The sequence below is a fragment of the Acinetobacter sp. DL27 genome, assembly GCF_055810995.1.
In genome coordinates, this window is sequence record NZ_CM147947.1 from 1038088 (window position 1) to 1095758 (window position 57671).

At 40.4% G+C, this 57671-nt stretch carries 53 protein-coding genes and 2 pseudogenes (2 of these 55 only partly in view); 34 read left to right on the top strand and 21 right to left on the bottom strand.

The genetic code is table 11. The features are described from left to right. The 3 genes from AC0KVP_RS05010 to AC0KVP_RS05020 all read right to left on the bottom strand — a co-directional run. Positions 1 to 63 carry the 5' end (the start) of an IS5 family transposase gene (locus AC0KVP_RS05010; RefSeq protein ID WP_473336427.1) on the bottom strand. 870 nt of this gene lie to the left of the window's left edge, so only the first 63 of its 933 coding nucleotides appear in the window; the start codon lies at positions 61 to 63; its stop codon lies off the left edge, out of view. A gap of 100 nt (positions 64 to 163) precedes the next feature. Continuing rightward, the gene (locus tag AC0KVP_RS05015; protein WP_473339393.1) at positions 164 to 760 is read right to left on the bottom strand and encodes a hypothetical protein; all 597 of its coding nucleotides are present in this window, start codon (positions 758 to 760) and stop codon (positions 164 to 166) included. Between the two features lie 89 nt (positions 761 to 849). Then, positions 850 to 1548: an exonuclease domain-containing protein gene (locus AC0KVP_RS05020; protein WP_473339394.1), complete on the bottom strand. Its 699-nt coding sequence runs from the start codon at positions 1546 to 1548 to the stop codon at positions 850 to 852. 490 nt (positions 1549 to 2038) lie between these two features. Here AC0KVP_RS05020 and AC0KVP_RS05025 point away from each other — a divergent pair, with 490 nt between their 5' ends. The 3 genes from AC0KVP_RS05025 to rnk all read left to right on the top strand — a co-directional run bounded on the left by AC0KVP_RS05025 (position 2039) and on the right by rnk (position 5268). Further along, positions 2039 to 3283: an alpha/beta hydrolase gene (locus AC0KVP_RS05025; RefSeq protein ID WP_473339396.1), complete on the top strand. Its 1245-nt coding sequence runs from the start codon at positions 2039 to 2041 to the stop codon at positions 3281 to 3283. A 156-nt stretch (positions 3284 to 3439) separates the two neighbouring features. Then, positions 3440 to 4693 (top strand): serine hydroxymethyltransferase, encoded by a 1254-nt coding sequence (glyA, locus tag AC0KVP_RS05030; protein ID WP_004982454.1) that lies wholly within the window; start codon positions 3440 to 3442, stop codon positions 4691 to 4693. Between the two features lie 170 nt (positions 4694 to 4863). After that, the gene (rnk, locus tag AC0KVP_RS05035; RefSeq protein ID WP_087526224.1) at positions 4864 to 5268 is read left to right on the top strand and encodes a nucleoside diphosphate kinase regulator; all 405 of its coding nucleotides are present in this window, start codon (positions 4864 to 4866) and stop codon (positions 5266 to 5268) included. Positions 5269 to 5407: 139 nt separating this feature from the next. Here the strand turns inward: rnk and AC0KVP_RS05040 are convergent, their stop codons facing one another. Next, positions 5408 to 5944, bottom strand: a complete 537-nt coding sequence (locus AC0KVP_RS05040; protein WP_473339398.1) for a hypothetical protein — start codon at positions 5942 to 5944, stop codon at positions 5408 to 5410. Between the two features lie 143 nt (positions 5945 to 6087). On the opposite strand from AC0KVP_RS05040, the gene AC0KVP_RS05045 reads away from it, so the two are divergent. From AC0KVP_RS05045 to ahpF, 4 genes are all read left to right on the top strand, one after another. After that, entirely contained in the window at positions 6088 to 6876 is a 789-nt protein-coding gene (locus AC0KVP_RS05045; RefSeq protein ID WP_473339399.1) for a tellurium resistance protein, read from the top strand. A 19-nt stretch (positions 6877 to 6895) separates the two neighbouring features. Then, positions 6896 to 8029 carry a toxic anion resistance protein gene (locus AC0KVP_RS05050; RefSeq protein WP_473339401.1) on the top strand — a complete coding sequence of 378 codons (1134 nt, stop codon included), beginning with the start codon at positions 6896 to 6898 and terminating at the stop codon, positions 8027 to 8029. Between the two features lie 33 nt (positions 8030 to 8062). Beyond that, positions 8063 to 8989: a hypothetical protein gene (locus tag AC0KVP_RS05055; RefSeq protein ID WP_473339404.1), complete on the top strand. Its 927-nt coding sequence runs from the start codon at positions 8063 to 8065 to the stop codon at positions 8987 to 8989. Positions 8990 to 9159: 170 nt separating this feature from the next. After that, complete coding sequence (gene ahpF, locus AC0KVP_RS05060; protein ID WP_473339406.1) at positions 9160 to 10725, top strand: alkyl hydroperoxide reductase subunit F; 1566 nt, start codon at positions 9160 to 9162, stop codon at positions 10723 to 10725. A gap of 285 nt (positions 10726 to 11010) precedes the next feature. Here ahpF and AC0KVP_RS05065 read toward each other — a convergent pair whose 3' ends face one another. The 3 genes from AC0KVP_RS05065 to AC0KVP_RS05075 all read right to left on the bottom strand — a co-directional run bounded on the left by AC0KVP_RS05065 (position 11011) and on the right by AC0KVP_RS05075 (position 13562). Next, positions 11011 to 11265 (bottom strand): YfhL family 4Fe-4S dicluster ferredoxin, encoded by a 255-nt coding sequence (locus AC0KVP_RS05065; RefSeq protein ID WP_473339408.1) that lies wholly within the window; start codon positions 11263 to 11265, stop codon positions 11011 to 11013. A gap of 14 nt (positions 11266 to 11279) precedes the next feature. After that, the gene (trhP, locus tag AC0KVP_RS05070) at positions 11280 to 12680 is read right to left on the bottom strand and encodes a prephenate-dependent tRNA uridine(34) hydroxylase TrhP (RefSeq protein ID WP_473339409.1); all 1401 of its coding nucleotides are present in this window, start codon (positions 12678 to 12680) and stop codon (positions 11280 to 11282) included. A gap of 453 nt (positions 12681 to 13133) precedes the next feature. Beyond that, entirely contained in the window at positions 13134 to 13562 is a 429-nt protein-coding gene (locus tag AC0KVP_RS05075; protein WP_473339411.1) for a Cd(II)/Pb(II)-responsive transcriptional regulator, read from the bottom strand. A 76-nt stretch (positions 13563 to 13638) separates the two neighbouring features. Here AC0KVP_RS05075 and AC0KVP_RS05080 point away from each other — a divergent pair, with 76 nt between their 5' ends. The 6 genes and pseudogenes from AC0KVP_RS05080 to AC0KVP_RS05105 all read left to right on the top strand — a co-directional run. Next, the gene (locus tag AC0KVP_RS05080) at positions 13639 to 14262 is read left to right on the top strand and encodes a cation efflux transmembrane domain-containing protein (protein ID WP_218288217.1); all 624 of its coding nucleotides are present in this window, start codon (positions 13639 to 13641) and stop codon (positions 14260 to 14262) included. Between the two features lie 199 nt (positions 14263 to 14461). Continuing rightward, the gene (locus AC0KVP_RS05085) at positions 14462 to 17083 is read left to right on the top strand and encodes a type VI secretion system Vgr family protein (protein WP_473339415.1); all 2622 of its coding nucleotides are present in this window, start codon (positions 14462 to 14464) and stop codon (positions 17081 to 17083) included. Then, positions 17080 to 18024 (top strand): hypothetical protein, encoded by a 945-nt coding sequence (locus AC0KVP_RS05090; RefSeq protein WP_473339417.1) that lies wholly within the window; start codon positions 17080 to 17082, stop codon positions 18022 to 18024. The genes AC0KVP_RS05085 and AC0KVP_RS05090 overlap by 4 nt, the downstream gene beginning before the upstream one ends. Positions 18025 to 18032: 8 nt before the next feature. Further along, the gene (locus AC0KVP_RS05095) at positions 18033 to 20810 is read left to right on the top strand and encodes a T6SS effector BTH_I2691 family protein (RefSeq protein ID WP_473339419.1); all 2778 of its coding nucleotides are present in this window, start codon (positions 18033 to 18035) and stop codon (positions 20808 to 20810) included. Then, on the top strand, positions 20811 to 21602 hold the full coding sequence (locus tag AC0KVP_RS05100) for a putative type VI secretion system effector (RefSeq protein WP_473339421.1): 792 nt from the start codon (positions 20811 to 20813) through the stop codon (positions 21600 to 21602). Positions 21603 to 21604: 2 nt separating this feature from the next. Then, positions 21605 to 22123: pseudogene (locus AC0KVP_RS05105) on the top strand (putative type VI secretion system effector); the annotation flags it as partial. A 103-nt stretch (positions 22124 to 22226) separates the two neighbouring features. Here AC0KVP_RS05105 and AC0KVP_RS05110 read toward each other — a convergent pair. After that, positions 22227 to 23159: an IS5 family transposase gene (locus AC0KVP_RS05110; RefSeq protein WP_473336427.1), complete on the bottom strand. Its 933-nt coding sequence runs from the start codon at positions 23157 to 23159 to the stop codon at positions 22227 to 22229. 41 nt (positions 23160 to 23200) lie between these two features. Between AC0KVP_RS05110 and AC0KVP_RS05115 the strand changes: the two are divergent. Further along, positions 23201 to 23449, top strand: a pseudogene (locus AC0KVP_RS05115) (putative type VI secretion system effector); the annotation flags it as partial. Positions 23450 to 23576: 127 nt separating this feature from the next. Here the strand turns inward: AC0KVP_RS05115 and AC0KVP_RS05120 are convergent. Then, positions 23577 to 24419, bottom strand: a complete 843-nt coding sequence (locus AC0KVP_RS05120) for a hypothetical protein (RefSeq protein ID WP_473339423.1) — start codon at positions 24417 to 24419, stop codon at positions 23577 to 23579. Positions 24420 to 24671: 252 nt separating this feature from the next. Between AC0KVP_RS05120 and AC0KVP_RS05125 the strand changes: the two genes are divergently transcribed. Next, positions 24672 to 25238 carry a TetR/AcrR family transcriptional regulator gene (locus AC0KVP_RS05125; protein WP_058869982.1) on the top strand — a complete coding sequence of 189 codons (567 nt, stop codon included), beginning with the start codon at positions 24672 to 24674 and terminating at the stop codon, positions 25236 to 25238. Between the two features lie 554 nt (positions 25239 to 25792). On the opposite strand, the gene AC0KVP_RS05130 is transcribed toward AC0KVP_RS05125, so the two are convergent. Both AC0KVP_RS05130 and AC0KVP_RS05135 read right to left on the bottom strand, forming a co-directional pair. Further along, entirely contained in the window at positions 25793 to 26428 is a 636-nt protein-coding gene (locus AC0KVP_RS05130; protein WP_473339425.1) for a DUF2071 domain-containing protein, read from the bottom strand. A 109-nt stretch (positions 26429 to 26537) separates the two neighbouring features. Then, positions 26538 to 27317 carry a ferredoxin--NADP reductase gene (locus tag AC0KVP_RS05135; RefSeq protein WP_004696086.1) on the bottom strand — a complete coding sequence of 260 codons (780 nt, stop codon included), beginning with the start codon at positions 27315 to 27317 and terminating at the stop codon, positions 26538 to 26540. 102 nt (positions 27318 to 27419) lie between these two features. Here AC0KVP_RS05135 and tsaA point away from each other — a divergent pair, with 102 nt between their 5' ends. Then, positions 27420 to 28127: a tRNA (N6-threonylcarbamoyladenosine(37)-N6)-methyltransferase TrmO gene (tsaA, locus tag AC0KVP_RS05140; protein WP_473339427.1), complete on the top strand. Its 708-nt coding sequence runs from the start codon at positions 27420 to 27422 to the stop codon at positions 28125 to 28127. Between the two features lie 49 nt (positions 28128 to 28176). Here tsaA and AC0KVP_RS05145 read toward each other — a convergent pair whose 3' ends face one another. Then, a complete protein-coding gene (locus AC0KVP_RS05145; protein WP_473339429.1) occupies positions 28177 to 29214 on the bottom strand; it encodes a hypothetical protein in 1038 nt (345 codons plus the stop codon). 125 nt (positions 29215 to 29339) lie between these two features. After that, positions 29340 to 30593: an MgtC/SapB family protein gene (locus AC0KVP_RS05150; protein WP_473339430.1), complete on the bottom strand. Its 1254-nt coding sequence runs from the start codon at positions 30591 to 30593 to the stop codon at positions 29340 to 29342. Positions 30594 to 30801: 208 nt separating this feature from the next. Between AC0KVP_RS05150 and tfpB the strand changes: the two genes are divergently transcribed. The 4 genes from tfpB (at position 30802) to AC0KVP_RS05170 (ending at position 35163) form a co-directional block, all read left to right on the top strand. Further along, positions 30802 to 32559, top strand: a complete 1758-nt coding sequence (tfpB, locus tag AC0KVP_RS05155) for a type IV pilus assembly ATPase TfpB (RefSeq protein WP_281962985.1) — start codon at positions 30802 to 30804, stop codon at positions 32557 to 32559. A 100-nt stretch (positions 32560 to 32659) separates the two neighbouring features. Beyond that, a complete protein-coding gene (locus AC0KVP_RS05160) occupies positions 32660 to 33022 on the top strand; it encodes a NirD/YgiW/YdeI family stress tolerance protein (protein ID WP_004696098.1) in 363 nt (120 codons plus the stop codon). A 144-nt stretch (positions 33023 to 33166) separates the two neighbouring features. Next, a complete protein-coding gene (locus AC0KVP_RS05165) occupies positions 33167 to 33829 on the top strand; it encodes a response regulator transcription factor (protein ID WP_473339434.1) in 663 nt (220 codons plus the stop codon). Next, positions 33826 to 35163, top strand: coding sequence for a sensor histidine kinase (locus AC0KVP_RS05170; protein WP_473339436.1), 1338 nt, complete (start codon positions 33826 to 33828; stop codon positions 35161 to 35163). The genes AC0KVP_RS05165 and AC0KVP_RS05170 overlap by 4 nt, the downstream gene beginning before the upstream one ends. Before the next feature lie 122 nt (positions 35164 to 35285). Here the strand turns inward: AC0KVP_RS05170 and hemP are convergent, their stop codons facing one another. Further along, positions 35286 to 35453: a hemin uptake protein HemP gene (gene hemP, locus AC0KVP_RS05175; RefSeq protein ID WP_004696105.1), complete on the bottom strand. Its 168-nt coding sequence runs from the start codon at positions 35451 to 35453 to the stop codon at positions 35286 to 35288. 150 nt (positions 35454 to 35603) lie between these two features. On the opposite strand from hemP, the gene AC0KVP_RS05180 reads away from it, so the two are divergent. Further along, positions 35604 to 36503 carry an NUDIX domain-containing protein gene (locus AC0KVP_RS05180; protein WP_473339438.1) on the top strand — a complete coding sequence of 300 codons (900 nt, stop codon included), beginning with the start codon at positions 35604 to 35606 and terminating at the stop codon, positions 36501 to 36503. 12 nt (positions 36504 to 36515) lie between these two features. Here the strand turns inward: AC0KVP_RS05180 and AC0KVP_RS05185 are convergent, their stop codons facing one another. Next, positions 36516 to 37064, bottom strand: a complete 549-nt coding sequence (locus tag AC0KVP_RS05185) for a tetratricopeptide repeat protein (RefSeq protein WP_473339440.1) — start codon at positions 37062 to 37064, stop codon at positions 36516 to 36518. A 21-nt stretch (positions 37065 to 37085) separates the two neighbouring features. Beyond that, entirely contained in the window at positions 37086 to 39482 is a 2397-nt protein-coding gene (mrcB, locus tag AC0KVP_RS05190) for a penicillin-binding protein 1B (RefSeq protein WP_473339442.1), read from the bottom strand. 151 nt (positions 39483 to 39633) lie between these two features. Here mrcB and AC0KVP_RS05195 point away from each other — a divergent pair, with 151 nt between their 5' ends. The 3 genes from AC0KVP_RS05195 (at position 39634) to AC0KVP_RS05205 (ending at position 41470) form a co-directional block, all read left to right on the top strand. Further along, positions 39634 to 40572, top strand: a complete 939-nt coding sequence (locus AC0KVP_RS05195) for an NAD(+) kinase (protein ID WP_201702837.1) — start codon at positions 39634 to 39636, stop codon at positions 40570 to 40572. 3 nt (positions 40573 to 40575) lie between these two features. Then, positions 40576 to 40842: a YeaC family protein gene (locus AC0KVP_RS05200; RefSeq protein WP_058869973.1), complete on the top strand. Its 267-nt coding sequence runs from the start codon at positions 40576 to 40578 to the stop codon at positions 40840 to 40842. Positions 40843 to 41095: 253 nt separating this feature from the next. Beyond that, complete coding sequence (locus tag AC0KVP_RS05205; protein ID WP_473340425.1) at positions 41096 to 41470, top strand: hypothetical protein; 375 nt, start codon at positions 41096 to 41098, stop codon at positions 41468 to 41470. Between the two features lie 28 nt (positions 41471 to 41498). Here the strand turns inward: AC0KVP_RS05205 and AC0KVP_RS05210 are convergent, their stop codons facing one another. After that, positions 41499 to 42494 carry a glycosyl transferase family protein gene (locus tag AC0KVP_RS05210; RefSeq protein ID WP_473339444.1) on the bottom strand — a complete coding sequence of 332 codons (996 nt, stop codon included), beginning with the start codon at positions 42492 to 42494 and terminating at the stop codon, positions 41499 to 41501. A gap of 410 nt (positions 42495 to 42904) precedes the next feature. On the opposite strand from AC0KVP_RS05210, the gene AC0KVP_RS05215 reads away from it, so the two are divergent. Further along, positions 42905 to 44248 (top strand): dicarboxylate/amino acid:cation symporter, encoded by a 1344-nt coding sequence (locus AC0KVP_RS05215; protein WP_087012100.1) that lies wholly within the window; start codon positions 42905 to 42907, stop codon positions 44246 to 44248. Positions 44249 to 44391: 143 nt separating this feature from the next. Next, positions 44392 to 45534, top strand: a complete 1143-nt coding sequence (locus AC0KVP_RS05220; protein ID WP_234304724.1) for an acyl-CoA dehydrogenase family protein — start codon at positions 44392 to 44394, stop codon at positions 45532 to 45534. A gap of 55 nt (positions 45535 to 45589) precedes the next feature. On the opposite strand, the gene AC0KVP_RS05225 is transcribed toward AC0KVP_RS05220, so the two are convergent. Then, a complete protein-coding gene (locus AC0KVP_RS05225) occupies positions 45590 to 46108 on the bottom strand; it encodes a DJ-1/PfpI family protein (RefSeq protein ID WP_078426360.1) in 519 nt (172 codons plus the stop codon). A 461-nt stretch (positions 46109 to 46569) separates the two neighbouring features. Here AC0KVP_RS05225 and pheA point away from each other — a divergent pair, with 461 nt between their 5' ends. The 4 genes from pheA (at position 46570) to AC0KVP_RS05245 (ending at position 51565) form a co-directional block, all read left to right on the top strand. Then, positions 46570 to 47679: a prephenate dehydratase gene (pheA, locus tag AC0KVP_RS05230; protein WP_473339447.1), complete on the top strand. Its 1110-nt coding sequence runs from the start codon at positions 46570 to 46572 to the stop codon at positions 47677 to 47679. A 67-nt stretch (positions 47680 to 47746) separates the two neighbouring features. Beyond that, complete coding sequence (hisC, locus tag AC0KVP_RS05235; protein ID WP_473339450.1) at positions 47747 to 48838, top strand: histidinol-phosphate transaminase; 1092 nt, start codon at positions 47747 to 47749, stop codon at positions 48836 to 48838. 3 nt (positions 48839 to 48841) lie between these two features. Beyond that, positions 48842 to 51091: a bifunctional prephenate dehydrogenase/3-phosphoshikimate 1-carboxyvinyltransferase gene (locus tag AC0KVP_RS05240; RefSeq protein WP_473339451.1), complete on the top strand. Its 2250-nt coding sequence runs from the start codon at positions 48842 to 48844 to the stop codon at positions 51089 to 51091. Between the two features lie 108 nt (positions 51092 to 51199). Next, positions 51200 to 51565 (top strand): hypothetical protein, encoded by a 366-nt coding sequence (locus AC0KVP_RS05245; protein ID WP_058869966.1) that lies wholly within the window; start codon positions 51200 to 51202, stop codon positions 51563 to 51565. 113 nt (positions 51566 to 51678) lie between these two features. Here the strand turns inward: AC0KVP_RS05245 and AC0KVP_RS05250 are convergent, their stop codons facing one another. Then, positions 51679 to 52119, bottom strand: a complete 441-nt coding sequence (locus tag AC0KVP_RS05250; RefSeq protein ID WP_473339455.1) for a DUF2147 domain-containing protein — start codon at positions 52117 to 52119, stop codon at positions 51679 to 51681. Between the two features lie 393 nt (positions 52120 to 52512). Beyond that, positions 52513 to 53142, bottom strand: a complete 630-nt coding sequence (locus AC0KVP_RS05255) for an alpha/beta hydrolase (RefSeq protein ID WP_010327145.1) — start codon at positions 53140 to 53142, stop codon at positions 52513 to 52515. Between the two features lie 126 nt (positions 53143 to 53268). On the opposite strand from AC0KVP_RS05255, the gene yaaA reads away from it, so the two are divergent. Continuing rightward, on the top strand, positions 53269 to 54048 hold the full coding sequence (gene yaaA / locus AC0KVP_RS05260) for a peroxide stress protein YaaA (protein WP_473339460.1): 780 nt from the start codon (positions 53269 to 53271) through the stop codon (positions 54046 to 54048). A gap of 15 nt (positions 54049 to 54063) precedes the next feature. Next, complete coding sequence (locus tag AC0KVP_RS05265) at positions 54064 to 54690, top strand: HD domain-containing protein (RefSeq protein ID WP_473339462.1); 627 nt, start codon at positions 54064 to 54066, stop codon at positions 54688 to 54690. Here the strand turns inward: AC0KVP_RS05265 and AC0KVP_RS05270 are convergent. Beyond that, complete coding sequence (locus tag AC0KVP_RS05270) at positions 54687 to 56114, bottom strand: cryptochrome/photolyase family protein (RefSeq protein ID WP_473339464.1); 1428 nt, start codon at positions 56112 to 56114, stop codon at positions 54687 to 54689. The genes AC0KVP_RS05265 and AC0KVP_RS05270 overlap by 4 nt on opposite strands. A gap of 228 nt (positions 56115 to 56342) precedes the next feature. Here AC0KVP_RS05270 and AC0KVP_RS05275 point away from each other — a divergent pair, with 228 nt between their 5' ends. Together AC0KVP_RS05275 and AC0KVP_RS05280 are read left to right on the top strand one after the other, a co-directional pair. Then, positions 56343 to 56582, top strand: a complete 240-nt coding sequence (locus tag AC0KVP_RS05275) for a hypothetical protein (protein WP_332476911.1) — start codon at positions 56343 to 56345, stop codon at positions 56580 to 56582. Positions 56583 to 56951: 369 nt separating this feature from the next. Beyond that, a protein-coding gene (locus AC0KVP_RS05280; protein WP_004696144.1) for an NCS2 family permease crosses the window boundary here: on the top strand, positions 56952 to 57671 show its 5' portion. Its footprint extends 603 nt past the window's final position; the window shows 720 of its 1323 coding nt (coding positions 1–720); its start codon is at positions 56952 to 56954; the stop codon falls past the right edge of the window.

The window sequence follows — 57671 nt, forward strand, 5'->3', positions numbered from 1 at the left end:
TAATGCACTGTTATAAGAAGACCAATTGGTTGTACGATAGATTTTAGGTGTGGGCTTATTCATTTGCGAATTATATTGCCGAATAAGACTTTATCGGTAGGTTTGTGCAACAAAGCCAATCTTAACTAAGACAGAAAAAGACTCAATTATTCGTTGAATTTATTTAAGCTGCTTGCAAACGCAACAGTGAATGATTGATCTGTTGTAAGTGTTGGTTGAGTACTGTGGGTTCTATTCGACTTTCCTGTAACGTCGTAATCCATTGCATTTGGCAGCGTTTGAGACTGTGTAAGTCTGTCACCGATTGAATTTGAAGAATGAGTTGTTTTGCCATTAAGCCACAATAACGTTGTAATAAGCTCATCATCAAATCGCGTGTTTCTTCAAAGCTATAAGCTTTAAGCGGTGGGGCTGGGCTTTGTGTAGGAGTGGGTGGTGCAGGAGTCTGCGCTTTGCTGTCTAAATCTATTGGATTGACGTTATTCTGACTATTTTCGAGTACAGACGTCGATGATTGAGCCTCCGATGGCGGCTGTATTGGGCTAGAGACGCGAGATGTTTGTGTGGAATGAATTAAACCTAATTCAATTAATTGTTCGAGGATTTCAGGCGTTGCGATTCGTTGTTTGAACTGGTCAGCCAATTGTTCAAAATCTTCTGTACCAATTAAAACCAATAGTCGTCTTTGACGCGCATTGAGTGGGATATGACGTTGTTGTAAAGCATCTAAACCTAATGCTGTTTTTTGATAATGATTCATACCTTAATTTACTCCCCCGAACAAATAAATTAAGGCTGAACATACAGGCTGAAAATTACAACAATATTAAGAATTTATGACAATACATTTTAGAGCGTTTTAATGCTCGTATTTTCTAACGCTTTACGTAAGTACGGATCGAGTTCATCTTGACGCATTAACCACTGAATATAGTCAGCGGGGAGTTCGGCAATCGCTGTGCCGCGATGCTTGCCAAAATTAATGACACGCGGAATACGAGCATCTTCAGAGACAGCAAATAATTGCTCCATGCTGTTTATTTTTAATTGATGAACCACATGCATTAAAATATTGGCCGTTAAAATAATATCCATATCGGCACGATGGGCTTTTTTAATCATTTCACGGGCTTTTTCACTGCCTTTTGAAATCATATAAATGAGTGCCGAAATATTGTGGGCTTCGGCATCAGGCCAGACCAAACGCGCAAGGGCCAGTGTACAAATCGCTTTAATATGAGAAGTATCGACACCACATTTTTCGATAGCACGAATATCATAATCAATATTATGACCAATGATGTATTGCGTTTCGGTAGGTAGTTTAAAGGTCGTATAGTGAGGCTTCCCCACTAGGTCTGACTCTAAAATATGATGCACAGCCATCGCTGCGAATGAGATCGGTTCATCGACGGTATAGAGCTGATCAAATACTTGGCTTTTATCTAGGCTTAATTTGCCATTTACAATTTCAATCGGCGCATATGCAATCTCAATGGGTTGACCATTTAGGGTATGGGTTTCTGTGTCGAGAATAATGGCTTGCATGTGCATATCCGAAAATTAAAAGCTGAATAAATTTATCATTTTCAAGAGTATCAAGACAGCCTATGACTGCCAGATTTGTGGTTTATTCGCTGATTTTGTGCGGTGATGTTTTTAAATCATCTGGTGTAGCTAGGTGATTAGAGATCAGGCTTTATTGAGTAAGGGGAAGTCAGGAGTGGATTGATCAATGCATTTAGGTAAATTGAAAGGAAAATGATTGCTTAAAATTAAAATAATTCTTTGGAATTTAGCTCAAACAAAGACTAGTAGAGTGTTCAGCACCTGAATTCAGTTGTAGGGTCAAGATTTATTTTGAACTCCAAATTACCAGTTTTTATAACAATGGTGAGTGCGCATTTGCAGACAACGTTCACTTTGTATCATTCTCGTAAATGGTCTTGCCATGCGTCATTTTGAGGCGTAAATCATTAATGTATTCAAGTGATTTGAATCGTTACAACAAGAAAAAATGTCATTAAGGAATTTTAAGATGAAAAAACATATATTGGCCGTGTTCGTCAGTAGTTCTGTGCTGGTTTTAACAGCCTGTGGAGGAGGGGATGGCGGTTCAACTTCTGTTGGTGTAGATGACGGGATTCCTAAAAACAATATTGTTAATCCAGTCGTAACTACGCCAACAGCATATACAGATACAGATATGTCAGCTACCGCTGGTGAAAGTGTGGTCATGACTTATAAAATGCTGGGTCAGGACAATAAAGAAACTCGCGCAACTGCATTGCTTTTTACTCCTAAAACAGTAGCTCCGGCGAAAGGTTGGCCAATAGTGGTGTGGGCACATGGTACTACTGGTGTTGCTGATATTTGCGCGCCAAGTAAATCTTCTATGGATCCTGATGTAAAATCGATGATTAATGAGTTACTTAGCGAGGGATATGTTGTTGTTGCTCCCGATTACGAAGGACTGGGAGAGCCAAGTGGTACAGAAGCCCATCCTTATCTTAATTTAAAAAGTGAAGCTTTTTCGATTACAGATGCAGTAGTTGCAACACGTGACTACTTAACCAAGCAAGGTAAATCGGTTTCAAAAAACTGGGTGACGGTTGGGCATTCACAGGGCGGTCATGCTGCTTTAGGAGCTGGCGAATATCAAAGTCGCGCGCAGTTAGATTATAAGGGGACAGTCGCAATTGCACCTGCGTCTAATTTAAAAACAATCTTTCAAGCGGGTGCTGCAAGTGTTGCAAATTTGCCAGTAACTCAACAGGTTACTACTTATACTTCACTGAATACCTATGCTGCACTCATCACCGCAGGTATGCAGAATCCGCCCAATATAACTTTGTACGGGCAAGTGTTTGAGTCTGAAGCTGCCCGTATTGCACGAACAGCTGAATCGGCATGTTCAGGAACCGTTTTGGTAAATTATTATACGGAAATGAATATTTTTGCGAATACATATAACACATTAAATGGATATTACCCAAAAACAGGATTTCTAGATTTGCCAGTCATAAAAAACTTTTTAGATAACACATCGCAGCCTTTGAAGGTCAAACAAACAGCGCCAATTATTATTTATCAAGGTACCAATGACACGACTGTTCCAAGAGCGATTACGAATATTTTATATGCTGGTGCGTCTCAAGCTGGAAATAATATTCGTTATGTGACTGATGACAGTGAAACGACGAAATGGACCCATACCACATCGTTTAGTGAAAATATCGATGATATTGTTGATGATGTCAAAACTCTCATGCCAATTCAGTAATTTGCTTTGACTCAAATCGCTCATGGAGTTCTGCTTCATGAGCGATTTTTTATTTAAAACTGCGTAAAGTTCGTTCTCGAAATTTATAAACTTCATGCTACAATACGCGCCAATCTTAGCACGGCTTAAAAGCCCTAATTTCATAGGACCTCGCTAATGTTTGCCAATATCTCAATTGCTGAATTTGATCCAGAAATCGCGCAAGCAATCACAAATGAAGATGCTCGCCAAGAAGCGCACATCGAACTGATTGCTTCTGAAAACTATTGCTCTCCAGCAGTAATGGAAGCGCAAGGTTCAAAACTTACAAACAAATATGCTGAAGGCTACCCAGGCAAACGCTACTACGGCGGTTGTGAATATGTAGACGTGATTGAACAATTAGCGATTGACCGTGCTAAAGAGCTTTTCGGTGCAGATTACGCAAACGTTCAACCACATGCAGGTTCACAAGCAAACTCTGCTGTTTACTTAGCTCTTCTTAACCCAGGCGACACTGTTTTGGGTATGAGTTTGGCTCACGGTGGTCACTTGACTCACGGTGCTAAAGTAAGTTTTTCTGGTAAAACATATAACGCAATTCAGTACGGTTTAAACCCTGAAACTGGCGAAATTGATTACGAAGAAGTTGAGCGTTTAGCAGTTGAGCACAAGCCACGTATGATCGTAGCTGGTTTCTCTGCTTATAGCCAAATTGTAGATTGGCAGCGTTTTCGTGACATCGCGGATAAAGTTGGCGCTTACCTATTTGTAGATATGGCTCACGTTGCTGGTCTAGTTGCTGCTGGTGTTTACCCAAGCCCAGTTCAGATTGCTGACGTAACAACTACCACTACACACAAAACACTTCGTGGCCCACGTTCAGGTTTAATCCTTGCGAAAGCAAACGAAGAAATTGAGAAAAAATTACAATCAGCTGTATTCCCTGGTAACCAAGGTGGTCCATTGGTTCATGCGGTAGCGGCTAAAGCAATTTGCTTTAAAGAAGCAATGGCTCCTGAATACAAAGTTTACCAACAACAAGTGGTGAAGAACGCTCAAGCAATGGCTGAAGTTCTTATTGCTCGTGGTTATGACATCGTTTCTGGCGGTACAGAAAACCACTTGTTCTTATTATCTCTTATTAAGCAAGATGTAACAGGTAAAGAAGCAGATGCATGGTTAGGTGCAGCTCACATTACTGTGAACAAAAATGCAGTACCAAATGACCCACGCTCACCATTTGTGACTTCTGGTATCCGTATTGGTACACCAGCTGTGACGACTCGTGGTTTCGGCGAAGCTGAAGTACGTGAACTTGCTGGCTGGATCGCTGATATCCTAGACAGCAAAGGTGACGAAGCTGTGATTAACGCTGTTAAAGCGAAAGTTGAAGCTGTTTGTGCGAAATTTCCTGTTTACGCAAACTAAGTTCTGACTTGAGAAAGCCCCCTCAAGGGGGCTTTTTTTATAGCATTAAAAAATCAAAATCAGTTGAAATGTAATTTAGACTGCATTTCTGATATAACAGAAGTTATAGGCTAATAAATTATTTTTAATAAGAATTTTATTCATACCGTATTCAAATAGGAATGCAGCACATGGCAAACCCAGCAATTATCATTTCTGAGCAGGATCTTCATCGTTTAGAAACGATGTTAGAACATCAGCCTAAACTTACACCGACCATGCAGTTGCTTGAAGAAGAATTGGCACGCGCCGATGTTGTTGCTCCACAAGATATGCCTGCCAATGTGGTAACGATGAATGCAAAAGTTTTACTGACTATTGCACCATCTACAGAAGCATCTGAAATTACCTTGGTTTATCCGCATGATTTTAAAGGCGAGAAGGGACAGGTCAATGTTGTAGCCCCTATTGGTGCAGCAATTCTTGGCTTAGCTGAAGGTCAAGAAATTGAATGGCCACAGCCAGACGGTCAAATGATGAAAGTCAAAATTGAAAAAGTGCTTTATCAACCTGAGCGTGAAGGTGATTATTTATAATATCGAAACACTCCATTTTAAAGCCATGTTGATCATGGCTTTTTTATGACTTTGAATATGTACTTTCTATAATGAAAGACAGTAATGCAAAAGAAAACAATAAAATAGAGTGCTGATTGATTGCGATTTTTTATTTCATTTAGATAGGGTTGTTTATATTGCTGATAGGCTTGTTCATAGCCGTTAATGCATACAAAATATCTTGATGGCTTTTTAGATAGGTGATGGGTTGCCCTGTCCAAGCGGGAATATCTAAAGGGAACTGCATTGCATCGAATAGCCATTGGCAACTATGAAAATAGCGAATAGGTAAATTTATTTTATTCATTGGATTTTTCGGGCCAGTGTAGGAGGCGGTCTTAAAAGGTGAGTCTGACCAACGATCACACCAAACCGTTTGAATTCGGCCCTGATTTTGGTTAAAGAAACCGACCAAAAATTGCGTTTTACCCAAGCTGTTTAAGTTATAGGGTGCTAGATTTTTTTGATAAAGTTGGACGGCTGTTTCATTATCTAGCAGTGTGCCACTCACTTGTTGTAATTGGCTTGGATCACGCTCTAAAAATGTTTCGTGAATGTGTTTTGCTTTATAGTGCGCACCAGCACTGATAAGTAAGGTTAATGCAATGCATAAACCTAAACTATAACGAATGATGTGCTGAAGGCGGATGATCATAATTTTGTTGAAAACAGAAGCAGTGATTAGCCAGATCAAGAAAAGGTTTTCACAACATATTTGCAAAAATCTACATGTTATTTAACATAAAAGCTGTACTATAAAAATGATTTTATTCAATTTCTTTATTGGGTTAAAGCACTATGGCACAAATTGACGTTCTTGTTCCTTTAAGGGATATACCAGTCAATTCAGATGAACTTTTAAGTATCCAGCGTAATGATTTGGTTCCATTGCTGAACGATCAATATCGTCTCAATCATTATGCAGATAGTGTCATTCAAGCGCAGTCTGTGCTGCTTAACGGGATAGATCCACAGTTGACCTTACAGTTGAGTCAAACTATTGAGCAACTGATCCAGTCACTGGCTGACTCAAAAAAATACCTGAAGAAGCGTAAATTTAATGGGCTACAAAAGTGGCTGGGAATTGATATTGAATATGGTTCAACCCAAGTTGAATACTATAAAAAACTGGATCAGCTGTTGGATCGAGCCAATCATCTCAGCCAAAAATTACAAATTGAAATTCAAAAGTCACAGGCGCGCTATCAGCAGTTAACAGGCTTACGTGAGCAAATGGCCAAATATATATCTGCGGCTGAAGCATTTTTAATGGAATATCCTAAATTTGTGAAGAATGCACATCCTTTAGATAATTTTGAAGAACGGTTATCGAAGAAAATAAACAGCTTGCAGACTTTGCAAAGCAGTAATGATATTGCGATCACTCAAATGCAATTGTCTCAGCAGCTTTCATTGAGTTTGTTAGACCGATATAAAGAGGCACAACAGGTCTTGATCCCAGCATGGCAATATCATGTCAAACAATCGCAGCAATCAAGCTCGACAATTGAACTGGAAAAGCTCGATAATAGCCGTGAAAAATTGATTCATACATTAAAAAAATCACTACAGAAACCAATACTTTAAGTAATAGATTAGGTGAATTATGACTAACTCAGAACAAAACAGTCTTGTGGTAGAGCCAACCACCGAAGTGATTGAACATAAGTTTCAACAGTTAAATTTGCAAGAAATTGGCTTGCAACAAGATGACTTCAATGCGGTCTTGGCAGCGCGGAAAGAGTTGGCAGAAATCAACCATAACGCCGTGGCGGAGTATGGTAAAAATATTGCGACACAAACCTCAGGATATACCGATGAATTGTTAAATTTGGTGCAAAACAAGGACCTTGATGAAACAGGGCAAAAGCTGAATCAGGTGGTACAAGTCGCACAACAGCTCAATACCTCAAGTATCTTAAATAAAAAGAAAAATTCAGGTTTCTTCGGTGGCTTGATGAGCAAAATTAAAGGCGCAAAGAATAATATTGATATGCACTTTAATACCACCAAAGAACAGATTGATACTTTAGTGAAAGAAATTGAAAAATCACAGTCTGGTTTAAAAGCACGTGTTGATACACTAGATCGGATGTTTCATGGTGTACAAAGTGAATATAAACAGCTCGGTGTGTATATCGCAGCAGGTAAGTTGAAACAGGATGAAATTCAGCAGGAAATCTCAACGCTGACTTCACAGGCACAAGATCAAACCACGACACAGAGAGTTTACGACCTCAATCATTTAGCCAATAATTTGGAAAAACGCGTGAGTGATTTGCAGGTTTTACAACAATCAGCCATGCAAACATTACCGATGATTCGTATTATCCAGTCTAATAATTTGATGTTGGTCGATAAGTTTTATGCGATTAAAAACATCACATTGCCTGCATGGAAAAACCAAATTAGTTTGGCGATTTCTTTAAATGAGCAGAAGAATAGTGTGCAGTTGGCCAATACCATTGACGATGCGACCAATGACTTATTGAAGCGTAATGCTGATTTGTTACATCAAAACTCAGTAGATACGGCAAAAGCCAATCAACGTTCAGTGATTGATATTGAGACGCTTGAACATGTACAAAACACCCTCATTAAAACAGTAAATGATGTGATTCAAATACAAAAAGAAGGGATGCAGAAACGTGCGGAAGCAACCACTCGTTTGCGTAGTTTACAGGACAATTTGAATCAATTGGTTTTAGAATCGAGTTCTAATCGTACGACACCATCTTAATGCCGAGTTGGGTGGTCGATAGAGGAGAAGCATTTGCCTTCCTTAGATGAGTATGTTGTTCAGCCTCAACACATTGAACAAGGCGTGGTTGCACTCAAACAGCGTGAGCGTAAACTGAGTTTATGGTGTATGTTGAGTGCTGCCTTGTTTATTGCCTCCAGCATTAGCTATTTTCTACAACCAGATTTTGTCTATAGCTTTTTTGGACTGAGCACTGAAATACAGCAACTGCATATGCCCATGAGTGTCGATGCAAATTTAGCATCACTTGGACATCAGCCAGATTATTTTCTGAATTTGCTGTCATGGTTTGGTTGGGTTGTGCTCAAGATCATGGTGTCTTTTATTGGGGCATTCATACTGGTGCACTATGCACGGAAAATTCATTTTTTCTATGTACGTTTTCAATCTTTTATACTGAAGTTTGTGGCATGGCTGATTGCCTTTATTCTGCTTTGGTCAGGTCTGACCTATCTGCAATATGATTTAAAAGATGATGAAAGCGAGGCTTTTCAGCAAATCGTACACTACGACAAAAATATTCAGCAAAGTGAAATAGCGCAGTATTTGCAGCAGTCGCAAATACAAATGCCTGTAAAACATTATTTACTTGCGCAGACGGCATTGTTACACCAACCTGTCGATAAAAATGCAGCAATTCCGCATGTGCTTGCTCTTGTCCAAGCAGAAAAAACCGATTCACATTTTATTGAATATGGGTTTAAGCCTGAACAGTTATGGACGATGCAGCATCAACTCTATGGCAAAACACTCACGCCGATGGCTGCAAGTGTAGAAAAACAAGTTCAGCAAGCAGCGCAGTTCACTAAGGTCATGCAATTCTTCTCGCTTATCTTGATGCTACTTATGGCGCTGTTGAGTCTTGTGTTATTTGGTTTGACGCGTCAGTTAAAGGCTAGAACCTTAAGAATTGAACAGAGGATGCAGAGTGAATCTTAAGCTTTGACTTCATAAAAAGTCCTGCGGGGTAGTGGGACTTTTTATGATGAATATCTTTAAATCCATAAAACCGATTATTAAAATAAAAACAAACTGTTTTATCTATTTTTAAATTTACTCTATGATTCTTCTATCAAATAAATTTACAGACTGCTTTGGAGAGCTCAACAATGTTAGATCAAAATACTTCAGCTCAATTAAAAACACTTCTTGAACGCCTTGAAGGTCCGATTGAATTGGTTGCGACTTTGAACGGTTCTGAGAAATCAGACAAAATCAAAGAATTGGTTGAAGAGGTTGCAGCACTGTCTCCACTGGTGACTGCACGTTTTGATGGTCAAAACTCACGTGCACCTAGCTTTGGTGTGGCAAAAGCCGGTGAAGAGCCGCGTGTTTTCTTTGCTGGTTTACCAATGGGACATGAGTTTACCTCTTTGATTTTGGCATTGTTACAAACCTCAGGTTACGCACCCAAAGTATCGGATGAAGTTTTGGCCTCAATCAAAGGTTTAGGTATCCAGTCTGACTTTGATGTATTTGTCTCTTTAAGCTGTCATAACTGCCCAGACGTGGTGCAAGCATTGAACCTGATTGCCATTTACAATCCGGGTACGACAGCCACCATGATTGATGGTGCATTCTTCCAAGACGAAGTTGAAGAGCGCAAAATCATGGCTGTACCAATGGTGTTCCAAGACAACAACCATATCGGTCAAGGTCGTATGACTTTGGAAGAAATTATTGCCAAACTGGATACCCATTCCGCAGCCAAAGAAGCTGAAAAACTCAATGCCAAAGAGGCTTTTGATGTTTTAGTGGTTGGTGGTGGTCCTGCGGGAAATACCTCTGCCATTTATGCCGCACGTAAAGGCATTAAAACCGGGATTGTGGCTGAACGTATGGGTGGTCAAGTCATGGATACCATGGACATTGAAAACTATACCTCGATTCAAAAGACCCAAGGGCCGAAGTTTGCTGCTGAAATGGAAGCACATGTACGTGAGTACGGTGTGGACATCATGAACTTACAACGTGTCTCTAACATCAAAGGTGCGGATGAGACAGCGAATGGCTTGGTTGAAGTCACTTTAGAAAATGGTGCAAAACTTGAATCTAAAACGGTGATTCTTTCAACAGGCGCACGTTGGAGAGAGATGAATGTGCCGGGTGAAGCAGAATACCGTACTCGTGGTGTTGCCTACTGCCCACACTGTGATGGTCCACTGTTTAAAGGCAAACGTGTTGCTGTGATTGGTGGAGGGAACTCAGGTGTCGAAGCTGCAATTGATCTTGCGGGGATTGTAGAACATGTGACTTTGGTTGAGTTTGATACCAAACTACGTGCTGACCAAGTGTTGCAAGATAAATTGCATAGCTTGCCTAATACCACAGTAATCCTAAATGCACTATCAACTGAAGTTGTGGGTGATGGTCAGCAAGTGACAGCATTGAAATATAAAGACCGTGCAACCGATGTAGAACATACGGTTGAGCTTGCAGGAATCTTTGTGCAAATTGGTTTATTACCAAACACTGATTTCTTAAAAGAGACTGCTGTTGAGCTTTCAAACCGTAATGAGATTATGATTAACGATCGCAATGAAACCAATGTCAAAGGTGTATTTGCCGCAGGTGACTGTACGACTGTGCCTTACAAGCAAATCATCATTGCCACAGGTGAAGGCGCGAAAGCCGCTCTGTCTGCTTTTGATTATATTATTCGTTCTGGGCTGTAAGTGTGAAATGAAAAAGCCAACGCTCTCCCAAAATATATGTTGGCTTTTTCCCTTTATGTTGTATCGCTGATCTTTGGTTTTACCCTTGATAGGAACTGGGTCGCTAACAGCTCAGTTCCTTTTTTTCGTTTAAAGCAAATATCTTGTACAAAGAAAAAGCCAAAGTGCTCTCCAGTCACTTTGGCTTTTTCATTTAGTTGTTGTTTATTGTTATTCTTTGCCCAGTTTTTGTTTTGAAACTCTGAGTGTGGTCAGTACTCGGTTTCTTTTCTACTTTCCCCAAGGTTAGACGCTAAATAAGTTCAATCCTTTAAATTTTTCTAACAATTGTTGCTGTGTTTCAACGTGTTCTGGATGTGGCTCGATACAAGCAATTGGGCAAACATCGATACAGGTTTGGGTGTCATAAAAACCAACACACTCGGTGCAACGGCTGACGTCTATTTCATAAATTTTATCACCTTCAAAAATAGCGGTATTGGGACATTCGGGAAGACACATATCACAGTTAATACAAGCATCCGTTATTTGTAGTGCCATAACATTATCCCCAGTCAGCTTGCAACATAGGCCAAGGCAGGCGCTGAAATGTCGGCATTTGAATGCGGTAAGTTACGAATGAGTAGGGCATAGCGCATGTCGACATCAGCAGGAACAGGGATTTCAACCACATGACCTGAGCCTTTCGCTTCAAGTATTGGATTGCCTTTTTTATCGAGGATTTCTGTTAGTTCAAAAGTGATGTTGCCTGAAGTGGTCATGAGTTCGAGCACATCACCCACTACAAAACGGTTTTTGACATCGACTTTCAGATAATCGCCATTGCGTTCCAAAATTTCACCGCAGTATTGTTGATGGTCAAAACTGGATGAACCATTTTCATAGTTTTGATATTCGCTATGCACGTGGCGGCGTAAAAAACCTTCGGTATAACCACGGTTGGCCAGACCTTCGAGTTGTGTCATGAGTGAGGAATCGAAAGGTTTACCTGCGAGCGCATCATCTATGGCTTTGCGATAAATTTGTGCTGTACGGGCACAGTAAAAATAAGACTTGGTGCGTCCTTCAATTTTTAAAGAATGAATCCCCATTTGGGTTAAGCGCTCAACATGTTGCACCGCGCGTAAGTCTTTTGAGTTCATAAAGTAAGTACCATGTTCGTCTTCTTCAGCAGCAAACATGTCTTCATCATGACGTTGTAGTAATACGGGTTCATCAAACTGATGCTGTGCTTGCATATGCAGTTCATCAGCATTAGAGCTTGAACAGCAGTTGGAGCCTGTATTCAGATTTTGGACTGGGATCACATCGCCATTTTCATCTTGATGAGTCTCGTGTACTTTGTATTCCCAACGGCATGCATTGGTACATGCCCCCTGATTGGCATCACGTTTATTCATATAGCCGGAAAGCATACAACGTCCAGAGTACGCCATGCATAGCGCACCATGCACAAAAACTTCAATTTCCATGTCTGGTACTTGTTGCTTAATTTCTTCAATTTCATCAATAGATAATTCGCGGGACAAAATGACCCGAGTCAGTCCCATGTTCTTCCAAAACTTCACAGTAGCCCAGTTAATGGCATTAGCTTGAACCGAAAGATGCACATCCATGTCTGGAAAATGTTCGCGTACCATCATAATTAGCCCTGGATCCGACATGATCAGGGCATCGGGTTGCATCGCAACCACAGGTGTGAGGTCGCGAATAAAGTTTTTGAGTTTCGAGTTATGCGGTTGAATGTTGACGACCACATAAAACTTTTTTCCTAAGTCATGTGCTTCTTGAATGCCGATAGCCAGATTGTCATGATCAAATTCATTATTGCGCACACGTAAACTGTAACGAGGTTGTCCGGCATAGACTGCATCTGCACCATAGGCAAATGCATAACGCATATTTTTAAGCGAACCTGCAGGAGAAAGAAGTTCAGTAACGTGATGAATGCTCATGATTAAACTAAGGCATAAAAAAAATATGGGTTTATTGTAGGGCTTTAAAAAATAGATTCAACCTAGTAAACAACTCGGAATTTAAACGGTTATAGACGCGAAAATTACATGTTCAAACGCTGGATGTGAGTGCTTAATGATAAGTATCTAGATAGATAGTTTTATATGGATGAGAATAGAAGTAAATTTAAATATCCTTGTTTTATAAAGAAAAAGATCTGTTATATAAAAATTACCTGAGGTTTTAATCATCGAGAAGCTGGGGGGCTTTGCGGCCTTTTATCCGAAATAATTAGGGATCATTTTTATTAGATTTGAGGTTAGGCTAGATTTTTTATTTCTGAAATTATTAAAAAATTAAATATAAAAGTCCTAGATTGACCATGCAACGTTCGGGCAAATGTATCGCAAAATGGAGTAATACCCACAGTCTAAATTTTGTATTGATGTGTTTTATACATCTAACCCTGCTTCAAGATGTCTTAAAATTTGGCAATCATCAATGGTTGATTGGGTTGCGCAAGATTGTCGAAGCTGTTGTAGCTGTACCTGGAATTTTTGCAATTCAATGATTTTTTGTTCGACTTGTTTTAAATGTTCATCGATCAGTTGATTGACCGCACTACAGTCTTGTTGAGGCTTTTGTTCCAGTTCAATCAGGTATTCAATTTCTTTGAGTGAGATATCCAGCGCGCGGCAACGTTTAATAAAAATGAGTCGTTTAAGCGCATCATCTTGATAATAGCGATAGTTATTTTCTCCGCGAAAAGAAGGCTCTAATAAATGCTTTTTTTCATAGAAACGAATGGTATCGGCACTTAATCCCGTTTTATGGACTAAGTCTTTCATCAAATAAATAGGAGATGAGTTTTGTTGATTCATTTTTCTTGACCTTAGAGCGACTCCATAGTTTTTAATCATAATAGAAAATGATTACGTCTGAATAGAGGTTGTGTATATGGCATGTTCTTCTTGCAGTTGTGCACCTGCACCGCAAAAGCCAAATAGTAAGTTTAGAACGGCATTGTGGATTGCCTTATTGATCAATTTAGCTATGTTTGTGGTGGAGCTCATTGGTGGAGCTTATGCGCATTCGTCATCTTTATGGGCCGATTCTTTAGATTTCTTTGGCGATGCAGTCAACTATGGTATTTCCCTAGCGGTGCTTGGTGCGAGTTTATATTGGCGGGCGACAGTGGCACTGCTTAAAGGTATTACCATGGCGCTATTTGGTCTAGTCGTGATTGGTAAAGTGATATATGCCTATGCTTTGGGAATTCCGCCTGAAGCCATGACCATGGGTGTGATTGGCGTGATTGCTTTGCTTGCGAATGTGGTTTGTGCCGTCATTTTATATGCCTTTAGGGAAGGTGACTCTAATATGCAATCGGTCTGGCTTTGTAGTCGAAATGATGCGATTGGGAATGTGGCAGTTATTTTTGCTGCAATAGGTGTGTTTGGTACAGGCAGTTTGTGGCCAGACATAATCGTGGCAGGCATTATGGCGACTTTAGGTATGACTGCGGGTTATCAAGTGGTGAGCAAAGCATTATCTGAGCGTAGATTACAGCTCGAGAATTAAGAAAAACGCTAAATTTCTTAATCAAAGTGAAATTATTTCCATAAAAATGTTCCGCAGTTGCTCGGAGCATTTTGTTGTTTACATAATAAGAATAAAACTCTGCTCATTTGTCGGATTGATCTGGCTATAATGGCGCCTAATTTATGATCGCTGTTTGCGATCGACTATGACTGAAACTTACTTTTTAAAAATATAGACGATGATAAATACAATCACTCAAGTGCTTGAGCAATTGGGGCTAAGTGCACAAAAGCGTGCCATTCATGCACAATTTTCACATGCTGCATTAAATCATGACATCTTTTTGCAGCATATTGAAGGCACACATGCATTAAACCAAGGTTTAAATGTTGAATTGATCTGCCTCTCAACCAATGCCCTGATTCCACTCAAACAATTTATCGGGGTACAAGTCGCGGTCGATCAGGTCACAGACCAAGGCACATTATTTCGCAGTACAGGGATCATCACCCACGCCGAACAAGGACAAAGTGATGGTGCACTGACCCTGTATAAACTTCGCTTAGAAGACGCAACGGCACTTTGGCATAAACGTCGCAATAGTCGAGTGTTTATGAATAAAAGTGTGCGAGATGTCAGTGAAATACTCTTTAAGGAATGGCAGAGTAAAAGTCCGCTATTTGCTGCTAGCCTCAGTCTTGATCTTTCTGGTTTAAATACAGAGACCGATGTTCGTCCCTTCATCATGCAGTCAAATGAAACCGATTATGACTTTCTAACACGGCTTTGGCGCAGTGAAGGCATCAACTGGCTGATTGATGAAGCTGAACTCTATGTACCTCATACTCGTCATCCGATTCAAGCCCAAAAACTTAGACTCTTGGATGACAACAGTCAGTTTCAAGCCTTAAAGCGTCGTCAGATTCGTTTTCATCGTTCTAGTGCTACCGAACAACAGGATAGCATCATCAGTCTGAGTGCACAGCGCAGCCTGCAACCCACTGCAGTCCATATCCAACGTTGGCAAGCCGATCACCTGAGTCAAGAAGAAGGCGCAGGTTCAGTCCAAAGCCAACATCAACACAGTACACAGCAAGACAATGCTAGCCTCAGCTTAGAACAAGCGTGGCATATTAGCCCTGCATGGATGCAAGATTTAAATGGAGAAGATCAGGCGACAGCAGCATCAAACAGCCAAATTGAAAAACTCAATCAAACCCTGAGTAATGTCTACAACCAACAGGCGAAACAATTCACTGCACAGAGCACCGTACGTGATGCCCAAGTGGGGTATTGGTTTGAGTTACATGAACATCCTGAACTTGATCAACACAGTGACGCAGACAAAGAATTTCTGATCACGACCAAGACTTTCTATAATCAAAACAACTTGCCCAAAGATCTGAGTGAGCAAATTCAGCATTTACTGAAACAAAGCCAATGGTCACTCAAAACCAGCGCAGTGCCAAGCGAACGCCAAGCCAACCACCTAAGTTTACAGCGTCGTCACATCACGACCGTTCCAGTTTATAACCCGATAGAGCACCGACCAGCCACACACCCACAGCGTGCCAAAGTCGTGGGACCAAGTGGCGAAGAAATTCATGTGGATGAATGGGGACGGATCAAAGTTCGCTTCCTCTTTACCCGCAACGATGACCACAGCCATGATGGCGGTGCAGGCGCCAATGACAATGATACAGACTCGGCATGGGTTGATGTCTTGACCCCATGGGCGGGTGAGGGCTATGGCGCACGCTTTTTACCACGCATTGGTGAAATCGTGGTGATTGATTTCTTTGATGGCAATCTTGACCGTCCCTTTGTGGTTGGACGGATTCATGAAGCGCAGCGCAGCCCAACGAAATTTGATCAGAAAGGTCAATTGCCAGAGACCAAGAAACTGGCAGGGATTCGCTCTAAAGAAATAGGGGGTGAAGGCTATAACCAACTCCGCTTCGATGACACCACAGGTCAAATCTCGACTCAACTACAAAGTAGTCATGGGGCAACTCAGCTAAACCTCGGTAACCTCAGCCACCCCAAAGAAACGGAGACAAGTGAAGGACGAGGAGAAGGCTTCGAGCTTCGAACTGATCAATGGGGCGCGATTCGAGCAGGCGAGGGATTACTGCTCAGTAGCCATAAACAAGATCAAGCTGCAGGTACACATCTGAATGCTCAACCTGCCAAACAACAACTTGAAGGGACTTTAAACAATAGCCAAGCTTTAAGTGAAGTGGCGAAGAATCAACAGACAGATCCACTAGAAGTTTTAGAGAACTTAAAAGGCTTCTTAGAACAGATTGAACAACATGATCAAAACAAGGCAGATGCATTTAAACAAGCCATCATGATTCTCTCTGCACCAAACTCCATAGCTGTGAGCAGCAATGAAGATATTTATCTCTCAGCTGATGGTCAAATCAGCCAAAGTGCAGGGGAGAGTATTAACCTTTCTACACAGAAATCGTTGATTGCACATGCCAGTGAGAAAATCAGCTTCTTTGCGGCACAAGATGGGCTAAGAGCCTATGCAAGCAAGGGTAAGGTTGAAATCCAAGCGCAAGGAGATGCACTCGATGTTATTGCGCGTAAGGGGGTTCAGATTATTTCCACGGAAGAGCAAATTGAAATTAAGGCCAATAAGAAAATCGTGCTAACTGCGGGCGGTAGTCAAATTGAGATTAGTGGTGCAGGGGTATTACCGACCACTGCTGGAAAGTTTGAGAGTAAGGCGGGGCAGCATTTGTTTATGGGGAGTGCTTCCGTGAATGTGCCAGCAATTGATTTGCCCGATTGTTCTGCGAAGCAAACGCAAGCAGCTCAAAATGGTTCTGCAAAGGTTGATTTATCATGAATTTACCTATTTTTACCGCGGTTCAACATGATACTGAGCAGAATGATAGAGCTCAGTTAGAACAACACTGTTTTAAACTTTTAAATCAATATGGACATCTGATCTTTTTATTGGATAGTACGCTTAACCCATCCATTTTTGATGATGTCGTAAATGTTTTAGCAAAAAAGAATATTGCATATATCCCTTTGGCGATCAAAAAAGATATGGCGACATCTGATCTTTTTCTGATCTGTATTGATGATCATAAGGTTTTCGAACAAGTAAAAGATGATTTATTACAGAACCTAATCCGCAATAAGGACATTGTAAATGACAGCTACTTTGTACATGGTTTTGGTACAACAAAAATAGAATCACTTGAAGAGTTAAGGGATCAGATAAGAAATAAACTGATAGTGTCGGATCAAGGAAGAAAAATTTTATTCCGTTGGTATGATCCACGAGTATTGATCTATTTAAATGACATTTTAGAAGAAAAAAACTTAGTGAGTTTAGTGGATAACTTTGAAGCATGGCATTTCTTACACCCCACAGGATTTTATAGCATTGAATCTAGTGAAGAACGGACTCAGATTAAAAAAGTACCTCTGCGTTCTTTAAATAAAGCCGAATCAATAGCATTGGATTTAGTTGAATTATCAAATAGTGTTTTTCAGCAACTTAATGATTTTAATGAAGTAGATATTTCACAATTACATCCAGTAAATATCCATAAAACATTATTACAAGCTCATCATAATTATGGGTTAGAGAATAATTTAGATCTCGTGACTTATGGTTTATATGGGCAAATCATTCATCAAGATTTTATGGCTCATTCTTTGGTCACGGACATCCTTTATGAGCACTGTGTGCAGGGTGAGCTTTCATTTACAGATGCAATGGATTATCTGGATTCTGAGTTGTACTCCGTTATTCAGCAAGATTTAAATGTATAGGGTGTGATATGACAACAAATCAACAAACGAATTTGAAAACACCAAATGCTAGCAACTCTAAATTCAATGAGATGATTCAGCAGCAAATAAAAAAGCAATCCAAAATTCCTGTTCTGGGGAAAACCGAGCCTGTGCCAGATATGAGGAATCCTAAATCTGTTGAAGAGATCCAAAAAAAAATAGAACAAAGTAAAATTGGAAAATCTTCAAAGCAGTCTACTCCTGCAAATGTACAAAATAATAGTCCAGGTCAATCACAAAAAGAGTGTTCTTTTTGTCGTAAAACGGGTTTTAATATTCTCCCTTTACGTTATACCGTGGTTAGAGGTAATGCACCTGCGTTACCAGCAACATTAGGGAAAAATGTTAAAGACATTCAGCTGAGTCATTTTAAATATGCAGTTGAGATGATTGATACTGGATATATATACCGTTTAGTAAAGCGAGTATCGGGTGCTTTGGAATGGGCGGGTTATTTAGTTACGCCGAAAGGACATTTGTCTTATTTTCCTGTTGGTAAAGCAGCCCCTAAAAGTGTTCCTGAGTTTGCCTGCAAAGGTGCTGGACATAATTTTAACTCGTCTGTTATTGCTGTAGAGAGCAATCCTAAAGATGAAGCAAAGGTCGCTTATATTATTCATACACATGTACCTATGAGTAAGACAAAGCTGAGTGAATATGAAAAAAATGCTGAAAAGTTTGTCACTGAAGGGAAGTGGCAGAAAGTATTAATCAGTGCTGGAAATACACAAGAGCATTGTATTGCAGGAGGTCAGTTTAAAGCCACGATTTATAATATAAAGAGTTTTGGTGAAAACCGTATTGGTGCAACGCTGAATAAATTTAAAAATGAACCAAAGTCACTTGTTTGTATGGCTTTGTATGATCCAGTTGGTATTACGAGGAAGTTAAATTCATTACGTAATTCCGAATTTAAAAGTGTGATGGAGTATCTGGCAAAGAAAGATGGTTCGTTCACTAATGAACATAAATTACATAGTTCTCAATGTATTGATAGTATAAAGGTTTGTTTAGAAAATAGATTGTTAAGTGAAAACAATCAACTAAGTACTCAGACTACTAAAAGTATAGTATTAATGGAATTATGGGATGAGTTACCAAAAAACTTAACGGATGCTGATGATACTAACTATGAACTAGAGAGAATATACCAAAGAAAGTCAAAAGAAGAACAAGAACGTCTATTGCGTGAAGTTCAAAAGAAGCAGAATTCAGCTAAAGGCATCTTTAGTCAAGACATGGGAACCTTAAGTAAAGATCAAGGTAAGAAAATCTGGAATGAGAAATATAAAATAAATCTAGATGTGGATGCAAAATCAAAATTTGATACGACTGTAAATGAGTTAATTGAGAAAGGGCTGAAAGGGGCAAGAGCAGTTGCTGATGACCATATTAAATGGCTGTTGTCCAAAGCTGTGATCAATGCGCTGCATGCATATGATGATCAAGTGCAAGTTCCTTATGGGAATGTTTTCTATGTTCATGCCATGGATATGATTAATGGGATGAGTGGGGTGCCAAGTGGACAAGCATTACTTGAAACTTGGTTAGGTGTAGAAAAAATTGCCAAAGAAAATATTTACATGAGGGCAATTTGTTATAACCAAGAAAGTTTGAAAAATAAATACAATACAGCTGCACCAAGTATTATCGATATTTCTTGGGATGACGGACAAAATGCAGCTAAAACTGCAATTGCAGCATTTGTTGCCGCGGATAAAGCTTGGCAAGAATGGGCAGCAGATAAAACCAATAACGGTTATATGTTACATGGGCAAAAATTTAGCCTATTAAAAACGTTTTACTGGATGTCTGAACTGACTCAAAGTGCAGTTAAATGGAGTATGAAATATACGCCAGGCTCAGAATTTGCAAAAAAACTTGGACGTTTAACGTTTTATACCTTTGCTCATAGTGGGGCATTGGTTGAGAATGTTGCAAAGAACTCGCTGTATTATCTTATTCCAGTTCAAACTTTAACGGGTCGGATTAAACTGACACCTGAAATGGTGCAGAACAACTGGAAAAAGTATTCTTCAGCCGCGACCAACCCAAGTAAAGCAGCCAAACAAATTGATCGGATTATTGCGAATAGTTCACAAAGTGCGGGTTTGCGTGTATCTGGTGTGGTTGCAATATTTGAGCTGATTAACTTTGGAACACAGGTTTCTAAATTTAATAATGATCCATCGGTAGATAATGCACTGTCTTATATGTCGGGTATGATGGCCACAACAGCTGCTATTTTGGAAGTGGGTAGCAGTTCGATGGAGAAGTTTTCATTTGCAGAACGTGCCGCTTATATTGCTAAGTGTGGTGCATATTTTGCGATTGCAGGTGCAACAGTTTCATTGATTATTGATAGTAAAAGTGCATTTAAGGCTGCAATAGAGAGAAATCCATATGCAATAGCACTTAACGTTACCAAAGCTTTCACTTCCTTTGCGACATTGGTTGTTGGTTTCAGTGCATTTTTGAATTTGCCAGTGATGAGAAATACAGCCTTACATTATACGATTGAGCATTACGCACTTGGACGTGCAATATTAGGTATACGAGCCATACAAGCAGGTGCAATGTTAAGTGTGGTGGGTATTGCGCTTGTTGGCTTGGAAATTTATTTAAAAAACTATGTTTTGGATAATGCGATGCAAGATTGGTGTCAGAAGTGTGCATTTAAGTTAAGAGCAGAAAATGGTGAAGATGCCTTTAAAGACGTTAAAGAAGAGGAAAAAGAGTTTAATAGTGCTGTGGTGAGTGTCTAAATGGAAAATTTAAAATTAAACCTTAAGCTAGTTAAAGGCCCAATACATTCTTTAGAAAAAGCCAAATCCAAAATACCAGTAAATCAAAATGTGGGTGGAATTGCCGCTGGAACTGCTTTTGCAGGTGTACTGGCTGAAAGTAGTTCGTTGCTGATCAGCGCTCCTATACTAGTAATGGCAGGTAAAGCTAAAGATGGCATTACGTTTATAGGGGAAATAGAAGAACATTCTTTACTGGGGCAATTTACGACGGTTCGTTTTAAAGAAAATGATGAACTGATAGCTGTAATTAATGACAAGCCTGTAGATGGTCGATATCAGGTTTATGCGATTCTTGATCCTAAATCTGGTTTGCTTTATATGATCTATGAAATGGGCCGCTCAGTAAAAAAGGGCTATAAAGCGATTATTATGCAAACGTATTATTTCACTCTAATTTGTTGGGGAGGGATGTCAATAATGCTTTTACTTTTTTACATTTTTGATTTTAATTATTCTTGGGACTCTTTTCTATATTTAATAATGTGGATACTTATAAGTATTTTTATCTGTATTCCATTGATGGCTTTTGTAAATTATTTTGGTTATAGAAAATCGTATGAGAATTTTGGTACATTATCTGAACAAATATTTGAAAAATTAGGTTTTGAAGATGCTAAAGAGCAAGATTTTTACAATGATTATTTAATTAATGATGGAATCAACATCAGTGTTATGGATTATAGAAAAAATTTAAAAGGCCCAGATCCATACCCAGAAGGTTATTTTAGTAAGAATATAACAAGCGAATAGTAGTGGAACTTAAATTAAACCTAAAGCTTGTTCAAGGCCCAATCCATTCTTTAGAAAAAACCAAATCCAAAATACCAGTAAATCAAAATGTGGGGGGGATTGCCGCTGGAACTGCTTTTGCAGGTGTACTGGCTGAAAGTAGTTCGTTACTTACCAGTGCTCCTATTCTAGTGATGGCAGGTAAAGCTAAAGATGGCATCACGTTTACGAGGAAAATAGAAGGACATTCTTTACTGGGGCAATTTACGACCGCACGTTTTAAAGAAAATGATGAACTGATAGCTGTAATTAATGACAAGCCTGTAGATGGGCGTTATCAGGTCTATGCCATTCTGGATCCTAAATCAGGCTTATTGTATATGATCTATGAAATGGGTCGTTCAGTAAAAATGGGTTATAAAGCTATTATAAAGCAGGTATTCTATTTTTCTTTAGCTTCATGGGTTGTTATTTCCTTTCTGTTGGTGCTGTTTTATTTATTTGATTTTTCATATAACTCGAATACTTTCTTTAATTTAATTTCTTCGATTTTAATAATGTTGGTTATGTCAATTGTTTTTCTAGTTTTATAAGGCTTTGTTGCACAAAGATTTAAAAATTAAGATTTCCCATATCTACTCAAATTTAAGTGGCAACTTGGGTGTGAGGTCGGCCTAACTCTGTGAATTTATTTAATACTGCTACACGTGCATGCATCTCATTGACTTGGCTTTGAAAGTTTCTCGAACTGAGTTTATCCCCCAATAATTTGATGCAATGCATCTTAGTTTCGACCAAACTTCGCCGATGATAGCCTGACCATTTTTTCCATAGTGTCCTGCCTAAACGTTTAACTGTTCGAAGTAATTCATTTCGCTCTAGCGAGCTGATCTTTGTATCTTTCCAAGGTTTCGCATTTTTTCTTGGCGGAATCACCGCATGCGCTTGCCGATCTGCAATGACCTGACGGCATTGCTTGGTGTCATAAGCTCCATCGGTATAAACAGAGTCAATCTGATCATCTTGTGGAATCTGATCGAGTAAATCACCAAGCACTTGTGAATCACTCACATTATTTGTAGTGAGTTGAATAGCGCGTATTTGAAGGGTTTCAGCATCTATACCAATATGAAGTTTACGCCATTGGCGACGATATTCAGGTTGGTGTTTCTTACGCTTCCATTCACCTTCGCCTAGAAACTTTAAGCCAGTAGAATCGACGAGTAGCTGGAGACCATTACTGCTTTTTTGATAGTTAATTGCAATATCAATATGCTTTTGTCTTCTGCAGATGGTGGAATAGTCTGGTGCTGTCCAATCTAATCTACAAAGATGAATGAGACTTTGCACAAAGCCAGTGACCATGCGTAAAGACAATCGAAATAGGGATTTGATCATCAGACAGCATTGGATGGCTGTATCTGAATAAGTTTGATTTCGACCATGTTTACCTTTGGGTTGAGCGTACCATTGAGTCTTGGGATCGAACCAAATTGAGAGATTTCCTCGATTTATTAATGCACTGTTATAAGAAGACCAATTGGTTGTACGATAGATTTTAGGTGTGGGCTTATTCATTTGCGAATTATATTGCCGAATAAGACTTTATCGGTAGGTTTGTGCAACAAAGCCGTTTTATAAACTATTTTGGGTTTCGTAAATCTTATGAAAATTTTGGAACATTGTCAGAGCAAATATTTGAAAAACTAGGTTTTGAATATCCAAAAGAACAGGATTTTTATAATGAATTTTTAACGGATGAAGGTGTTCAGATTAGTGTAATGAAATATCGTAATAAGTTAAAAGGTCAAGACCCTTATCCACAAGATTATTTTGATAAAAAAAGAGCGGTTGAAACTGTAAATTAAGCGTTGAGAAGACTTTTCACACAATGTTATTTAGTACAATACTTATTCCAGCATGGCTTTTCATGTATGAATTGAATGATTTTTCCAAGCTTTAATATGTCATTTTTAACTAAATTTAGATTAAAGTTTAGCTTAATACCAAATTCATCTTGCTCCAAAAATTATTCCATAGACTTAAATATTCAGTTTGAAGTTGCTGGAAATACAGAGCCTGTTCAGGTTTATAGCATTGTGTGAATAGCACCCAAATATCGTCTTCATGATTGTCATCGTTAGCAAGGGTTGTATCACATGTTTCTGCAAGGCCATGACATGCATAGTAGCCTTGGGTAAACAAAGGATCATAGGCTGCGAGATTAGTTCTGAGTGCTTCACTAAACTTAATGACTTGTAGTTCGGTGCAAGCCAAAATGAGCAGCAAGTCTGCATAAGAATGAATATGTTCTTGAATAAATTGTGCGATTGCAAATGCTTCAGGCTCGGTCTGTTTTTGATCGGTGACATTGAGTTCAAGTTGCTGCATCAGTTGAAGGAAATAGACCAAATGCGATTTAGAGGGTGAGCTTTTCTCAAGTCGGTGGGTATTAAAACCCAATTCATCTAGAAGATTTAGTGACAACAAATAACGTGCATATATCTTGGCTGCAATGCGGTTTTGCTCCACGATATTGCTGTCGTGCTCAAGTTGCAGCGCTTGATACATAGCCATACTCAAAGTATCAGTGAAAATTTTAACAATGGCGGTAAAATAATTCAGATGAATAAATTTCAGCTGTTCCAGGTTCAGTTGGCATTGATGCAGCCGTGTCAGTATCGGATGTTGAAATAGAACATGTTCGGCTGTTGTTTGCTTTAAACGGCTGATCGCTTGAGTATTGGTTGCCCATGACGTTGAGTTTAAGGATCGTTCAATAAAGCGCAAAACCTCTGCGCGGGTATGTTCAGACTGGGTGAAGGAGAGAGCATTCATATACGAGGTAAATTTTAATTGTCATCATTTTTATCATAGTGAAAAAGATTTGATTCCTCTAGTATTTTATTTATTTTAAAAACTTATATTTTTCAAATATTTGATTTAATATTATTATTGTTTTTTATAAAAAAACGGTGTTGATCTAAATTTGATATATAATATCGTCTTCAATCGATGTATTTCGTTTTCATGTGCTGTTCTTTTGGGTTAATGGCTTAATTTTAAAGTTTTGTGCATCAGGTAAAATAAATGTCAAAAAAAGAAGACATCATTAACACAGCGCTTAATCTCTTTAACTCACATAGTTATAATTCTATCGGTGTGGATCGAATTATTAGTGAGTCTGGCGTTGCTAAAATGACGTTTTACAAATACTTCCCATCTAAAGCTAAATTAATTGAAGAATGCTTAGTGACAAGAAACCAAAATTTACAGCAGTCGCTTGAAGCGACGATTGCTGCATGTGACCCAAGTGATTATCTCTCCCATATTCGTGCAATTTTTGAATGGTACCATGCTTGGTTTCATAGCGCGGATTTTAATGGTTGTATGTTCCAAAAGGCAGTTGAAGAAATTTCAAAAATTTATCCTTCTTCGCTACAGCCTGCAATTGATTATAAAGAATGGTTAAAAGGCAAGTTATGTCAGGCTTTGAATCGTCTAGGTGTGAAGCAGGATGAACAGTTGGCGGCTTTTTTATCCAGTATTTTGGATGGTATGACCATACAAGCGCAAATCGATCCGAACCAAGTGCATTTAGAAGATTATTGGAAGCGTGTGAATACTTTAATTCAAATGGAACTTTCAGCTGCCTAATATATAAATTTTGATTTTAAGGTTAACCCAATACACTCATTATATTGCTGGCTTAAATGCGCTTAAAATAAATCACGTACAAATAAATAAGCGCGATAACGGTTAGGTTATCGCGCTTTGCTGATAATGATTATGTTCCATATCGCACATTATTTGACAATAAAGCATGATATGAATATGAGCAACTTAATGTGCCTTCTTATATTTTTTGTACCCTCTGAATGTTTTCGGTCATTCAGTATTTCAGCAAAAATAGACAGACTTGTCTGTTTTGTTGAATTATAGAGAATTTGTGGAGAAAAACAACCAATCTCTCATTATCTTAGCTGAAATTTATTCATTATGCTTAATATTCCTTAAAATATGTAGGGTATTCATTATTTATTGTGTTATTCAGCCGAATGATTAAGGTACCTTGGGGGGTAAATAAATGGTAAATTCATTGATTGGTTCAATCAGAACACTATAGGGTTTGAGCTGATCTTCATAGCATACAAGATTGAGCCTTGCTAAAAGTTCAAAGCGAGCGTAATGCAGCGTTGCAGGTTTCGGATTTAAGCGACCATGCCACACACGATAGCTGCCGAGTTTTCCATCGCGGCGATGGTAAATCCTGCCAAAGGATGAGTCAAGAAGACCTGATAACTTTCTAAATTGGGAAAGCCTTCAAAATGCCATTGGTCATGTTCGGACTGAGACAAATGTACATCTGAAGTGGCCCATGCCGATTGGGTACGCATTTTATATTGTGTATATCGACCCTCTGCATCTTGCTGGCAATCAAACTCAATCTGTGCTGGATGCCACGGTAGTTGCCAGACATAACGAGGAACGATTAGCGTCCAAGAGTCCAAAGTTGTTCCTAAAAACCAAACACAACGTTCCTGTGTTTCCTGATCAATCACGTAGACTCGATAATTGGTTTGCCCCATAGTGAATTTTGGAAAAGGATAAACCGCAGAGCTGAAATCGACATCGATGAAGGGCACTACCGACATCAGTGCATGTTGTTTGCCTTGGTACTGGACCGTGTCTAACTTAAACCGTGCTGGAATGATCTCTTTAAAACGAGCTGGGTCAACGGCATAAGTAATGAGGGCAAAATGCTGGAGTTTGCACTGTACATCGAGGCCGCTGGGCTTGGGTTTTGGATGTAAATAGTCTTTAAATTTGAGTTCTGGAAAGGTCATGGGTTTAAATTCTAGATTTGTTATTTTTTTTAATATTAGATAAAACTATGCGTAGAGTAAATAAAAAACCGAAGCCTAAGCTTCGGTTTTTTAATATATTTATACGATCTTATTTTTCAACGAATGCGCGTTCAATCACGTAATCACCAAGTACACCCATACGTGGCGACTCTTTTAAACCATGTTGGTCTAGAAGTGCAGCAACGTCATCGAGGAATGCAGGGCTACCGCAAAGCATTGCACGGTCCGTTTCTGGGTTAAAACGTGGTAAACCGATCTTCTCAAAAATCTCACCAGTTTCAATTACTGTTGTTACACGGCCTTGGTTTGGATACTCTTCACGAGTAACTGTTGGGTAGTAAACCAATTTGTCTTTAATGCCTAGCTCTTCAAAGAACTCATTGTTCGGAAGTTCGTCTAAAATAAGGTCTTGATACGCTAACTCAGAAATGAAACGTGTACCATGAACCACAATCACTTTCTCAAAACGTTCGTACGTTTCAGGATCACGAATGGTTGCTAAGAACGGCGCAAGACCTGTACCAGAAGAAAGTAGGTATAGGTTTTTACCTGGGTTTAAGTCATCAAGTACTAAAGTTCCAGTTGGTTTTTTAGATACCAAAATTTCGTCGCCCACTTTAACTTTTTGTAAAATAGAGGTTAAAGGGCCATCAGGAACTTTAATTGAGAAAAACTCAAGTTCTTCTTCGTAGTTTGCGCTAGCGATAGAATAAGCACGCATTAACGGTTTGCCATTTACTTCAAGACCGATCATCACAAATTGACCGTTTTTAAAACGTAGAGCAGTGTCGCGCGTCGTTTTAAAAGAGAATAAAGTATCATTCCAATGGTGGACGTGAGTAATCTTTTCGACGTTGAAAGCAGCCATTAAAGGTCTCAATAAATTATCAAATTAGAACAGGTTGCTATTCTAATCTAAAATCATTCTCGATAAACTGAATATATTTAATTGAGCTTATTAGAAAAAGTGATGATGACTGAGTTAACCTTGCCAATTATTGGCTATATGCACTCTTCTTATAAGGAAAAGTTTGGTATTCCTCGTCAGCCTAATTTGGTTCAAGTGGAATCTTATATTGAAATGCTAGCACCCTATAATGATGTTCTGGCCTTTGAAGGGATTGAGGCATTTAGTCATTTATGGTTGGTGTGGCAGTTTCATGACAATAAAAATCCAGAAAAAACCCAGTTTCGTCCACAAGTTCGTCCGCCACGCTTAGGAGGGAATAAAAAAATAGGGGTGTTTGCTACGCGCAGCATGTATCGGCCTTCACAGATTGGTCTATCGGTGGTAAGGCTCAAGTGTGTCAAAAAAGAAGGGAAGTCAGTTCGAGTGTATGTCACAGGAAGTGATTTACTAGATGGCACCCCAATTGTCGATATCAAACCTTATATTCACTACTCAGATGCAGTTATAGATGCGGAAAGTGGCTACGCGCAAGATGAACCTAAACGTAAATCGGTGATATGGTCGGATCGAGCGATCGAACAGAAGCAGCAGCTTTTGGTGAGTGAAAAACTTTCACTACAGACCGTACAAGAGCTTGAAGCCGTTTTATCTTTAGATCCCAGACCGGCGTATCAGTATGATGAAGCACGAATTTATGGGATGAAATTTGCAAATTTAGATGTGAAATTTAAAGTAAATGAAACTTGTGTAGAAATACAGGAGCTATAAGCTCCTGTATCGATTAAAATTTAAATCTACGGAGTTGTTCGAAATGGATTTAAAACTTTAGGTTTTGTTTTAAATAATTTGCTGCAACTGAATTGTATAAATCACAACCTTTATTTAAGCCATCTGCCTTAGTTAGCCGAGCTGCTTTCTCATCGGTGGACATATTACTTTGATTAATTTGCTCTTTATCTAATTGGATATCATTTGCAAGATTGGACTCTACGCCAGCAGTTTCTTTTGAGCTTGTATAGTAGGCGCCTTTATATTGAGTGTATCCAGTGAAGGCATTTGCTTCAGTTTCATCTGGACTGTAATGATATGCAAGTGCATTTTTAAATTTGGTGAGCTTAAAATAATTTTGTACGGTTTGATTGGTAAACCGTTCTACAAATTCATTAAAGTTCTGTTGATATACATTTTCTGCTTCAGATAAGAGTAAATATTCCTGATTATTCGAATATTCTGTTTCCTGTAAGCAGGTTGAACCCGCTGGGAATTTTAATGCTTGGTATGCTTTTAATTTTGTATTGATTGCATCTGGATACTTAACGCTATATTGGGGATAGTCTAAGTTCCAATTCAGTTCAGGGTCTACAGTTGCAAGTACGCTTTCACCAGCGATATTACGTTGATTCACAGTTGTGGTGAATTCTAAACCTGTAGATCCGATTGCGGAATAAGGACTAAGTTTGATTTGATTATTGATGAAGGTCATTTCTCCCATTAAAGCGCCATAGCGGCTATTTGTAGGACCAAATGTTTGATACTCACCTTGTTCAGTTAAGTAAATTTCATTTGTATCTTCATCCGCTTCTATATCAGCGTAAGATTTGCCATCGACTAAGGTAATTAAAGTATTTTCTAAACTAAAATCAGCAGCTTGCGTATATGAGTCATACCAATAATCAATACGAACTGTTTCCCATTGCTGGGCTGTATTTGTATTATTAGAGTTATTAGTTGAAGAATTATTGGATGTTGAGTTATTGCTAGTACTAGTATTGTTAGAACTATCAGAACTTCCGCCACCACACGCGCTAAGCATTAATGCGCTAAAAACAGCAAGCGATAATATTTTAAATTTCATAAAGATCCCAATTCAAAAATATATTATTAATAAAGTTATTGTTTAAAAATGAAGCGGGCCGATTATAGATTAATATGATGAAAATAAAAAATTAAATTTTATAAAAATTAATTATTTAAATGGAATTAATCAATCATCCACCAAAGTAGCCCAATCAAAACCACCATATGCAAAATCTGAATCGGGGCAAAAGTAATAAAGTATTGCTTACCACCTGTTAAGGCGGCATTAACGGATTTGGCAACAGCGTGTGCAGCTAAACCTAAGATAAATGCAGACATTGCTGCCGTGTCTGTCGGTGCCCCTTGCATGACCACTGTTGCCATCGCTGCATGAATCTCAAACAAAGAAGCCAGTAAAGTCCCAGCGATTAAACCTGCATCTCCCAGCCAAAGGTTAAGTCCATACACACCCGCTTGGATGAACGTCAAAGTCAGGGCAATAATGCCAGCCTCTTTTAAGCTAAACATGCGTGAATCAGTGGGTTGATATTGTTCTTGTGCAGGGGCAGATCGTACCAACGCATAAGCACAGATCCCTAAAAGGACACTTGCCACAAGCGTCGGCAGCAGTATAGTTTTGAGCCAAAGTATACTCACACCTGCGACTATAATTAGTAGTTGCAACAAAGTCGCAATACAGGACATGAGCGCTGCACCTGCATTGGGTTTGGCAAGTGCTCGACCTGCACGTACTTCCATGCCTAAGCTGGCAACAGTCGCGGTACTGGATACAAAACCTGAGGCGATTGCCGATAAAATCATGGCATTTTTAGTGTTCAGCAGTCGTTTGGCAATATGTGCAAGCGCTTGAACACCAAGAATAAGTGTAACTAATTTTAAAATAATATAGGGATTCAGCACAGCACCCCATAAAGGCGTATTCGGCGTTAAGGGCAAAGCAATTAAAATCAGCGCTAGGAGAAAGATACCGTCTTTAAACTCAGCCTCAGTAATCCATTTCCCCGCAATGCTGTGCATCGGATGTTTGGTCATTAAAATAATGGTCAGGAGCACGGCTAAACCTGCTGCTAGAGGTGTATTCCATAAGCACATCGCCCCGATAAAATAAGTCATGACAAAGGCAAGTTCAGTGGTTGAACCCAAATCTTCTGTTTGGTTTTTCATTGAGAATATAACTATGCCGCCGATGATCAGCGCACCGACAATACCGATACTGACACCAAATAAAAAACAAATAGCACCGAGGAGTGCACAAATGGCAAAGGAGCGTAGTCCTGCAAAGCTCTGTTGGTTTTCACGTTGTTTACTTCGTTCACGTTCTAAACCAATCAATAGGCCACAGCCTAATGCTGAAGCCAAGGTGATGAGGACCTCAGATAACGCTAAGTTGTTGATGGAAACTATGCTGAAGTCCAAGCCTATCTCACAAAATCTAATGAATTGTCTAAAATATAGGCGAATGCTGAAGGTGGATTCAAGTTAAAAGAGCAAGATTTGTGAGTAAATTCGTGATTATATTGATGAGCTTGGCTACTTCTCGATATTTGTAGGATTTGCTTATGCTTTGTGCGAATGAATACAGAAAATCTTGCTATAGTGAGGTTATGTTTGGGGACGTATAACAATGAATTTTAATTTTGAAATTGATACCACTTGGTGCTTAGATCAACTGTTTAAAGATGGGCGAATTACTGAAAAAGAAAAAAATCTAGTACAAACCTCGCACCGTCAACGCGATCAATTGAAGTGGCATCCATTACAGTGGATTGCTCATTTTAATCTGGTAGATCAGTCGCATCCACAGTCAAGACTGACATTAAATCGGCTGTGTCAATGGTTAGCCGAAAAGACCCAATTACCGTTTTATGTGATTGATCCACTCAAAGCCGATGTGCAAGCTTTGACTTCGGTGATGTCTCAAGAATTCGCCTTCCGCAATAAAATCTTGGCTGTTGAAGTTCAGGCCAATCAAGTGTTGATCGCAACAGATCAGCCGTATATGAAAGATTGGATCGCAAATTTGGAGCAAAATGTTGCACCGAAAAAAATCCAGCGTGTATTACTCAGTCCTGAACAATTACAGCGTTATATGGTGGAGTATTATCAGGTGAGTCGCGCCGTCAGTAATTCACAGAAGTCTGGGAGTTACGAGCGTGAAAATAAAGGCGTTGAAGCACTTCTACAGTTGGGCGATAGTCAAAATCCTGATGCCAATGACCAACACATTGTTAAATTAGTCGACTGGGTTCTACAGTTTGCTTTTGAGCAAGGTGCCAGTGATATTCACTTAGAACCACGTAAAGACAACGGCAAAGTGCGTTTCCGTATTGATGGAGTGCTGCATACGATTTATAACATGCCTGCCAATACTTTAACCGCGGTGATTTCGCGGATTAAAATTTTAGGTCGAATGAACGTGGCAGAGAAACGTAAACCACAAGATGGACGGTTAAAAACACGGACACCAAAAGGACAAGAAACAGAACTGCGTCTTTCGACTTTACCGACTGCTTTTGGTGAAAAGTTGGTGATGCGTATTTTTGACCCTGAAGTTTTAGTGCGCAGTTTTCAGCAGTTGGGTTTTGAAGGGCATTTACTCAGTGATTGGCAAGCGCTAACTTCGCATAGTCACGGCATTATTTTAGTAACAGGGCCAACGGGTTCAGGCAAAACTACCACGCTTTATTCTTCTTTGAAACAATTAGCTACGGAACAGGTGAACGTCTGTACCATTGAAGACCCAATTGAGATGTTAGAACCGAGTTTTAACCAAATGCAGGTGAATACAGGCATTGATCTTGGGTTTGCTGATGGTGTTCGCGCACTGATGCGTCAAGACCCTGACATTATTATGGTCGGCGAGATTCGTGACCATGATACGGCCAATATGGCGATTCAGGCCGCACTTACAGGGCATTTAGTGCTGTCAACTCTGCACACCAATGATGCACCTTCCAGTCTAACGCGTTTGCATGATTTAGGCGTACAACCGTTCTTAACCGCGGCAACCATTTTAGGGGTATTGGCACAGCGTCTCGTACGTCGCTTATGTCCACATTGTAAAGTTGAAAAGGAAATCAATAGCCAAGAATGGGAGCATCTGACTTTTGATTACATTATGGAGATGCCTGAAAAAGTCTTTACCGCAGTGGGATGTGAAGAGTGTCGTCAAACGGGCTACAAAGGACGAGTCGGCATCTATGAGTTTATGCCTGTGAGTTTAGAGGCGAAGCAACTGATTGGTGCCAATGGTGACTTGACCGCACTGCGTCAACAAGCCAAAAAAGAAGGCATTGAGCCTTTAAGAATTGCAGGGGCTCGTAAAGTTTTAGAAGGCATCACGACACTAGAAGAAGTGTTACGTGTCGTCCCACTTAACTAAACCTTTAATGCTTTACTTGACGCTTTCTTAAGATTCAGCTCATCTAGCTTTGGTTTAATAACTTCATCGAATAGGTGAACAATTAATAGAGGTACTGGATATGAATATGATGATGAAAGCGTTATTGGTTGCTGGTGTTATTGGCTCAACCACTGTCGCGGTAGCAAATACGGCAGTGAACCAAGCGGCAGTTGCTGCTTCAACACCAACTACAGTTAAGCATGCGTTAACATTAAAAGATGACAGTCACGTCCAGTTAAAAGGTTATGTGGTCAAAGCCATTGGGGATGAAAAGTATGAATTCCGTGATCAAACCGGTTCAATTACTGTCGACATTGATGATGAATTATGGGGTGGCAAAGCAATTTCGGCTAAAACACCTGTAACCATTATCGGTGAAGTAGATATTGACTACAAACCAGCAAAACGCGTTGAAATTGATGTAGATCAAGTGAAATTCTAAACACACTTGCCCAAGCTCAATTAAATGTGATTGGACTTTCTTAAAAAACCGCAGGGCTTCGATTGGATTTTAGCCCTGTGGTTTTTTGTATTTTGAGCCATTTCACGACATGATCTAAACAATAGTGATTAGGCAGGTTAAGCAGTGCGGATATTATTAGCAGAAGATGATGCCTCTCAAGCTGAGAGTATTAAAACTTGGCTTGAAATGGATGGCTACAGTGTCGACTGGGTGGAACGGGGCGACCATGCCATTTTAGCGATTGAACAGCATCAGTATGACTGTGTGCTTTTAGATCGAGGTTTGCCACATGCTACAGGTGATGACATTTTGCTGAAAGTCCGTGGCAAGAACCTATCGACTCCTGTGATTTTTCTTACCGCACGAGACAGCATTTCAGATCGGGTTGGGGGCTTGGACTTGGGGGCCAATGACTATTTGGTTAAACCTTTTAGTTTGGAAGAGTTGTCTGCGCGTATCCGTTTACAGTTGAGACAGCAGCATCGTAATACGCAGGTGTTGAGTTATGCCAACATTCAGCTTGACCCACAAGCCAAAAGCGTTACTCAGAATGGGCAAGCGATTAATCTCACCGCAAAAGAGTTTCAAATCCTACATAAATTAATGTTACGCCCCGAACACGTGGTCACCCGTGAGCAATTAGAAGAAAGTCTCTATGCATGGGGAGATGAAATCGAAAGTAATGCGATAGAAGTCTTTATTTATCAACTTCGAAAAAAATTGGGTAGCCACTGCATTAAGACCATCCGCGGTTTGGGCTATCGCATGAATCAGGATAGCGAATGATGCAGCCCATTTCATTACAAACTCAGCTGATAAAAAGTTCGCTCCTCAGTTCAATTCTGGCGGGGCTATTGGCATTGCTGATGTTTATTGGGGTGTCGGTTTATCAGACCATGTCTATGCAAGATGAAATCATGGATGAAATGGCCGATATGTTGCTGGCAGATGATTTAACGGTCAGCAATGGTCAAGCCTTGGCAGAGCTTAGTGATGAGTTTGATATTCGCTATCGACTCGATAATGCACAGCAACTTTTGACTGCATCCGAAGATGTACCTGAAAAAATAACAGTGGATCATTTGAGTTTGGCTTCAGATGCACCTTATGGTTTTTATTGGTCAGAGCAGAAACTGTGGCGTATTTATACTGCGCAGGATAATCACGGTTTACAGGTTCAAGTGACCCAGTCGATGTCCGAACGCTTCCATGCCTTTTGGCAAAGCATCCTAGTTTTCAGCGGTGTGTTGTTTTTAGTCTGGTGTGTGCAGTGGCTGTTGATGCATTTTGCTATTCGACGTAAATTTCGGGTGATACACCAAGTTTCAGAGCAGATTTCAAATAAATCAGTCAATGATTTAGCACCTATTTCTATGCCAGAACCTGAGCTGATTGAGTTGCAACCGATGTTATCGCAGCTGAATGCCTTATTGGCGCGTTTAGACCAAGCTTTAGTGGCAGAGCAACGCTTTACCGCAGATGCTTCACATGAGCTACGTTCCCCACTGTCTGCGATACAAATGCGACTTCAGGTGCTCAAGCGCAAGTTTCCTGAACTTGAAAGTGAGTTCAAATCGATCCAACAAGATGTCAGTCGTGGGGTGCAGGTGTTGGATAATCTGTTGTTGCTGGCACGTCTTGACCCTGAGCAAAAGGAAAGCTTGGTGAAGACTAAGTTTGACTTCAGTCTGCTAATGCAGGACGTGATTAAAGCCTTACAGCCTTTTGCAGAATCAAAACAGATTGAGGTTCAGATGGTTCTTGCAAAAGAGGTCTATGTATTTGCCAATGAGCAGCTCTTATTTAGCGCACTTCGCAATTTGCTCGACAATGCCATTCGCTATAGCCCCGAGCAGGCACAAGTTTTTGTCAATCTCACGATCGAAGAACAGCAGCTCAGACTGAGGATTGAAAATAGTGGACACGGTGTCGATGCTACGATTATCCAGCGTTTGGGTGAACGCTTCTATCGAGCTTTAGGTACAAAAACACAAGGTTCAGGCTTGGGCTTATCCATTTGTCAGAAAATTGTCGATTTACACGCAGGGCAGTTGTTATTTAGTTCATCCGACTTAGGCGGTTTAAAAGTGGAACTGCTGTTAAATACGCTTGAGACTTAGATATGCAGATTGTGATCTGTGATAAAAACAGCATAAATGATCAAACTGAAAGACATTTAAAAGCAGTACGCGCTGACATACTGCTTGTTTCCACGATTATTGTTATTGGGTTTTTATAGTTCTTATTTGGTAAGAATGAGTCGATTATTGCGAGTGAGTCGTAGACGATACTCTTCTCCAGCATGCATAATGCGAATTTCACGGCCTAGGGCAAATAAGTTGTTTGAGTGTAGCATTGGTAGTGAATGGGCTGTTTCGTTACGAGTAAATAAGCTAAATGGTGCGTTCATTCTGGCGACTCCGTGGTATATGTTGAACGATTTAAATGATAATCATTATCGAATGAGGCTGTCAACATTTTCTCGCTGAAAATATAAAAAACTTCAATATCGTTACATGCAATCACTCAATACACTACACATCTGAAATGGAATCTGATTATGTCAAAACCTTTGGTTCAAGTTGCTATAGCTATCCTTTTACATCAAGGCAAAGTGTTGGTGGGCTGGCGCCAGGCGGAACAGCATCAGGGCAATAAGCACGAATTTCCTGGAGGGAAGGTGGAAGCAGGTGAAACGCTTGAGCAAGCTTGTCGCCGTGAAGTTTTAGAAGAGGTCGGAATTGATATACAAGATTGGCATGCTTTTGACTGTATTCAGTTTGAATATGACGATGTGATTGTCAATTTGCATTTATTTCATGCTGTAGTATCAAATCATCTATTGGCAGACATTCACTCACCATGGGCGTGGTTCAAGCGTGCCGAATTACAAGATCTTAACTTTCCAAAAGCCAATCAAGCCATTTTGAAGCGACTCTATGCTGCACCCGTGATTAAAATTTCAGATCAAATCGATTTGTTGAAGGGTTTGCCTGAACAACAAGTGCTGTATTGGCGAGTGCCTGCCAGTCCTGAACATATTTTAAAAATTGCAGAACTGAGTGTAGAACAATTGGCACGGGTGATTGTCAATATAGAACTATGGAAAGGTTTAAATCCACTACAACAGCAGGCAGTTGCGGCTATACACCTGAAACAATCTCAACTGATGCAATTGAGTAAAGGGGAGCTGAACATTGGACAGCGTTATATAGCGGCCTGTCATGACCGTAGCAGTGCTGAACATGCACAAGAAATTGGCTGTGATGCTCTTTTGCTCAGCCCTGTACTCAAAACACTCAGCCACCCCAATAGTGAAACTTTGGGTTGGCAACAGTTCAGTTTGATTGCAGAAGAGATTCACATCCCGATTTTTGCTCTCGGCGGCTTACAGTTAGCTGATTTAGCCAAGGCGCAAAGTTATGGTGCTTATGGTATAGCAGGGCAGCGCTCCATCTAACGGAGCGTGCTTTTAAGACAGACTTTTGATTGCTGTTTGGGCTTGTTGAATGGTTTTCTGATTCTTCTGCATTTGACCTGCTTTTAAGATAATGCTCCAAAGCTGCTTTTTCATGGCATTGCTTTGGGCATAACTCAAGCCGCGACGTGAAAGCGATTCCGCATTTGCAGGTTGTTTTTGTTGATTAGCAATTAAAGCCAAATACAAAAAGGTCTCACTCGACTGTGGTGCTAAACGCTGTGCTTGCATGGCGTAGCTTTGTGCTTGGCTCCACTGGCCTTGGCGATAGGCCGTTTGCGTTTTTTGCATCAGGCTTTTAAAAGCAGGAAGCTGTCGCCCATCATCAAACTGTTGTTTGCTTTTCTGTTCAGGAATCACAATCTTCTGACGTTGAATCTCTTCGCGGTCATAAGGGTGAATTGTGACCCCAGAGGGTGTTTTCTGCTCTTTATCCGCCTGTGTCGGCTTTTCAGGTATCTTTTTTTCAGCTGGCTGTGGGAGGCTTTGACAGCCTGCCACAGTCACGATGGTTGCTAAGATACTGAAATGTTTAAACCACATCAAAATTTAAATCCGTCCTATTTATTCAGGTTGATAGCTACCACTCGAAATGACTTGCGTCTCATCTTCTAAGTTTCGCTGCATGTTCGATTCACTTTCACGAATATAGTTGTCTATGCTGTCGCCTTGTTCAGGTGTAGCTTGGTAACCATCTGTTTCAGGATTGTAAGTGGGTTCAACTTGATAATGCGGTAAGCCACATGTGGTTGCTTTGCGTGGTACGGTGTTTCGCAAGAGGGGAATATACATTGCACCCTCACAACCTTGAGCGGCAAGATAACCCGTGCCACGATCAATCCAATGCCATTGCACATCATCCGGTTGGCGTAAGTTGACTGGTTTTTGACGCAGTTGGCTCATTACATTGGTCCACACTGGCAACGCACCTGAAGAACCGGTTAAGCCAGTTTGTTTGTTGTCATCTAAACCTAGCCAAACCACAGAAACATAGTTGCCCGAGTAACCTGCAAACCATGAGTCTCGGGTGTCATTGGTGGTTCCAGATTTGCCTGCAAGCTTAAGCGAGTTCGGTAGAGTGTTATACGCTGAACGACCTGTACCTGAAGTCATCACTTGTTGTAGACCATAATTCAGGACATAGGCAGAAGCAGGGTCAATGGTTTGTTGGACATTTAAACCGTAACGGGTCAGCAAGCGACCATTTTGATCGACAACAGTACGAATAGATTTAGTCGGATACTTAAAACCGCCTGTGGAAAAGTTGCCATAAATGCTGAGCATTTCCATCGGAGACATGTCTACCGCACCCAAGAAAATGGATGGATAGGTTGGAATATTACTGGTCACACCAAAACGTTTTAGGTGATTGCTAAACGTTGATAAACCAAACTCTTGACCAAGGCGAACAGCTGATAAGTTATATGAATTAGACAGTGCCTGTACCATCGGCACAACGCCATGTTCGCCACCGCTATAGTTCTTAGGTGTCCATGCTTTACCATTGGCTTGAATACTAATACTACTGTCTTCAATTGGGCTAGCCCAGTTGTAACGTCCCGACTGAATCGCACTGAGGTAAATCACAGGTTTAAGCAGTGAGCCGACCTGACGTTTGGCATCGAGTGCACGGTTAAAACCAGTAAAGTCTTGGGTTGAACCAACAGCTGCGACCAATTCACCATTTTCAGGGTGTGCAACCAACACCGCACCTTGTAGCTCTTTTAGACGGCTTGAGCCACGGCTTAAGCGACCAACAGTCGATTTAAAGGCATCTTGAATTTTGGTTTGGGCAATTGGATCGAGCGTTGTAAAGATGCGTAGACCTTGGTTGGTCAAATCACCTTCTTGGTATTCCGTACGTAACTGACGGCGTACAATGTCTAAGAAATCTGGGAAACGTGAAGGGCCGAGAGTCGGTTTGGCAATCACATTTAAAGGGCGGGCCGTTTCAGTTTCATATTGTTCTTGGGTGAGATAGCCCATGACCAACATGTTGTTTAAAACAATATTACGGCGCTTTTTCGCAGCTTCTGGGTTACGCCAAGGGTTATATAAGGTTGGACCTTGTACCAAACCTACCAAATAAGCTTGTTGCGCAATATTTAGCTCACGCAAAGGCATACCGAAGTAAAACTGCGAAGCCAAACCATAGCCATTAATAGAATAGTTGCCGTTTTGCCCGAGGTTCACTTCATTGAGATAGGCTTCTAAAATTTCATCTTTGTCATAGTGAAACTCGACCAATAAAGCCATAAATGCTTCATTGACTTTACGCTTAATGGTTTTTTCAGGGGTGAGATAGAAGTTTTTCACCAACTGTTGGGTCAGTGTTGAACCACCTTGACGTTTTCCACCCGTGACATTACTCACAATCGCACGTGCCGTACCACGAATTGAAACGCCGTGGTGACTATAGAAATTACGATCTTCTGTTGCAATTAAAGCTTCAATTAAGGGCTTAGGGACTTTGTCGAGTTTAATTAGGACACGGTCTTCATTATGCTGCGGATAAATCCCGCCAATCAGCATCGGCTCTAAACGTGCAATCCCTGTAGATGAGGGTTTAGTTGCACTGACTTCAGCCACTTGCTCATCCGCAAAGGTGACTTTAAGCACTTGTTCAGGCTCGACACTATCACCGAAGTCAAAGCCACGAGTGTGTACATATAGCTCATTGCCAGAACTGACAAAGTTCCCTGATTTGGTATAGTTTTCCGAGGATTTATAGCCCAAAAGTTTTAACTCTTGAGTGAAGTCAGCCTGACTGACAGGGGCATTGGTATACACTTCGAGTGGGCGTGCGAATACCTTCGCAGGAATGTCCCAGCGCTTGCCTTCAAACTTGTCACGTACAACGGAGTCGAGTCTTATTAAATAAATACTAAACACCAAGAATGCTGCAATGACTAAGATGCAGAAGATCAGTGCAATTAAACCTATGCCACGTTCTGACTTCATAAATACGAATAAGATCCTGAGAAATTGTGCTAATCATGCGAAGCTTTTCGCTAATTTGCAATAATTAAACTGTGAACAAACTGAAATATAGACAATTCCGCGTGTAGCAGCAGTCACTTTAGTTTTTGAATCAATTTAAATAAATAATGTTATGATAGGCGGGAATCGTAGCGGAGCGATGTTGCAGGTGCAAATTTCACATAAAACATTTCGAAACATAGGCTTAATTGGACGTCCAGATAAGTCTTCAGTTGTCGAAACCTTATGTCTTATTCATGATCATCTACTCAGCTTAGGGTTACATCCCGTTTTTGATGCGCAAACCGCTGAACTTGTTCCTTATAAAAACACACAAACGGTGAGTCGTGCACTTCTGGGTGAAGTGGTCGATTTGGTGATTGTGGTGGGGGGAGATGGCTCACTTCTGCATGCTGCACGTGCCTTGGTCAAATTCAATACCCCTGTAATGGGTGTAAACCGAGGCCGTTTGGGTTTTTTAACCGACATCAAGCCGACTGAAGTGATTTTTAAGCTCGATCAAGTCTTAAAAGGTGAGTTTCAGTTAGATCGTCGTTTCTTATTGGAAATGGAAATTCGCTCACAAGGTGAAACCATTTATGATGCGATTGCGCTAAACGATGTGGTACTACACTCGGGCAAATCGGTGCATATGATTGACTTCGAACTGAATATCGATGGTCAATACGTCTACCGTCAACACAGTGATGGTTTGATTGTATCGACGCCCACGGGTTCAACCGCTTATTCGTTGTCAGGTGGTGGCCCAATCGTGCATCCGGGGATGGATGCGATTGCTTTGGTACCGATGCATCCTCATACCTTGTCTTCACGCCCGATTGTGGTGGGTGGTCATAGTGAAATTAAGCTTCTGATTCGTGAAAACCGTGTCTTGCCGATGGTCAGTGCCGATGGTCAACACAGTGTTTCGCTCAATGTGGGTGACAGCTTACATATTCGTAAGCACCCCTTTAAACTGAATTTATTACATCCACCGGGTTATGATTTTTATATGTCATGCCGTACTAAACTCGGTTGGAACCAAGATTTTGACTCTTTTCAACAGGATTAAATCATGAATATTGAACAGATGCTTTCTATTTTAGATGCCGATATTGTTGAGCGTTTAAAAACAGCTGTAGAAATTGGTAAATGGCCGAATGGCGTTGCGTTGACTGCTGAACAACGTCAAACTTGTATGCAAGCCGTTATTGCTTGGGAGCATCAGAATACGCCTGAAAAAGAACGTACGGGTTATATCGATAAAGGGCACAAAGAGGAAGGTGAGGAGTGTGATTCTCATGTTCCTGAACCAGAATTTAAACCTATTCGCTTTATTTAATTGATTAAAAAGACGTTGAATCGCTTAGCAAGAGATGCTTGGTGATTCAACAACTCAATTTAAAAGAATAACCTTCAAACTTTTTCAATCCTTATGCTTATAAAATAATAAAGCTCACTCGACTCAGTTTATTCTTCATTACTGCAATTTCGATCAATGTATAGCTGAATACTTAATTTATTATCACACCTAAAACCATAGGAAATGAGGTTTTACAGATGTTTCCATGTGCTAGTGTTTTTAGAATTTAGCTATATTTGCTGAGACAGCAACTGATGCAAGAAAAATTGAATGTTTATTAGATGTTTCTGTGTTACCGAGTCAAAATTTTCAAAATCCCGTCACGCAATATACATCAATGAAAAATGATGGTTATCCAATGTTATTGATTGGAATAAAGATCCATAACGCCCATGCAGGCGAAGCATCGAAAAAGATAAAAAGCCATCAACTCTATTGTTCAAACCTCATTGGACAACAAAAAGATGTTTATTTATCTGGCCCTTATCAATCCCAAAAAATTGAGGTCCATATTGATGATCAGTTGATACTCAGAAATATTCATTCTTCAGGAAAGCATTATCCTTACTGGGCCGACTTTTACTGGATCGAAAAGCGTGATGAATAACGTTCACGCTTTTGTTTGTCCTTTATGCTTAGAAACGAGTGTGCCAAAGCTGCTTGGCCTGTTGCATGGCATCGTTATATGTATCGCAGACCCCCATGGTATATAGTGCAATGCCAATAGTTTCAGTCACTGCCATTTCACCATACTCATGCTGTTTTTCACCCAGCCAAACTGCTTTGAACTCAGCCAAATCTAACTCTTCTTCAATTGGGCTTCGGTTGTCGGTGAGTTTAGGTAACTCATGTTCGTAGAGTTCACCATTTTTAATGCCGCAGATCAGTGTTTTGGCATCTGGGTTACGTTCAAATTCACCGCCTTCACCTTTAATGACTGCACTATTTTGATAGCCCAGTTTAAATGCCGCTTGCTGATGCGAACCACGATAGGCAGGGTGGAAAATAGCTTGCAAGGTCGCTTTGGCATTAAATGGATTGATCAGGCGCGCAAGAGTATGAATGGGTGAACGAAGACCCATAACATTTCGTAGGGAAATTAAGTCACTTAAAATCGGGGAGATGGCGTGCAGCGGTAGATACGCAAAATTACGCGTCGCTAATTCCTGTTCCACATCTGCTTGAGTTTGGCAAATATTAAAATCGAGATACTCTAATACCTGTTCAGTATAAATACGGTTAATGGTATGACCAGATGCACCGTGCATCACGACCTTATAACCTGCTTTGGCTAAAGTCAGTGCCGCTAAGAGAAACCATGGATAGTGTTTACGCTTGCCTGCATAAGAAGACCAGTCTAAATCGACATCGAGAGCAGTAAATGGTAGTTGATCACGAGTGGCCTGAACAAAGCCTGCCAGTTCATCTACAGACTCTTCCTTAACCCGAAGTAGCATCAGAAATGCACCGAGTTGTACATCTAACACTTGATTTTTCAAGATCATATCAAAGGCTTGGTAAGCTTCTTCATAACTGAGTGAGCGTGCCCCATTTTTCCCTTTACCAATAATGCGAACAAACTGGGCAAAAGGGTGCTCAGCATCTTTATAAATATTTCTTTTGTTGTTCATGAAAAAACCAAAGTAAGTGAAGGCTGTCTTGTGTTATTTTAGTGGAACAATCAAAAAAAACAGCACTTTTAATTTTAAATAAATTTTCCACTATTAGACTAAAGTATGAGGCATATTGTTTAGATTTTATACATTATGATTAAAATCAGTTTACTTTGATTAAAGAATGTTAGGTAAAATTTACCCAATAATTGTGACTCGCTAGTTTTTAGTCTCTCCCATTACAGTAAATGTGAATGAACTGTGATTTTTGTCACAGTGCTGTTGTTTGTACACCATGATTTTTTTACCCGGTGTTTGGATGCGGTCCAAACTGTGGGCTTTTTTGTGTTTATCAGAAAGCCAACTACCTATGAGGAAGTATAGGTATACCGATTTTTTCAGTCTTTTGATTTACAGAAGTATTCGTTATGACTAAGAAACCAATCTATAAGTCACTATATTTTCAAGTTATTGTCGCGATTATTGCGGGTATCTTAGTAGGACATTTTTTCCCTAGTGGTACGCAAGTTATTAATGGCGTTGAAAAATATGTACCCGGCTGGGGCGAGCTTTTTTATCCTCTAGGTCAAGGCTTTATTAAGCTGATCAAGATGATTATTGCGCCAGTAATTTTCTGTACCGTCGTGAGTGGTATCGCGGGTATGGAAAGTATGAAGTCTGTGGGTAAAACAGGCGGTGTTGCGCTACTTTACTTTGAAATTGTATCGACTATTGCACTATTGATCGGTTTACTGGTCATTAACATCTGGAAGCCAGGTGTGGGCATGAACGTTGACCCTTCAACACTAGATACTTCTGGTATCTCGAAGTTTGTTGAGTCGGGTCAGCAGCAATCGACTGTCGACTTCTTTATGCATATCATTCCAAACACTGTGGTTGGTGCATTTGCTGAAGGTGAAATCCTGCAAGTGCTACTCTTTGCCTTGATGTTTGGTTTTGCATTACATAAGTTGGGTGATGCAGGTAAACCTGTACTGAAGTTCATCGATCAAATTTCGCATGTGTTCTTTAACATTGTAAATATGATCATGAAACTTGCTCCAATTGGTGCTTTTGGTGCAATGGCATATACCATCGGTAAATATGGTATTGGTAGCTTGGCGCAACTTGCTCAGTTGATTATCTGTTTCTACATTACCTGTTTGCTTTTCATTTTCTTGGTCTTGGGCACAATTTCACGTCTTTGTGGTTTCAGCATTTTGAAAATGATTCGTATGATTCGCGAAGAGTTGTTGATCGTACTGGGTACGTCATCTTCAGAATCGGTTTTACCGCGTATGCTGAAAAAGCTTGAAATTGCGGGATGTGAAAAGTCAGTGGTTGGTTTGGTTATTCCAACAGGTTATTCATTTAACTTAGATGGTACCTCAATCTACTTAACGATGGCTGCGATCTTCATTGCACAAGCGACCAATACTCAGCTTGATCTTATGCACCAAGTGACTTTATTGGGTGTGTTATTGATTTCATCGAAAGGTGCTGCGGGTGTAACAGGTTCGGGCTTTATTGTAATGGCAGCGACTTTGTCAGCCGTTGGTCATATTCCAGTGGCGGGTCTTGCGCTTATCTTAGGTATTGACCGTTTCATGTCTGAAGCACGTGCCTTAACCAACTTGGTGGGTAACTCATTGGCAACGATTGTTGTTGCGAAATGGGTGGGTCAGTTAGACCAAGAGAAATTACATTTTGCACTAGCAAATCCAGATGAAGTAGACCGCCAAATGGCTGTTGAAGAAAATGCTCACGCATAATTTCAGTTCATCTTAAAAAGGAAGCCTAAGGGCTTCCTTTTTTATTGGCATAAAAAAATGGCCTGATGCGGTCATGACAGTTGCGTTAAAAATGGCTAGCATGTGGGCTGAATAATAAAACAACGTCACTACAAGGAAGAAACATGTTGAATTACGATGCAGACCTAGAACTATTTCGCGATAACTTTCGCCGTTTTATGAATGAACAGATTGCGCCACACTATGAACAGTGGGAACGAGAGGGCTTAATGCCGCGCTCAGTCTGGAATGCCTTGGGTGAAAATGGTTTCTTATGTGTCGATGTTCCAGAGGAATATGGCGGTTATGGTGTTCCAACCCATTATTCACTGATGTTGGTGGAAGAGTCGGCACGTGCAGGTTTTAGTGCTTTATCGACAGGTATTTCTTGTCACTCCGAAATTGCTGCGCCTTATATTTTGCATATTGGAACGGAAGCGCAGAAGCAGTACTGGTTACCGAAAATGGTGTCTGGTGAAGTGGTCGGCGCGATTGGAATGACGGAACCGGGTGCTGGTTCAGACTTACAAGCCATGCGAAGTAATGCCATTTTGCAAGGGGAGCATTATATTTTAAATGGCTCTAAAACCTTTATTTCAAATGGGCAGCATGCCGACCTTGTGGTGTTGGCAGTGAAAACTGATCCGCAAGCCCGAGCAAAGGGTGTTTCACTGATGTTGGTCGATACCCATTTAGATGGGTTTAAAAAAGGCACCAATCTCGACAAAATTGGGCTGCATTCGCAAGACACTTCTGAGCTGTTTTATGACAATGTGAAAGTCCCGAAAGATCAATTGTTGGGACAAGCAGGTCAAGGTTTTGCTTATTTGATGCAAGAGCTACCACGAGAGCGTACAGCAATTGCAGCAACAGCTATAGGTGCAATTCGCGGTTCGATTGATGTCACCATCCAATACGTCAAAGAGCGCCAAGCTTTTGGTCAACATATTTCACAGTTCCAAAATACACGTTTTGTTTTGGCTCAAGCCAAGATTGATGAACAAGCCACAGCTGCTTTTTACAATCAAAACGTTGAGCTTTATATGCAAGGTAAGCTGGATGTCGAAACCGCAGCTGCGCTAAAAAGTTTTTCAACAGATATGCAAATGAAGGTGGCAGATAATTTATTGCAGCTCTTTGGGGGCTATGGCTATATGAGTGAATATCCAATTTCACGTTTCTTTGTCGATGCGCGTATTCAACGTATTTACGGCGGGACCAATGAAATTATGAAAGAAATTGTCGCACGTAGCTTACTTGGCCGCTAAGCCTTAGGTGTTGATATAAACATGTGTCTAAAAAGAGCCTCAAGTAGGCTCTTTTTTATCGGTTCAGTACCAATAAACTTTCTTGTATAAAGGCGGGTAGGTCATATTGGGTTTGTGATGAAATGTATAAGTTATTGTCATTCACAACACCTGTGTCATAAAGCACGGCACCTGCATCTTTTAAGTCTTGATGAAGGTGATGGATACACGTCATGCGTCTACCTTTCACAACTCCAGCATGCATTAAAATTTGCGGAGCGTCTGCACTGCATAAAATGGGTTTTTGCGTGTTTGCAAAGTGCCTGACAAATAAGATATAGCGTTCATCTTGGCACAGGTTATCTGGCGAAAACCCACCAGGAATGAGTAAGGCATCGAAGTCATGTACGGAGGCATCATCGATACTTTGGTCGATGGTGACAAAGGCTTTACGTTTTTTGCCATAAATAATTTTGCCAGCCTGACTTTCGAGATTAATAATACTATGCCGAGCTGCTCGAAATGCTTCTACGGGTTCAGCATATTCGGCATCCTCAAAGTCATAGGTGACCAAGACCGCAATTTTTTTGTGCATGACAGTACCTACAGTTCATTATTGTTTTGTTTTATTGAGACTATAGAGCAATCGCTACTGCTGCATACTCTCTTTGTTATGAATACGTCAACTTAAGTAAAGCATATTTTAAAAGATATTCTAACGCACTGAAATACGGATGAATGGTGATTTTTGTGAAGGTGTAGCAAAATTTTTCAAAAGCAAGACAGGGCTTTAAAAGGGAAGAGGAAGAGCTAAGACTCGCAAAACATCGTCGTGGTATTTTGCTTGAGCGATGTTTATGCATAACAGTAAGAAGAAAATAGGCAGGACTCAGTGGTTTTATTGATGTCTATTATTGGGGCAGTTTATTGATAAACTTGATGATTAAATCAACTGTATGTTTTTAGCACTGAAACATGCAAAGTCTTATTGCGCAAGATTTCAAAGCTAACTATTGTTATACTGTTTGCACAATGTATATGAAGGGCGACATAACAATGATCCAAGACGATCAAAACACAACGACTTCTTTTGACCTCAACCAAATCCGTCAGGATATCGACTCTGTTGATCAACAGATTCAACAACTTATTAACCGTCGAGCGAAACTGGCGGAAGCTGTTGCAAAAGCAAAATTTGCTTCTGAAGAGAATCCAATGTTTTACCGTCCAGAACGTGAAGCGCAAGTTTTACGGAATGTTATGGAGCGTAATGAAGGCCCTTTGTCTGATGTGACCATGGCACGTTTGTTCCGTGAAATCATGTCTGCATGTTTGGCTCTAGAAGCACCACAAAGTATTGCATTTTTAGGACCTGTTGGTACGTATACGCACTCTGCGGTGTTAAAGCACTTTGGGCATGATGCTGTGGTTCGTCCTTTACCGACCATTGATGAAGTATTCCGTGAAGTGGAAGCAGGCAGCGCCCACTATGGTTTGGTGCCGGTGGAAAACTCATCAGAAGGTGTGGTCAACCATACTTTAGATTGTTTTAAGGCCTCACACTTGAATGTGATTGGTGAAGTTGAATTGCGTATTCATCACCAGTTTCTTGTGTCTGAAAACACGCGTAAAGACAGCATTAAACAAATTTATGCGCATCAGCAAACTTTGGCGCAGTGTCGTGCATGGTTAGACGCACACTATCCAGGTGTGGAACGTGTAGCTTTAAGCTCGAATGCTGAAGCGGCACGTCGTATTCGTACCGAATGGCATTCGGCTGCTATTGCATCTGATGTTGCAGCAAGTATTTATGATTTAGAAATTTTACACAGTAATATTGAAGATAATCCTGAGAACACCACGCGCTTCTTGGTGATTGGTCGTGAAAGAATACCGCAAAGTGGTAATGATAAAACGTCATTGCTGATTTCTGCACATGATCGTGCAGGTGCATTATTGGAAATCCTTGCACCATTTGCAAAGCACAACATTAGTTTGACCAGCATCGAAACGCGTCCAGCATTGCCTGAAAAATGGGCTTATGTTTTCTTCATTGACCTAGAAGGGCATGTGGAACAAGACAATGTTAAAGCGGCGATTGAAGAGATTCGTCCACTCGTGAAAGAAGTTCGAGTATTGGGTTCATACCCGATTGCAGTACTGTAATCTCTAAGGTGGTTGGGTTTACTCCAAACTCAACCATGTACACCACTTGTAAGAATGGAAAGGTCACATGTCGTTTGCTCCAGCCAATGAAGGTATTGCGAAGTTAAAACCATATCAACCAGGTAAGCCAATTAGCGAATTAGAGCGTGAATTGGGGATGACCGATATTGTTAAACTTGCTTCAAATGAAAACCCTTTGGGTTGTTCGGACAAAGTAAAAGAAGCAGTTGCTGCTGAATTGGCGGAAATTGGACGATATCCAGATGGTGGTGGTTTTATCTTGAAGGATCAAGTTCATGCGCAGTTTGGTGTCGCGCATGATTGTATTACTTTAGGCAATGGTTCAAACGATTTACTTGAAATTTTTGCCCGTGCATTTGTTTCAGATAAAGATTCGGTGGTGTATAGCCAACACGCATTTGCAGTCTATGCTTTGGTCACGCAAGCCATCAATGCCGAAGCGATTGAAGTACCTGCTCAAGGGTTTTCGCATGACCTTGACGCGATGGCAGCAGCAATTAAAGACAATACCAAATTGGTATTTATTGCAAATCCCAATAATCCGACAGGAACTTGGTTTGAAGAGGCTGAATTTGAGCGCTTCATGCAAAAAGTACCAAGTCATGTGATTGTGGTTTTAGATGAAGCTTATGTGGAATATTTCCCAGAAAACTTTAACAGCTTAAAGTTTTTAGCACAGTATTCAAACCTGATTGTTAGCCGTACCATGTCGAAGTGCTTTGGTTTAGCGGCATTACGTGTTGGCTTTGCTTTAGCATCGGCAGAAGTGACAGACTTCTTAAATCGTATTCGTCAGCCGTTTAACGTCAACCATTTAGCCATGGTGGCAGCGGTTGCTGCACTGAAAGATGAAGATTTCATTGAGAAATCACGTGTGGTCAATAAAGTGGGCATGGTGCAACTTGAAACAGGGTTTAAAGCGCTAGGCCTAAACTATGAGCCTTCTCGTGCTAACTTCATTTTGGTCGATATACAAGCCGATCCTGCACAAACTTTTAATGCTTTATTAAAAGAAGGGGTGATTGTTCGTCCAGTGGGCATCGCCAATCATTTACGAGTATCGATTGGAACTGAAGCTGAAAATACGAAATTTTTAACGGCTTTGGCCAACGTACTAGGTTTAGAGGCGAACGCTTAAATTATGTCTGCGCCACTGTTTGAAAAAGTTGCATTTATTGGTCTTGGGCTGATTGGTTCGAGTCTCGCACGGGTGATGATTGCTGAGGGTTTAACCCAAAATATTGTAGCCTCTACACGTTCGGAAAAAACCTTACAGGATGCCAAAGCTTTGGGATTAATCCAACAGGGGTATAGCGATCCTGTGCAGGCGGTTCAAGGTGCGGACTTGGTGGTTTTAGCTTTGCCTGTTCGTGCAACGCAAAAAGTCTTGGAAACCATCAAACCATATTTGCAAGAACATACGATTATTACCGATGTGGGCAGTACCAAAGGCAATGTGGTCGACGCGGCCAAAGCCGTGTATGGCGAAGCATTACCTGTTGGCTTTGTACCGGGGCATCCAATTGCGGGGGCAGAACATACAGGTGTGCATGCAGGTAAGGTCGATTTATTTGCAAATCATAAAGTGATTTTGACACCGTTACCAACCAGTGCTGATTGGGCCGTAGAGAAACTAATCCAACTGTGGCAAGCTGCGAAAGCAGAGGTGATTTGTATGGATGTGGCCAAGCATGATGAAGTCTTGGCACATACCAGTCATCTTCCGCATTTGATGGCTTTTAACTTAGTTGAACAACTTGCAAACCGTGAAGATAATTTAGACATTTTCCGCTATGCTGCGGGGGGATTCCGTGATTTTTCTCGAATTGCGGCAAGTGACCCCCAAATGTGGCATGACATCTTTTTTGCCAATAAAAAAGCCATTTTAAAAGCCGTAGATGGTTTTGAAAACCAACTGGCAACGATTCGTAAACTCATTGAAGATGAAGATTCACATGCTTTAATGGGCTTGCTCGGACATGCGCAAGCAGCACGCCAGCATTTTAACCATATGCTCGCTCAAAAACCTTTCATGGAGAACAATAAAGTGACGACACAGCAATTCACCATATTACCGGGTAAAAAGAGTTTCCAAGGTAAGTTTAGCGTGCCAGGCGATAAATCTGTGTCACACCGTTCAATCATGTTTGGTGCAATTGCGGAAGGAACGACGCATGTGACAGGTTTCTTGGAAGGTGAAGATGCGTTAGCAACCTTACAAGCGTTCCGTGATATGGGCGTGAGCATTGAAGGTCCTAAAAATGGTGAAGTGACGATTCATGGTGTGGGCGTAAATGGCCTAAAAGCACCAGCAAGTGCGCTTTACATGGGTAACTCAGGTACTTCGATGCGTCTGCTTTCAGGCATGCTTTCTGCGCAAAAATTTGACTCTGTAATGACGGGTGATGCATCACTGTCAAAACGTCCAATGGAACGTATTGCTAAACCATTACGTGAAATGGGTGCACAGATTCAAACCACAGGTGAGCGTGGTACACCTCCTGTTTCGATCACTGGAAACCAAGCTTTGCAAGGCATTCACTATGATTTGCCAATGGCATCTGCGCAGGTGAAATCTGGGATTTTATTGGCAGGCTTGTGGGCAGCAGGTGAAACATCGGTCACAGAACCTGAACCTACACGTGACCATACTGAACGTATGCTACGTGCATTTGGCTATGACGTGAAAACAGAAGGCAACCGTATTTCACTGCAAGGTGGTGGTAAGTTAGTTGGTACAGAGATTCAAGTGCCATCAGATATTTCATCGGCTGCTTTCTTTATGGTGGGTGCTGCTATTACTGAAGGTTCAGACGTCACTTTAGAAGCGGTGGGCATTAACCCAACGCGTACAGGTGTGATCGAGATTTTGAAGCAAATGGGTGCGGACATTACGGTTGAGAATGAACGTATTGCAGGTGGTGAGCCGATTGCAGACATTCGTATTCAAGGCACACGTACACTCAAAGGGATTCATATGCCTGAAGATCAAGTGCCATTGGCGATTGATGAATTCCCTGCATTGTTCATTGCAGCGGCATGTGCTGAAGGGCAAACCGTATTAACGGGTGCTGCTGAGCTGCGTGTGAAAGAATCAGACCGTATTCAAGTGATGGCGGATGGTTTAAAAACCATGGGTATTGATTGTACGCCGACTGACGATGGCATCATCATCGAAGGTAAAGGTCATTCGGGTGAATGGGGTGCGATTTTCACCGGTGGCGAAATTGAATCACATCATGATCACCGTATTGCGATGAGTTTCTCAATGGCAGGTTTACGCACCTCTGGTGAAATTAAAATCATTGGCACTGAAACGGTTGCCACGAGTTTCCCGACCTTTACACAATTGAGTAATCAAGCTGGTTTAGCGATCCAAGTCACTGAATAAGACTAAAGCTTAGATATTTTGTGTGAAAACAGCCAAGCTTTTGCTTGGCTGTTTTGTGTTAAGTCATTATGCTAAACCCATATAACAAAAAAGCCTTTGGGATGATCAATGAGAAAATTACAATTTACGGCACAGCATGGACAGCAGCAGGATGTAAATGAAAGCGGTGTGGTACAGAAGCAGGTACAAGACCTACTGGTTCAAAAGTTAGGTCAATTTGGTTTTGAAACTTTGCCACAAAGTGGTGATCAAGTGGCTGTGAGTGTCGATAATCATACTTTACCATTGTCTATTACGTGCCAAGGCCATGACAGTGAAGGAAATCTGGTGTGCGAAATTGCGTCTTATCCAGATGAAGAGCAAGATTGGTTAGATCGAATTGCTGAACGAAGCTTGTTAAATCAATTGGCACAAGCGGTTGAAACCACACTAAAAACAGATAAAAGTTTTACTGAGTTTGAGTGGAAAGGCTAACTGAATAGATAAAAAATGCTGAATTGGTTTTTCATAATTCAGCATTTTTTAGGACAGAGCACGTTTAATATTTTGTTGGGTCAACGCGCTTATAACTGCATTTGCTAGAAGCTTTATTCTACACGTAACCAAGTTTGGCTACGTCCCACAGCAGAAACGCCTAAATAACCTCTTAAGAATAGCTTTTTCCCATTTGGGCTAATTTTTCCTTTTAGACTATATAGCTTGCCTGAAACGGGATCGATGATTTTGCCATGCGTATAATTAATATTATTTTCAGTCTTTAAACCTGTAATCACTTGCATACCAATAATAGGCTTATCGGTGTAGGGTGCAGGGCAGTTGGTGCAGAACTCTTTTGCTGTATAACCTGGGCGAGGAGTTGCTTTTAGTGCAGTTCCAGCATAAGTCCCATTGGCTTGCTTTTCAATTTTCACCAGACCTTTAGGTTCTCCAGTTTTATCATCGATATAACGCCAAGTCCCTATAATGTCCTGAGCACAGGCTGATGCGGTGGCTATAGTGACTAAAACTGCCCCGAGAATTGTTTTCATAAAATCCCTGAATATTTTAAAAATTATTTAAATGAATAGCTCTCACGAGCTAAGATGTTGATTGTATAATTTATTATTTGAATAATGATGTGCAGAATATATCAAGTTCAAGCGTAGATTGTTGCATAAACTACCATTAGCAGGATTAAATTCTTACTTATTTTTAAAACAGGCAGTTGAGGGAGATCGTACTGATTGAGTTTCGCGCTCAACAGGAAGCTTAAAATTATTTTGAGAAGAGAAAAGATATAAGGGATGACTAATGAAGCTGCTTGAAATGGCTTATTAAGCGTTGGAATAGAAAAAGAGATAGGTCTAGATTAAAAATAAAAAGTTCAAGAAAGAAAGGGGCTAATGTTAGACATCCATTTCTTTCTTGAACTTAGTAATGCGTTAAATCCACAGGAAACGTGTAATCGCAATACGTAACTGTTTTAAGTAACCAGTAAAGAAATGGTTTGCACCAGGTAATACAGTCACTAAATGGCGCTGCGGTTTAGCCCATGTAATCATGTCAGACAGTAAGGTTACTTCATCGGCTTCACCATGGATGAATAAGATGTCACCTTTAAGTTGTGGTGTTACATAGTGGCGCACACCTGCGACCGTTGCCGTTGGTAGACCACATAAAATGGTTTGTTTTGGTCGAATTTCTTCTTGTAAAGCATCATAGCATTTCGCCATGACATGCGCACCGAAACTAAAACCACCTGCATAGAAGGGTAAAGTTGTATGTGCTGCACGAGCATGCTTAATCACTTCAAGAACATCATCAGTTTCGCCATGACCTTCGTCGTGTAGACCAACACTTTGACCTGAGCCACGGAAACTTGGACGGTACACAATGCAACCGCGTTCTAAGAACATTTGCGCAAGCAATGCTGGAACCTTGTGTTGAGGCGTACCACCTTGGAGTGGATGGGGGTGAGTAACTACCGCGAATCCTTTCACTTCACCCTGTGGATAATCTACAAAAACTTCAATTTGCCCAACTGGACCTTGAATGAACATCTGCTCAGACATAGAGAATCGATACATATAACAGGAGAATGGGCTAGTTTAACCGTTTATGCTTATTAAAAACACAGATTGGCATTAAAATAAGTCTACTGATATAGTCTGTTTAATTGTTTTTTAATCAGGTTATCTATGCTTGCCCTTGTTTCTCCTGCCAAAACTTTAGATTACCAAACTGCTTTACCAACCGATGCGTATACACAACCCAGATTGCTGCAACATTCCCAAGAATTGATCGAAGTTAGTCGCAAACTGTCAGCAAGTGAAATTGCAAGCTTAATGAGCGTCAGTGAAAAAATTGCCACCTTAAACGTTGATCGTTTTCGTGATTGGCAGCCAGAATTCAACTTTGCCAATGCGCGACAAGCCATGTTTGCTTTTAAAGGCGATGTCTATACTGGTTTAGATGCTTATCATTTGTCAGAGTCGAACATTGAATATGCACAGCAACATTTAAGAATGCTCTCTGGGTTATATGGTTTACTAAGACCATTGGACTTGATGATGCCGTATCGTTTAGAGATGGGAACCAAGCTGGCTAATCCACGTGGACATAATCTGTATGAGTTTTGGGGCAATCACATTACCAATTTAATTAACCAAGATTTAGAACAGGCAGGTTCTAAAATTTTGCTGAATATTGCTTCGGATGAATACTATAAATCTGTGAAAGAAAGCAATATCCAAGCAGACATTATTAAACCTGTGTTTTTAGATCAGAAAAATGGCAAATATAAAGTTATTAGTTTCTATGCCAAAAAAGCGCGTGGTTTGATGGCGCGTTATATGATTGAAAACCAAATTGATCAAATTGAAGGGTTAAAATCATTCCAGACAGATGGTTATTACTTTGATGCCGACAGCTCATTAAAAGGTGAGTTGGTCTTTAAACGAGATGAACAGGCAGCATAACGAAAGGGCATTCCAATGGTGCAGTATACAAAACAGTTTCAGGACTATTGGGCGCTCACCGCAAAGCAATTGAGTTTGGATGACGATACCACTCAAAAGGCCTATGCCTCGCTGTATAACGCCTATAGTGAAGTACAGCGGCATTATCATAGCATTCAACATATTGTTGAATGTTTTGAGCATTTTCATCAGATCAAAACCTACTTAGACGATACTTTATCTGTTGAGTTGGCCATTTGGTTTCATGATGTCATTTATAACCCGCAAGCACATGATAATGAGCAGCAAAGCGCTGACTATATGCAACAGATGCTTAAAAATGTGCTTGGAGCTGAGCAAATTGCAAAGATCTATGCATGGATTTTGGCAACCAAAGCACATGCACCGACAACTGACACTGATTTGGCTTATCTATTGGATATTGATCTGGCTATTTTAGCCAGCGACCCTGTTCGTTTTGCAGAATATGAACGCCAAATTCAGCAAGAATATGCTTGGGTTGAGCCCTCACTTTATGTGCAGAAGCGTCACCAAGTGTTAAGGCACTTTTTAGAAACGCAGCCACTGTACCAGACGCCATTTTTCCAAAAGCGCTATGAGCGTCAGGCTAAGCGGAACTTAGCCCAAGCTTTGAATGTTTAAAGCCCTTTAAATGCTTCGATGGCACGAACACGACTGGATTTTAAATCGACGATTGGTTGGGGGTAGTCCAAATCCATATTCGGCTGCTTCGCATAAGGCTCATGAATGCTTTTGGCATCTAAATGTGCAAGCTCTGGCAGCCACTGTCGAATATAATCACCATTGCTATCAAATTTCTGAGATTGGCTCACAGGGTTAAAGACTCGGAAGTAAGGCACAGCATCGGTGCCCGTGGAGGCACACCACTGCCATCCGCCATTATTGGCCGCTAAGTCACCATCAGCCAAATGTTGCATAAACCATTGCTCGCCCAGACGCCAATCAATCAACAAGTTTTTAGTTAAGAACATTGCGACAATCATACGGACACGATTATGCATCCAGCCTGTTGCAAGGAGTTGTCGCATGCCTGCATCCACAATTGGAATACCAGTACGACCTTGTTGCCATGCGTTTAAATCATCAGGCGAATCTCGCCAAACAATACGCTGTGTGCTGGCTTTAAATGGCAGATGTTTAGAGACATGTGGAAAATCAAATAAGATATGCTGATAAAACTCTCGCCACAACAGTTCGTCTAACCAAGTCTGCTGGCCTGTGTTATCAATCATAAATTGACCGTGTTGAGCACGAAACAGGGCATTGAGACACTGGCGAATCGACACGATCCCGAGATTTAAATAAGTTGAAAGTTGGCTGGTGCTATTTAAAAATGGAAAGTCTCTCTCTTTTTGATAGTCACTAACTTTGTGATCAATAAAATCATCGAGCACTGAAAGTGCATATATTTCCGTTTCAGGCCAATAGGCTTTAATTTGATTTAACTCATTCGTATTTACATCAATCAGTGATTCAATGTGTGGAATGGTTGTATTTAAATCGGCAGGAAGGTGCATAGGTTGCTGTGCAGATGGGAGAGGGTAACACTGCGGTAAGCCAATATTTAAGCGCTCATAACAGGTTTTTTTAAAAGCGCCAAAGACTTGATAGGGCTTACCAGATTGGTTACGAATACTGTTTAAGGGAAAGAGGGTTCGATCTTGGAAGAGTGTAAATTCAATGTGTTGCTGATTTAAGCATTGTTGAACTTCGGCATCGCGCTTAAGCTCATTCACGCCCATTTCGATATTTGCAAAGATTTGTTGTACTTGCAGTGTATGACACAAAGATGAAAGCTGACGTGGAATATCTTGCCACAGCGGAATATTTAGAATGAGCAAAGGTATATTTAGCTGAGCAAGACTCTGTTTTAAATCGTGCAATTGTCTGACATATAAATCAATTTTTACAGCTGCATCATGATGTAATAGCCACTGTTGTGGGGATAGGATCACTAAAGCCAGCATAGGTCCATGTTGGTTTGCATGCCAAAGTGCAGCATGGTCGTGTATGCGAAGATCTTGTCTAAACCAAATTATGTTCATAAAAGGTTAATCAACTGTAATTTTTTGAAATATAAAATATTACAAAATTGAGCACTTTGATCATATTTTTTTCTCACTCGTTTAACTTAATCTTATGTTATTGAAATAATTAAATCAGAAAAAACTATAAAGTGTGAAGATGCTTTTTATCTGATAAATGTGTGACCCTTTGTATTATTTGTTATGATTTGTAATCATGCTAGTGCAGTTGTGGATATTGTGAATGTCATGAAAAAAATTCTAATCCCTATTTTTGTAGCTGCTGTTTGTTTGCTTGGGTTTGCTGTTTTTCAGGATACAGAAACGAAAAAACAGCAACAGTTGAATCAACTCATGAACAGTACTGAGCCGAAAGTGCAAAAGTTGAGTCCTTTCTCAAAGGCAAAGGCCGTGCCTGAAAAAGTCAATAGCCCACTTCAAAGCGATGCTGAAGCAATAATCGAGCAGGTCTCCATTAAAGTACTTTGACGTTTAAGATAGAATAAAATCATGTCTAAATGACTTATCATGTTGAATTTTAATTAAAAATAAATTTAAAACAATTAAAAATCAGTGTGTTATAATTCGCGCTAAGATATATTGAATTTTAGATTTTGAGTCTAAAATGACGTTTTTGTTGAAAGCTGCATACGGTTTATGCGGCTTTTTTGTTTAGGTATATATGGTTCGACCCTGCGTTTGAACCATTCATGGCTAAATAAACTTTTCCTGAATTGAGGAAATTTGGCATATTCATTGCTTTAACTTCCAGAAATTTAATCAGATTTTCATCGTACTGAGTGTCGAAATTTTTTGGCAGTTATACAGTTTTAAAAGTTTATTTACAGGGGCTAGGTCATGACGACTCCTAATCCATCTTCAGAAAATATGCTCGAGCGTATGTTCAAACTGAGTGAAAATAAAACCAGTTTTCGTACAGAGCTTCTTGCAGGTGTAACCACATTCTTAACCATGTGTTACATCATTATTGTGAATCCAATGATTTTATCCGAAACGGGGATGGATCATGGTGCTGTCTTTGTAGCGACTTGTCTTGCAGCCGCAATTGGCTGTTTGGTTATGGGTATTGTTGCAAATTATCCAATTGCATTGGCACCAGGTATGGGCTTAAACGCTTACTTTACCTATTCGGTGTGTATGGGTATGGGTGTGCCTTGGCAGACTGCTTTGGCTGCAGTGTTTGTATCAGGTTTGGTGTTCATTGCGATCAGTATGTTTAAGATCCGTGAAGCCATTGTGAATGCAATTCCAATGTCGCTTAAACTTGCGATTGGCGGCGGAATTGGTTTATTCCTTGCGCTGATTGCTTTAAAAAATGCAGGCGTTATTGTGGACAATCCAGCGACTTTGGTTGGATTGGGCGACTTAAAGCAACCGACGGTTCTTTTGGCTTTATTTGGCTTCTTGATGGTGGTTGTACTGCATCACTTTAAAGTGCGTGGTGCCATTATTATCAGCATCTTGGCCTTAACTGCAATTTCAACAGCAATGGGCTTAAGCGAGTTCAAAGGTGTTGTTGGTGAGATTCCATCAATTGCTCCAACATTCATGCAAATG

What these genes read in the sequence shown, in the direction of transcription:
- AC0KVP_RS05275 (WP_332476911.1), top strand. Translation starts at nt 56,343, where the DNA reads ATGAAAAAAATTCTAATCCCTATTTTTGTAGCTGCTGTTTGTTTGCTT.
- AC0KVP_RS05050 (WP_473339401.1), top strand. Translation starts at nt 6,896, where the DNA reads ATGACTAACTCAGAACAAAACAGTCTTGTGGTAGAGCCAACCACCGAA.
- AC0KVP_RS05240 (WP_473339451.1), top strand. Translation starts at nt 48,842, where the DNA reads ATGTCTGCGCCACTGTTTGAAAAAGTTGCATTTATTGGTCTTGGGCTG.
- hemP (WP_004696105.1), bottom strand. Translation starts at nt 35,453, where the DNA reads ATGAACGCACCATTTAGCTTATTTACTCGTAACGAAACAGCCCATTCA.
- rnk (WP_087526224.1), top strand. Translation starts at nt 4,864, where the DNA reads ATGGCAAACCCAGCAATTATCATTTCTGAGCAGGATCTTCATCGTTTA.
- AC0KVP_RS05110 (WP_473336427.1), bottom strand. Translation starts at nt 23,159, where the DNA reads ATGAATAAGCCCACACCTAAAATCTATCGTACAACCAATTGGTCTTCT.
- AC0KVP_RS05100 (WP_473339421.1), top strand. Translation starts at nt 20,811, where the DNA reads ATGGAAAATTTAAAATTAAACCTTAAGCTAGTTAAAGGCCCAATACAT.
- AC0KVP_RS05135 (WP_004696086.1), bottom strand. Translation starts at nt 27,317, where the DNA reads ATGGCTGCTTTCAACGTCGAAAAGATTACTCACGTCCACCATTGGAAT.
- AC0KVP_RS05090 (WP_473339417.1), top strand. Translation starts at nt 17,080, where the DNA reads ATGAATTTACCTATTTTTACCGCGGTTCAACATGATACTGAGCAGAAT.
- AC0KVP_RS05085 (WP_473339415.1), top strand. Translation starts at nt 14,462, where the DNA reads ATGATAAATACAATCACTCAAGTGCTTGAGCAATTGGGGCTAAGTGCA.
- AC0KVP_RS05045 (WP_473339399.1), top strand. Translation starts at nt 6,088, where the DNA reads ATGGCACAAATTGACGTTCTTGTTCCTTTAAGGGATATACCAGTCAAT.
- AC0KVP_RS05025 (WP_473339396.1), top strand. Translation starts at nt 2,039, where the DNA reads ATGAAAAAACATATATTGGCCGTGTTCGTCAGTAGTTCTGTGCTGGTT.
- AC0KVP_RS05185 (WP_473339440.1), bottom strand. Translation starts at nt 37,064, where the DNA reads ATGTGGTTTAAACATTTCAGTATCTTAGCAACCATCGTGACTGTGGCA.
- AC0KVP_RS05075 (WP_473339411.1), bottom strand. Translation starts at nt 13,562, where the DNA reads ATGAATCAACAAAACTCATCTCCTATTTATTTGATGAAAGACTTAGTC.
- AC0KVP_RS05040 (WP_473339398.1), bottom strand. Translation starts at nt 5,944, where the DNA reads ATGATCATCCGCCTTCAGCACATCATTCGTTATAGTTTAGGTTTATGC.
- AC0KVP_RS05095 (WP_473339419.1), top strand. Translation starts at nt 18,033, where the DNA reads ATGACAACAAATCAACAAACGAATTTGAAAACACCAAATGCTAGCAAC.
- mrcB (WP_473339442.1), bottom strand. Translation starts at nt 39,482, where the DNA reads ATGAAGTCAGAACGTGGCATAGGTTTAATTGCACTGATCTTCTGCATC.
- AC0KVP_RS05180 (WP_473339438.1), top strand. Translation starts at nt 35,604, where the DNA reads ATGTCAAAACCTTTGGTTCAAGTTGCTATAGCTATCCTTTTACATCAA.
- AC0KVP_RS05160 (WP_004696098.1), top strand. Translation starts at nt 32,660, where the DNA reads ATGAATATGATGATGAAAGCGTTATTGGTTGCTGGTGTTATTGGCTCA.
- AC0KVP_RS05210 (WP_473339444.1), bottom strand. Translation starts at nt 42,494, where the DNA reads ATGAACAACAAAAGAAATATTTATAAAGATGCTGAGCACCCTTTTGCC.
- AC0KVP_RS05270 (WP_473339464.1), bottom strand. Translation starts at nt 56,114, where the DNA reads ATGAACATAATTTGGTTTAGACAAGATCTTCGCATACACGACCATGCT.
- AC0KVP_RS05225 (WP_078426360.1), bottom strand. Translation starts at nt 46,108, where the DNA reads ATGCACAAAAAAATTGCGGTCTTGGTCACCTATGACTTTGAGGATGCC.
- yaaA (WP_473339460.1), top strand. Translation starts at nt 53,269, where the DNA reads ATGCTTGCCCTTGTTTCTCCTGCCAAAACTTTAGATTACCAAACTGCT.
- AC0KVP_RS05215 (WP_087012100.1), top strand. Translation starts at nt 42,905, where the DNA reads ATGACTAAGAAACCAATCTATAAGTCACTATATTTTCAAGTTATTGTC.
- trhP (WP_473339409.1), bottom strand. Translation starts at nt 12,680, where the DNA reads ATGAGCATTCATCACGTTACTGAACTTCTTTCTCCTGCAGGTTCGCTT.
- AC0KVP_RS05200 (WP_058869973.1), top strand. Translation starts at nt 40,576, where the DNA reads ATGAATATTGAACAGATGCTTTCTATTTTAGATGCCGATATTGTTGAG.
- glyA (WP_004982454.1), top strand. Translation starts at nt 3,440, where the DNA reads ATGTTTGCCAATATCTCAATTGCTGAATTTGATCCAGAAATCGCGCAA.
- AC0KVP_RS05130 (WP_473339425.1), bottom strand. Translation starts at nt 26,428, where the DNA reads ATGACCTTTCCAGAACTCAAATTTAAAGACTATTTACATCCAAAACCC.
- AC0KVP_RS05220 (WP_234304724.1), top strand. Translation starts at nt 44,392, where the DNA reads ATGTTGAATTACGATGCAGACCTAGAACTATTTCGCGATAACTTTCGC.
- AC0KVP_RS05265 (WP_473339462.1), top strand. Translation starts at nt 54,064, where the DNA reads ATGGTGCAGTATACAAAACAGTTTCAGGACTATTGGGCGCTCACCGCA.
- AC0KVP_RS05195 (WP_201702837.1), top strand. Translation starts at nt 39,634, where the DNA reads ATGATAGGCGGGAATCGTAGCGGAGCGATGTTGCAGGTGCAAATTTCA.
- AC0KVP_RS05255 (WP_010327145.1), bottom strand. Translation starts at nt 53,142, where the DNA reads ATGTCTGAGCAGATGTTCATTCAAGGTCCAGTTGGGCAAATTGAAGTT.
- AC0KVP_RS05125 (WP_058869982.1), top strand. Translation starts at nt 24,672, where the DNA reads ATGTCAAAAAAAGAAGACATCATTAACACAGCGCTTAATCTCTTTAAC.
- AC0KVP_RS05170 (WP_473339436.1), top strand. Translation starts at nt 33,826, where the DNA reads ATGATGCAGCCCATTTCATTACAAACTCAGCTGATAAAAAGTTCGCTC.
- tfpB (WP_281962985.1), top strand. Translation starts at nt 30,802, where the DNA reads ATGAATTTTAATTTTGAAATTGATACCACTTGGTGCTTAGATCAACTG.
- AC0KVP_RS05015 (WP_473339393.1), bottom strand. Translation starts at nt 760, where the DNA reads ATGAATCATTATCAAAAAACAGCATTAGGTTTAGATGCTTTACAACAA.
- AC0KVP_RS05080 (WP_218288217.1), top strand. Translation starts at nt 13,639, where the DNA reads ATGGCATGTTCTTCTTGCAGTTGTGCACCTGCACCGCAAAAGCCAAAT.
- AC0KVP_RS05145 (WP_473339429.1), bottom strand. Translation starts at nt 29,214, where the DNA reads ATGAAATTTAAAATATTATCGCTTGCTGTTTTTAGCGCATTAATGCTT.
- AC0KVP_RS05250 (WP_473339455.1), bottom strand. Translation starts at nt 52,119, where the DNA reads ATGAAAACAATTCTCGGGGCAGTTTTAGTCACTATAGCCACCGCATCA.
- AC0KVP_RS05120 (WP_473339423.1), bottom strand. Translation starts at nt 24,419, where the DNA reads ATGAATGCTCTCTCCTTCACCCAGTCTGAACATACCCGCGCAGAGGTT.
- tsaA (WP_473339427.1), top strand. Translation starts at nt 27,420, where the DNA reads ATGATGACTGAGTTAACCTTGCCAATTATTGGCTATATGCACTCTTCT.
- hisC (WP_473339450.1), top strand. Translation starts at nt 47,747, where the DNA reads ATGTCGTTTGCTCCAGCCAATGAAGGTATTGCGAAGTTAAAACCATAT.
- pheA (WP_473339447.1), top strand. Translation starts at nt 46,570, where the DNA reads ATGATCCAAGACGATCAAAACACAACGACTTCTTTTGACCTCAACCAA.
- AC0KVP_RS05020 (WP_473339394.1), bottom strand. Translation starts at nt 1,548, where the DNA reads ATGCAAGCCATTATTCTCGACACAGAAACCCATACCCTAAATGGTCAA.
- ahpF (WP_473339406.1), top strand. Translation starts at nt 9,160, where the DNA reads ATGTTAGATCAAAATACTTCAGCTCAATTAAAAACACTTCTTGAACGC.
- AC0KVP_RS05245 (WP_058869966.1), top strand. Translation starts at nt 51,200, where the DNA reads ATGAGAAAATTACAATTTACGGCACAGCATGGACAGCAGCAGGATGTA.
- AC0KVP_RS05065 (WP_473339408.1), bottom strand. Translation starts at nt 11,265, where the DNA reads ATGGCACTACAAATAACGGATGCTTGTATTAACTGTGATATGTGTCTT.